Source organism: Bacillus sp. 03113 (assembly GCF_006546985.1).
Lineage (GTDB): Bacteria > Bacillota > Bacilli > Bacillales > Cytobacillaceae > VATK01.
The window spans coordinates 115343-173013 of sequence record NZ_VATK01000010.1 but is presented as its reverse complement, the minus strand read 5'-3'; the positions used below and the strand labels follow the sequence as shown (position 1 = coordinate 173013).

Sequence of the window (57671 nt, the reverse complement as noted above, 5' to 3'; positions counted from 1 at the left end):
TCGTGTTTCCTTTATCTCAGTCAAAGCGGGGCCCAGTCCATACGTCGCTAAACAGGCGCTTCCGCTTTTGTTCTTCAATGTAAAATTGAAACTTATCAGCTACATCTAGCGTATCAGTATAGTGATTTTAAGTTATTAAAGAAGGAGGTTAGTGTTAATTGATGAATAAGGATGATGATTGCAGCTTCAGAGAAATGAATTTTTTTAACAAGTTAATTGTTATTACAGCATTAACATTGCTTGTGGTTCTGTCAATTTCTTTTGTTTTTGTAAGTATTTTCTTTGGGATTGCAGGTTTTTTCAGTTTGTTTGGGGTGCAGTATGAATCTCTTTATTCACTTTTATTGTTTGTTTTGGTTTATTTTCTTATTGGCTTTATATTTGATTTATTTTCTATTGCAATAATAAAGATATCCTCTCAAAACTTAATAGGTAAATATAAATTATTTTTCATACGAATGGCTATTGACTGCACATTTTCTTGGTTTTCATTACATACAGCAGATGAAATTATGAATAATATTAGCATTCCATTGACTACAGAAATTCTTGCTGTTTTATTATTATTCTTTGTTGAAATTGCCTTTCATGATAAAGATAAAAAGAAAAAAGCATAATTTAAACCAGCCTATTTAAAAAATAAAAAGTGCGGCATGGATCTTTAGTTATGATCCATGCCGCACTAGTAAAACTTATATTTTTACTGTATCCCCTTTTAACTCCCAAGTTTTTTTCCATGAAATATTTGCAATGAGTAATACTATAAGAGCAACTATTCCGATGCAAGCATAAACGATAAAGCCTGATGCGTATGTCCCAGTTACTTGTTTAAGCGTACCGAGGATGTTTGGAACGAAAAATCCTCCAACACCACCAGCAGCTCCAACGATGCCTGTAATCATCCCAATTTCTTTTTGGAATCGCTGTGGAACTAATTGAAAAACAGCTCCGTTACCCATTCCAAGGCACATCATTCCAATAAATAATAGCGTTGTTGTTACTGTTAAGCTTGGAAGTTGACTTACACCAAACATACAAAGAGCAACACCTATGAATAAGAAGGTGAGAAGACGAGATCCACCTATTTTATCAGCAATAAAACCGCCAACAGGACGGAAAAAGCTTCCTGATGCCACACATAAAGTAACAAATTCGCCAGCTCTTACTTTTGTTAAAGCATATTGATCAACAAAAAAGATGCTTAAAAAGCTTGCTAAACCAACAAATCCACCGAATGTTACAGCATATAAAATGCAGAAAAACCATGTATCTCTTTGTTTAAAGATCGTAAAGTAGTCCATAATCGGCTTTGCTGGCGGCCGTGAAGGTGCATCCTTTGCAATGATAATATAGATAATAAAGACGATAGCCAGAGGAATAAGAGCTGCCCCCATAACTCCATGCCAGCCAATATGTTCAGCTAAGCGAGGACCGAATAAAGTTGCAAATAGTGTTCCGCTATTGCCGGCTCCAGCAATTCCCATTGCTATACCTTGTAGATGAGGCGGATACCACTGGCTTGCCATTGGTAATGCAGCCGCAAAACTCGCTCCTGCAACACCTAATAATATTCCAATAAAGTAAAGCTCTGTTAATGAACTTCCAAATAACCATCCCCAAAGAAGTGGGACCATTGTTGCAATCATACCAATAATAGAGGTCTTACGTGGTCCGATACGATCCGTTAAGATTCCGAGGATCAGTCGAAAGAATGAACCGCCGAGAATAGGAATTGCGACGATAAGTCCTTTTTGGGCGGGAGAAAGACCAAAGTCTTTTGTAATATACACCCCGAGTGCTCCTAGTAAAACCCAAATCATAAAACTAACATCAAAATACAAAAATGAAGCAAATAAAGATGGTGCATGTCCACTTTTTCTAAGATTAGAAATTTTCAAAATGTTCACTCCCCTTTGTGCAGTATGATTGCAAGTATACAGGGGAAAAATATTTTTTCTAGTAATTTGTTAGAAAATCTAACATACTTTTTGAATTTTTTATTAAAATTCTTGAAAAAAAATTTCTTATATTACTATTTTTAAAATAATTTTCTGATTTGTTAATGACCTATTTTATTAGGTTTTAGCAGGTTTTTTAAGTTGATAAAAAATATATTTTGAAAATAATTTTTGAGTTTTCAGGGTATCATTTCGAATAATTACCATAAAAAAAATTTCAAATTTTCATTGACTGTAAAGACATTTGATTGTAAATTTTTATAAGGAGCTGTGTTGTGAGGAAAGTTACAGCACTGTGTTATTTTTTCTTACGTATTAAAAATATCATATACAATTACCCTGTCTTAGCCAGAATCTTTAATTAATTGCTGGGGGTTTAAAAAAATGTATAGAAAAAAATTAGTAGTAATAGGGAATGGAATGGCAGGTGTCCGTTGCATTGAGGAAATATTAAATGTGAACCCTGATCTTTTTGAGATAACGATATTTGGGAGTGAACCACATGTAAATTATAATCGAATTTTATTGTCGAGTGTATTACAGGGTGGTACATCATTTGAAGATATTTCATTAAATACTCACGAATGGTATGAAAAGCATCAAATTCAATTGTACGCTGGTGAAACAGTTATCAAAATCGATCCAGAGAAACGCATTATAATAACTGATCAAAATCGAGAAACTTCCTATGATAAGCTTATTTTAGCTACAGGCTCTTCTCCTTTTATTCTCCCATTACCGGGTGCTGATAAAGAAGGCGTTATTGCATTTAGGACAATTGAAGATTGCAAGAAAATAATTGAATTTTCTAAATCGTATAGAAATTCAATTGTCATTGGCGGCGGTTTATTAGGCTTAGAAGCTGCAAGAGGTTTGATAAATCTCGGTATGAATGTCAATGTAGTTCATAACACTAGCTATTTAATGCAAAGGCAACTTGATTTTACGGCCTCAAGAATGCTAGAAAATGAATTGGTCAATCAAGGAATGAATTTTCTATTTGAAAAGGAGATCCAAGAAATAGTCGGGCAACATCGTGCCGAAGGATTACGCTTTAAGGATGGCTCAGTTGTTGAAGCAGATCTAATTGTAATGGCAGTTGGAGTGAGGCCAAATATTCAGTTAGCGCATGAAAGTGGAATCGATACTAATCGGGCGATTTTAGTCAATGATTTCCTAGAAACAAGTATTCCTGATATTTATGCTGTTGGCGAATGTGTTGAACATAGAGGCACTGTATACGGACTTGTTAAACCTCTATATGAACAAGGAAAAGTGGTAGCAAAGCATATCTGTGGTGTGACCGATAAAGGATATGAAGGTTCTGTACTTTCAACTCAGTTAAAGATTTCGGGTGTTGATGTGTTTTCAGTTGGACAATTTGATGAAGATGATACGACCAAGAGCATGAAGGTTTATGATGAAATAGACGGCATTTATAAAAAAGCTGTTTTTAAAGAAAATAAAATGATTGGTGCTGTGTTGTTTGGAGACACTAGGGATGGATCAAAACTACTTGATATGATTGGAAAGAAGAAAGATGTTTCCAAAGCAGAAAAAGCGAATTTGTTTCATTCATCGGGAATTGGCGATCATTCAATTGCTTCCATTAATAATAGCGACATCATTTGTAATTGCAATGCGGTAACAAAGGGTGCAATTATTGAGTCAGTCGTACAAAAAGGATTAACTACCGTTGAAGAAGTGAAGGAATGTACAAAGGCTTCTGGTTCCTGTGGAGGCTGTAGACCCCTAGTTGCGGAGCTTTTATCCTATATTCACAGTGATGAATTTGATAATGTCATTGAGAAAAAATCACTTTGTACATGTACTACACTAACGGAAGAAGAGATTGTTCATGAAATTCAAGTACAAGAACTCACTACATTGCAAGAAATTATGACAATACTTAACTGGAAAAATAGAGAAGGATGTTCAATCTGTATTCCAGCTTTAAATTATAGTTTAGGAATGATTTATCCAGAGTATGAAAGTAATCAAGAAACGGTTTTCGTTAACGAGAAAATGAATGCTACCTTACAAAAAGATGGAACATATACGGTTATCCCGCAAATGTATGGTGGCCTAACAAACGCTGAGCAATTAAGAAAAATTGCTGACGTTGTAGAGAAATATCCTATTACGTATGTTGCGGTCACAAGTGAGCAAAGAATTCATTTAGTAGGTGTAAAAAAAGAAGATCTTTCAAATGTATGGTCAGACTTAAATATGACATTAAGCTCATCTTACGGCAACACTGTTCAAAATGTAAAAACGTGCATTGGCGAACATGTTTGTCAATGTGAGAAACAAGAGTCTCTTAATCTAGCTGTCAGTTTAGAAAAGAGATTTGAATTTCTCCTCACACCTTACCGAGTAAAAATAGGCGTATCTGCTTGTATGCATAATGGGGCAGGATCAACAACAAAAGATATAGGTGTTATTGGAATAGATAGAGGATGGGAAATTTATATTGGAGGAAGCAGCGGACGTAATGTAAGGTCTGGAGAATTGCTGTATGTTGCTGCAACCGAAGACGAAGCGACTGAGATTATTGGAGGCTTCATTCAATACTACCGTCAGACGGCAAATTATTTGGAGCGTACGTGGGAATGGATGGAACGAGTAAGCTTGATACACATAAGGGAAGTGCTATTTGATAAAGAACTCCGTCAGCATCTGCTTGAAGCTTTAGATGAAGATGCTTATAGAAGGAAGAAGACTTTAGAAAAGGCTATTCACTAAGAAAAGCGCAATCGCCCCGTTTAGCGACGTATGGACTAGGCCCCGCTTCGACTGAGATAAAGGAAACACGAAGAGCGATAGCGATTCGATGTTGACTTATCGTAGGGAGGAGTGGAGTGGACGTTAGTCGCTGGGCACTGGAGCTGACACCAGTCAGATTTCAGAAAACTTATAAATTCTTATAAAGTAAAAAAGTATTGAAGCATTGGACAAAAAAGAACATGTTTGCAGTCAATAAGGAATCAATAATTATTAAGTAGAGGATGAAGCATCTTGACTGAGTTATTATTGAAATACTTTCGTACGAAGCAGCAGCAAGTACAGTGGGAAAAAAGGTATGATACGCAGTGTCCATACTGCAGCATGCAATGTAAAATGCAGCTGATTGAACAATCTGTTGTATCAAGAAAAAAGTACACGACTGTTGGTAAAGATAATCCAACTTCAGAAGGTCGCATTTGTATTAAAGGAATGAATGCATACCAACATGCATTGCACAGTGACAGGATTAAATATCCGTTGCTAAAAGTGAATAATTCGTTTGTCCGAATTACTTGGGAACAGGCATTAAATCATATAAAAGAAAATTTCACTAAAATTCAGGTCGAAGATGGTCATAATGCTTTATCGGTATATGGAAGTGCCTCTATAACAAATGAAGAAGCTTACCTATTAGGGAAATTTGCAAGAGTTGCATTAAAAACGAAATACATTGATTACAATGGTCGATTATGTATGTCAGCAGCTGCAACAGCTGCGAATCAAACATTTGGGATGGACCGCGGAATAACAAATAGCCTGTCAGAAATTCCATTCACACGCTGCATCCTATTGGTTGGAACGAATATAGCCGAATGTCAGCCGACAATCATGACCTACTTTGAAAGGGCCAAGGAAAATGGAACCTTTATCATTGCTGTTGATCCTCGTGAAACAGCCACAACAAAAATAGCTGATCTGCATTTGAAGGTTAAACCTGGAATGGACGCAGCCTTAGCTAATGGATTGTTAAAGGTAATAATGGACGAAGGTTATCTTGATAAAGAATTTATTGAAGAAAGAACGTCTGGATTTAAGGAAGTTCAAGACTATGTAATGTCATTGGATTTAACTGATATTGCTGAGATAACAGGTGTTCCAATTGAACAAATTTATAAGGCAGCAAGGATGTTTGGACAAGAAGAATCTGGAATGGTTTTTACTGCAAGAGGTGTCGAGCAGCAAACAGATGGAACAGCAGCAGTTCGTAATTTTTTGAATATTTTAATTTCAACTGGAAAAATTGGAAAACCGTATTCGGGTTATGGAGCCATTACGGGTCAAGGAAATGGTCAAGGTGCAAGAGAGCATGGGCAAAAGGCAGACCAACTGCCAGGTTACAGGTCCATTGAAAACGAAGAACATCGTGAATACATCGCTAATTTGTGGAAAATTAACAAAGAAGAATTACCAAGAAAAGGTGTATCAGCATTTGAAATGATTGAGAAAATTCATGAAGGTGAGATAACAGGGATGTTTTTAATGTGCTCCAATCCTGTTGTTTCCAACCCAAATGCACATTTCGTGAAAGATGCTTTGAAAAAATTAAAGTATTTTGTGGCCGTCGATATGTTTGTTTCTGAAACTGCTAAACTAGCAGATTTAATTCTTCCTACTTCCTCCTATTTAGAGGATGAAGGCACAATGACGAACCTAGAAGGAAGAGTGACATTACGAGAAGCAAGCAGACCTGTCCCTGGAGAGGCAAGGCATGATTGGCAAATCATTTGTGACATCGCTCGTGTATTAGGAAAAGAACAATATTTTTCCTTTTACTCACCAGAAGAAATCTTTAATGAATTAAGAGAAGCAAGCCGTGGAGGGATCGCTGACTATTACGGAATCACCTATGAGCGATTGAGAAAAGAGGGAGGTATATTGTGGCCATGTCCTGATCTAAATCATCCTGGGACAATAAGACTTTTTGAAACTTCTTTTGCCCATTCAGATGGAAAAGCTGCAATGGTTGCTGTTTCAAATAATCCATCAGTTCCAAAGGAATCCGTTAGCGAAGAGTATCCTCTCTATTTAACGACAGGAAGGGTCATGTCACATTATTTAACAGGAGTCCAAACTAGAAAAAGTCCCTCACTAGCAGCGAGGAATTTTGAATCCTTTATGGAGATTCATCCATCAACTGCGATGAAATATCAAATACAAGACAAAGCCTTAGTGAAAATTGAATCTCGTAGAGGGAGTATCGTTGTACGAACGAAATGGTCAGAAACGATTCGTCCTGATACGATCTTTGTCCCATTTCACTGGGACGATTCGCAAAATGTCAATCGCCTTGTCTCTAATAAGTTAGATCCTGCTTGTAAAATGCCGGGCTTTAAAGTAAGTGCGGTAAAAGTCAGTCGGATTATGGAGTAGAGGCAACCCTCTTTTTCAGTGAAATAAAAAAATTTATACTCTAAATTTTCTAATTATTAAGAAATAACTGCACGTTTTAAATGTTCATAATTTAGAGCATCATCAATTTTTAATCATTTTCGAAGGAGTGTATAGATAATGGGTAAAAAGAAACTGGTTCTAATTGGAAATGGTATGGCAGGAGTAAGAGCAATTGAAGAGATTTTGAAGGTTTCAAATGATGAGTTTGATATTACGATTTTTGGAAGTGAGCCACATCCAAATTATAATAGAATTCTACTTTCAAAAGTATTGCAAGGCGATACAGAAGTAAAAGACATTACCATTAATGATTGGGATTGGTACAAAGACAACAATATCCAATTATACACTGGAGAAACAGTGATTAAAGTTAATTCTGAGACCAAAGAAGTGGTAACAGATTTAGGCAGAACTGAGCCATATGATGAGTTGATTTTAGCAACGGGTTCTCTGCCATTTATTCTTCCTATTCCAGGAGCTGATAAAGAAGGTGTAACAGCTTTTCGCGATATCAATGATACAGACGTCATGCTAGAAGCTTCAAAAAAATATAAGAAGGCAGCTGTCATCGGCGGTGGATTGCTTGGTTTAGAAGCGGCGAGAGGACTTTTAAACTTAGGGATGGAAGTCTCTGTTATTCATCTAAATGAATATTTAATGGAACGTCAATTAGATGCAACAGCTGGAAAGCTATTGCAAAATGAATTAGAAACACAAGGGATGAAATTCTTATTAGAAAAACAAACGGAAGCCATTATCGGCAACGAACGGGTTGAAGGGGTAACATTTAAAGATGGTACTTCCATCGAAGCGGACTTAGTTGTCATGGCTGTTGGAATTCGACCTAATATTGAACTTGCGAAAGAAAGCGGCATTCCTGTAAATCGTGGTATTCTAGTAAATGATTTCTTACAAACAGAAATTCCTCACATCTATTCAGTGGGAGAATGTGCTGAACATAATGGCATTGCCTATGGACTTGTTGCACCGTTATATGAGCAAGGGAAAGTGTTAGCAAAGCATATTTGTGGTGTTGAATCAGCTCCTTATAAAGGATCTGTTGTATCAACTCAGTTAAAAGTGTCAGGCGTTGAAGTGTTCTCAGCTGGAGATTTCATTGAAAATGAAGATAAGAAATCCATTAAAGTGTTTGATGAGCAAGACGGAATTTACAAAAAAATCGTTTTACGAGGAAATCAAATTGTTGGTGCGGTCCTATTTGGAGATAGCAGTGATGGAAATAGATTGTTCTCCATGATTCAAAAGCATGCAGATATTTCAGATACAGCGAAAATTTCCATCTTGCAGCCGGTTGGCCAAGATGCAGGAACGAGCTTAGTAGCAAGCATGAGCGATGAAGAGGTTATCTGTGGCTGTAATGGTGTATCAAAAGGTACGATTGTTGAAGCGATCCAAAAACAGGGCTGTACATCAGTCGATGAAATTAAAGCATGCACGAGTGCATCACGCTCCTGTGGAGGATGTAAACCACTTGTAGCTGAAGTACTGCAGCATACACTTGGTGCAGAATTTGATCCAAATGCCCAAAAAGAAGCCATTTGTGGTTGTACGACTTTGTCAAGAGATGAAGTGGTGGAAGAAATTCGAGCGAAAGGGTTAACGCACGTAAAAGAAGTGATGAATGTACTTGGATGGAATACAGAAGAAGGATGTTCAAAATGTCGTCCGGCTTTAAATTATTATTTAGGGATGGTCAATCCAACAGAATATGTGGATGAAAGAGAATCACGCTTTGTAAATGAGCGCATGCATGCAAATATTCAAAAAGATGGGACTTACTCTGTTGTTCCACGTATGTATGGAGGAGTGACGAACGCTCAAGATTTACGACGTATTGCTGATGTTGTAGATAAATACGAAATCCCATTAGTTAAAGTGACAGGCGGACAACGTATCGATTTATTAGGAGTGAAAAAAGAAGATTTACCAAAAGTATGGGAAGACTTAGATATGCCGTCAGGGTATGCTTATGGTAAATCACTTCGTACCGTTAAAACATGTGTGGGTGAGCAATTCTGCCGATTTGGTACACAGGATTCCATTAGCCTAGGAATCGCTTTAGAAAGGAAATTTGAAGGATTATATACTCCTCATAAAGTAAAAATGGCCGTATCAGCATGTCCGAGAAACTGTGCCGAGTCTGGTATTAAAGATTTAGGTGTAGTTGGAATTGACGGAGGCTGGGAGCTTTATGTCGGAGGAAATGGCGGAACGCATTTACGAGCAGGCGATTTATTGTATAAAGTAAAAACAGCTGAAGAGGTCATTGAAATCACAGGTGCCTACTTACAATACTATCGTGAAACAGCCAATTATTTAGAGCGTACATCTGCATGGGTAGATCGCGTAGGATTGGATCATGTTAGAACCATTCTCGATGATCAAGAAAAGCGATATGAACTAAATATTCGTATGGATGCAGCGTTATCTACCTATAGAGATCCATGGAAGGAAATTGTTGAAAGCAAGAAAACACAAAAAGACTTGTTTGAAGTTTCTATGTCATAGTTGAAAAATATAAGAGAAAGTAAATATTGAGGAGGAAATCATCTCATGGTAAATAAAAGTATATCTAAAGTATTTATCGGTCATGTTCATGATTTGCCGGAGCGTTTAGGAAAGACTTTGCGTGTTGGAGAAACTGAAGTTGCTGTTTTTAGATTATCTAATGGCAGTATCCGTGCGATAGAAAATCGTTGTCCACATAAAGGCGGTGTTCTTGCAGAAGGGATCGTAAGCGGAGAATTTGTGTTTTGCCCGATGCATGATTGGAAAATCTGTTTACATGATGGGAAGGTCCAAGAACCTGATACTGGATGCGTAAAAACATACAAGACATCTGTAGAAGGTGAAGAAGTTTATCTTCATATTGAAAGCTAATTCGATAAAAAATGAAGAGGAGAAAGCGATGGAAAAGGGAAAAGTTTATATCGTTGGTGCCGGTCCTGGTGATCCTGACTTAATTACAGTCAAGGCCACTAAATGTCTTGCTTCAGCTGATGTTATTTTATATGATCGATTAGTGAATCCTGAATTGTTAAAATACAGGAATCCGCAATCTGAACTCATATACTGTGGTAAAGCTCCAGGGAACCATTGCTTTCCTCAAGAAGCTATTCATCAATTATTAATTGAAAAATCTTTACAAGGGAAAAGCATTGCTCGCTTAAAAGGTGGAGACCCTTTTGTTTTCGGAAGAGGGGGAGAAGAAGCTGAAGCTCTTGCAAGCCATGGGATTCCATTTGAAATTGTTCCTGGTATTACTTCTGGAATTGCCGCACCTGCCTATGCAGGGATTCCTGTTACCCATCGTGATTATGCTTCGTCTTTTGCAGTCGTGACTGGGCATCGAAAAAATGGTGAAGAAGACAACATCCAATGGGAATATTTAGCGAAAGGAATTGATACGATCGCCATCTACATGGGTGTATCTAATCTTCCGTATATTCAAGAAAAGCTATTGTTCTTTGGGAAAAATGCAAATACACCCGTAGCGCTTATTCAATGGGGAACGTTAAGTGATCAACAAATATGCATTAGTACTTTAGGTGAAGTACTTGAGGATATAAAAGATAAAAATATTGAGAATCCGTGTATGATCCTTGTTGGAGAGGTTGTCAAATTGCGTGAAAAAATAAAATGGTTTGAGCAATCCCAAAAAGAAAATTACATCCATGACAACGGAGTCTTGATTTAATGTAATTCCTTCTCTTTAATTTATAATATTAATAATGGCACATTCGAATGAATTTTATTTCAAACGAATGTGCCATTTTACGCTAAAGAAGAAGATATTTATAGTGACAATATTGAAAAGAGGATAGGTACATGATTTTTTTATCTTTACAAATAAATGCATAAATATTAGAATTAAGAAATAAATATACGTTCTAAATTAAGAGGTGTGCAAAATGGAAGGATACTTACACTTAGAAAGTGGAGATCTTTATAAAGGAAAATTACTCACACAAGTCCCACACACAGAAATCTCAGGCGAAATTGTCTTTTTTACTGGTATGACGGGCTATCAAGAAGTTTTAACGGATCCATCGTATAAGGATCAAATTATAGTTTTTACTTACCCTTTAATTGGGAATTACGGTATAAATGAGCATGATTTTGAGAGTAAGAAACCACATGTTGCGGGTGTTATTGTGTATGAAGCGAAGCAAAATGCGTTTCACTATCAATCACAATATTCGTTGGTTGAATACTTACAAAAATGGAACATTCCTCTTTTAAGCCATATTGATACGAGAGCAGTGGTGAAAAAAATTCGCAGTAAAGGTTCAATGCCAGCTGTGATTTCGAACAGTGCGGATTCTACAGTTAGTTCTCTTGAATCTTTATTGGATGAAAAAGTATCAAAAGTTACAACTTCTTCTCTTGAAACGCATGGGGATGGAGAATGGCATATTGCTTTAATGGATTATGGAAAGAAAGACTCTATTTTATATGCTTTGCTAAAAAGAAATTGTAAAGTAACAGTCGTTCCGTATGATACAAGCTTTAATGACATCAAAGCGTTAAACCCAGACGGAATTTTGTTATCCAATGGTCCTGGAGATCCAAAGGATATTGAGCACATTTTACCTACTGTAAAAAAATTAATCATGAGCTATCCGACATTAGGGATTTGCTTAGGCCATCAGCTCGCAGCGCTTGCAATGGGCGGCAATACAAAAAAATTATCGTTTGGTCATCGAGGAGCGAATCATCCTGTAATGGATATTAACCATTCAAAGGTTTTTATGTCATCACAAAATCACAGCTATGTGGTTGATGAAGAGAGTCTCGAAGGCACAGGGCTAAAAACAAGATTTATTAATTTACATGATCGTTCTGTTGAAGGACTGACACATGAACTTTATCCTGTACAAACGGTTCAATTCCATCCTGAAGCTAATCCTGGTCCTGAAGAAGGGGATTACATTTTCGAAGAATTTATTGAAGCAGTAAAAGCTAATAATGGGAGAGTTTTCGCATATGCCTAAAGACACAAGTATTAAATCCATATTAGTAATTGGTTCTGGTCCCATTGTTATTGGGCAAGCAGCAGAATTTGACTACGCAGGTACACAAGCTTGTATGGTTTTAAAAGAAGAAGGCTACAAGGTTATTCTTGTGAATAATAATCCAGCAACCATCATGACTGACGAGAGCTTTGCTGACGCCATCTATTTTGAACCGTTGACCGTAGATACATTAGAAAAGATTATTCAAAAGGAAAAGCCAGATGGGCTGCTTGCAACATTAGGTGGACAAACTGGTTTAAATCTTGCCTTTCAATTACATGAACATGGCATTTTAGATAAATACAATGTTAAGCTACTTGGAACCTCCATTGAATCCATTAAAAAAGGCGAGGATCGTGAGCTTTTCCGTGAATTAATGTATCAATTAGACGAGCCGGTTCCTGATAGCAAGATCGTACATCAAGTAGACGAAGCACTTGAATTTGCAAAAGAAATTGGCTATCCGATCATTGTACGTCCTGCATACACCTTGGGTGGAACAGGCGGAGGAATAGCTCATAATGAAGAAGATTTTATTAAGCTCGTATCGGGTGGTCTTAAGGAAAGTGCCATTCATCAATGCTTAGTAGAAAAAAGTATTGCTGGATATAAGGAAATTGAATACGAAGTAATGCGAGATGCAATGAATACGTGTATTACGATTTGTAATATGGAAAATATTGATCCAGTCGGAGTACATACAGGTGATTCGATTGTCATTGCTCCATCACAAACATTAACAGATGAAGAGTATCAAATGCTGCGTGCCGCTTCTATAAAAATAATTTCTGCGCTTGAAATTGTTGGGGGCTGTAATATTCAATTTGCTTTAGATCCAAATAGCAAAAACTATTATTTAATTGAAGTAAATCCAAGGGTAAGCCGTTCATCTGCTTTAGCATCAAAAGCAACGGGTTATCCAATTGCAAGAATGGCAGCAAAAATTGCAGTTGGCTATTCATTAAACGAAATCATTAATCCTGTAACGGGTGATACATTTGCCAGCTTCGAGCCTGCATTAGATTATGTTGTTGCAAAATTCCCTAAGTGGCCATTTGACAAGTTTACCGGATTGAATCGTAAGCTAGGTACTCAAATGAAAGCAACTGGAGAGGTAATGGGTATCGATCGTAATATGGAAAGAGCACTATTAAAAGCGATCCACTCCTTGGAAATTAATGTCAATGACTTAATCAAACCAGGTTTTTCTGAAAAAACGGATGCGCAATTATTCAATTTAATGCTTGAGCAATCGGATGAACGCTTTTTTGTTATCATGGAGCTAATTAGAAGAGGGACCTCTATCCTTGATATTCATGAAAAAACAAAGATTGACTTATTTTTCTTAACAAGCTTCCAGAATCTCATTCAATTAGAAAAAGAAATTTCTCACGAAAGCCTTGAAACGGCATCGAAGTCTCAGCTTCAAGAGTGGAAGGAAAAAGGCTTTAGTGATGCATTTTTAGCGAAGCAATGGGGAGAAACGGCAAAGTCTGTTCGTGACAAAAGAAAAGAGCTTGGAATTTTGCCTGTTTACAAAATGGTAGATACTTGTGCTGCTGAATTTGAAGCAAAAACAAATTACTACTATTCAAGCTATTACGGCGAAAACGAGCAAACCCCTAGTGATAAGCAAAAGGTACTTGTCATCGGAAGCGGACCGATTCGAATAGGACAAGGAATTGAGTTTGATTATTGCTCTGTACACGGTGTGTTTGGGTTGAAAAAAGAAAATATTGAAACGATTATTATCAATAATAATCCTGAAACGGTAAGTACAGACTTTGCAACTGCAGATCGACTCTATTTTGAACCGTTAACGGTTGAAGATATTATGAATGTTATTGAATCTGAAAATATTCAGGATGTCATCGTTCAATTAGGTGGACAAACGGCATTAAATCTTGCGAAGGAATTAGAAGAATACGGTGTGACGATTTTAGGAACCAATTCCCATACGATCGATCTATTAGAAGACCGTGATCTTTTCTACAAACTGCTAGATGAATTAGACATCCCGCATATCGATGGTGACATTGTAGAAAACGATGAGCAACTAATCAAATCGGTGCAAAAATTAGGATACCCTGTATTAATTAGACCATCCTATGTTATAGGCGGAAAAGGCATGCAGCGAATTGATAACGATAAAGAGCTAGAACACTTTATGAAAACGAATGACATTCCTTATCCTGTTTTAGCAGACCAATTTTTATATGCTTCAGAGGCGGAGTTAGATGTGGCTGCTGACGGTCATGATATTTGCGTGCCAGCTATTATGGAGCATATCGAAAAAACAGGCGTCCATTCTGGTGACAGTTTATCTATATTGCCTGCTAAGGATCTATCAAAAATAGCAGAAGAAAAAATGCTTGATTATGCACAAAAAATTGTTCGTAAAATTAATTATAAAGGTTTAATGAACATTCAATATATTGTAAATGGAGATCAAGTGTATTTACTTGAGGTAAATCCAAGAGCCAGCCGTACAGTTCCGATTGTCAGCAAGGTTACAGGAGTACCTCTCGTACAAATTGCGACAAAAATATTGCTTGGGAAATATGCTTTAGCCGATGAAGAAAAAGGTCTTTATGAAAAAGTTCCATTTACCTGCATAAAATATCCGGTTTTTTCGAATTATGCATTAAAAGGCTTAGATTCTAAGCTAAGCCCAGAAATGAGATCAACAGGTGAAGGGATCTCTTTATCTGATGATTATGCAGAAGCTTTAAAAAAGGTATTCCATCCAGCTCTACAGAAAAAGGAAACAGTGCAAAAACAAATCGTGATATCAAGTAAGGAAGATTTCAGTGATTTAATTGATCATGCTAAAAAATTGGGTCTACACGTGTACTTAACAGATCAAATTGAAAGCAAGTTAGCTGAAAAGGAAACGGTAGCGTTTTTTAATGAAGGAGATTCTGCTGAAGATCAAAAGCTTAGAGAATTAGCAACAAGAAATCGTGTTATAACATTTACACAAAAAGAAAGCTTAGAAGCTTTTGTTAAATCCTTTGAAGCAACTGACTTCACTGTACAATCGATTAATGATTGGCATAACTTGAATAAAGTATTAATTAATTAACACAAAAATCCAGCCCAAAAAGGCTGGATTTTTGTGTCTTGGAAATAGCAAATTAGTCATAATGGGTGAAAACGTTTACCATTAAAGTAAATCAGTCAGAATTATACGTAAACCGTCTATATTCAAGTCAAAAGCATCCACCAAATATCCGGTAATAATTACCATCATGTCTATGTCTGAAACGGAAATAATAACGGTGAACCTTAAAGTCAAGGAGGGACACACAGTGGGACAAAGCAGGCAATTTCGTTCCGGTCAAAAAGCACCGAATAATGGATTTTATGTCGAGGTTGGTGAAACTGGAGATAATGTGAAAAATCCTAGAAAAATTAAATTAAAAGCAGGAGATTCTTTCCCGGAAACGGAAAATGAAAATCGAATTTGGACATATCAAAGAAAACCATAATTGAAAAATTATAAGGTCCTGTTGCATTAGCCATCCTAATTAGGATGGCTTTACATATGAAAAATTTGGCTTATAATAAAATTAGAAGGTCAAAAAAGGTCAAAGGAGTGGCGTCTATGGATTTAAACCGAATGACTGAACGGGTACAAGAAGCGTTAATGAATGCTCAGACCATTGCAACACGAGAGCAGCATCAAGAAATTGATGATGTACATGTTTTTATGGCTTTACTTGATCAGGAGAATAATCTTGTCGCATCCATTTTAAATAAACTAGGATTATCAACAAGTGATTTTTTACAAAAATTAAAAGAAGCAATAGATAAAAAACCAAAAGTATCAGGTAGCGGAATAGAACAAGGAAAGCTTTATATCACAAATCGATTGCAAAGGATCTTAGCTAATGCAGAAGTAGAAATGAAAAATCTAAAGGATGAATATGTGTCAGTTGAGCATCTAATGCTGGCAGCAATTTCTGAAAAAGACTCATTCCTGTCGACTACACTTTCTCAACATGGAATTGAAAAAAAGCAGTTGTTTAAAGCAGTAATAGAGATACGGGGGGATCAAAGAGTGACGACGCAAAATCCGGAGGCGACCTATGAGGCGTTAGAAAAATATGGACGAGATTTAGTGGCTGAAGTACGTTCGGGCAAAGTGGACCCAGTCATTGGGCGAGATAATGAAATAAGAAATGTTATTCGGATTCTTTCTCGTAAAACAAAAAATAATCCAGTTCTTATTGGAGAGCCTGGAGTTGGGAAGACAGCCATCGTAGAAGGATTAGCTCAAAGAATTGTACGCAAGGATGTTCCAGAAGGTTTAAAAGATAAAACAATTTTCTCATTGGACATGAGCTCATTGGTTGCAGGCGCAAAATTCAGAGGAGAGTTTGAGGAACGATTAAAGGCGGTATTAAAAGAAATCAAAAAGAGTGAGGGGAGAATTCTTTTATTTATTGATGAGCTTCATACAATTGTAGGAGCTGGTAAAACAGAAGGGGCCATGGATGCAGGAAATATGCTTAAACCTATGTTAGCTCGAGGGGAGCTGCACTGTATTGGTGCGACAACTTTAGATGAGCATCGTAAATATATTGAAAAGGATCCAGCGTTAGAAAGAAGGTTTCAACAAGTACTCGTTTCTGAACCTAATGTGGAGGATACGATTTCCATTTTGCGAGGCTTAAAAGAGCGCTTTGAAATTCATCATGGTGTCAATATTCATGATCGTGCTTTAGTAGCAGCGACAACTTTATCGAATCGGTATATTACTGATCGTTTTTTACCTGATAAAGCGATTGACTTAGTGGATGAGGCATGTGCCATGATTCGAACAGAAATAGATTCCATGCCTACAGAGCTTGATGAAGCAACAAGAAGAGTGATGCAGCTTGAAATTGAAGAAGCTGCTTTAAGGAAGGAAAAGGATGATGTAAGTCAGGAAAGGCTTGTTACTCTCGAAAAAGAACTTGCTGATTTAAAAGAAAAAGCAAATGCGATGAAAGCTAAATGGCAGCTTGAAAAAGAAGGAATTCAAAAAATACAAGTGAAAAGAGAAGTGCTTGAAAAATTAAGAAGAGAGTTAGAGGATGCGGAAAATAAATACGATTTAAATAAAGCAGCAGAATTACGTCATGGGAAAATTCCAGCTTTAGAGAAAGAATTAAAAAGCATCGAGCAAGAGGTTAACGATCAAAAAGGAGAACGCCTTCTTCGAGAAGAGGTTACGGAAGATGAAATTGCCCAAATCGTCGCGCGTTGGACAGGTATTCCAATGATGAAACTAGTTGAGGGAGAAAGAGAAAAGCTTCTTCATCTAGATCAAATTTTACATGAACGAGTGGTTGGTCAAGAGGAGGCTGTTCAATTGGTGAGTGATGCTGTACTGAGGGCAAGAGCTGGAATACAGGATCCTAATCGACCTATTGGTTCCTTTATTTTTCTTGGACCTACTGGTGTTGGAAAGACTGAACTAGCCAAAGCATTAGCTCAAAGCTTGTTTGACAGTGAAGAACAAATCATTCGTATTGATATGTCCGAGTATATGGAAAAGCATGCTGTTTCTAGGTTGATAGGTGCACCTCCTGGATATGTCGGCTATGAAGAAGGTGGGCAATTAACAGAAGCAGTGAGGAGAAAACCATATTCTGTAATTTTGCTCGATGAAATTGAAAAGGCTCATCCAGAGGTTTTTAACATACTCCTGCAAATGCTAGATGACGGAAGAGTGACAGATTCACAAGGAAGAACCGTAGACTTTAAAAATACAGTCATTATCATGACCTCGAATATTGGCTCAAACTTTCTTCTTGAACGAAATGAAGCAGACGGGATCCACGAAGAAACACGAGATAAAGTAATGAATCAATTAAAAGGTCATTTTCGACCAGAGTTTCTTAATCGCGTAGATGAAGTAATCCTTTTTAAACCTTTACAGATAGAAGAAATCAAAGAAATTGTTTTGAAAATAATGCAGGAGCTTCAAATTCGATTATCAAATCAAAAAATACAACTAAGCATAATGGAGGAAGCGAAGGAATATATTGCAGAAAACGGGTTTGATCCATTGTACGGAGCACGGCCGTTAAAGCGGTATATCCAACGGCATATTGAAACTAAGCTAGCAAGGGAAATAATTGCAGGTAATATCCATGAAGATAGTCATGTTATGATAGGTTTAGAAAATGATCAATTAATGATTCAAGCGGCAAGGAAATAAAGAATTGATAGTAAAGAGGGTAGCTGCCTGATTGTTGACAGTTACTTCAAGAACGAAATTATGTAGTGTGTTTCTTGGAGGATGTTCTTTTTTGGACACCCTCCTAACCATTTTGATTTGAATAAAATGATTCTAATTAATGCAATCCGTCTTTAGCAGTAGGTTCATTCGGAATGATAGTAGAAATAACAAAGATGAATACTGTTGTGATAACGCTTAAAATGAAGGCAAGTTTAAAATCAAAAGCAGCACCGATCATAGCGCAGATAACGTAGGTTAACATTTGAACAAGAAGAAATGTCCAGAAAAATGTCCAAAAGAATCTCATAATTTTCACCTCTAACAATTATTATATCCCACATCATATTACCATAGTGGCAAAAAATAAGGAAGCTTTGATCCTCCTATCATTTTTTGTCAGGTAATTAGATCCCCACTGTAGGAAATTACATGTTACCGTATAATAAAAAGTACTTGTCAACTAAATGTTCTAGGTGCAAATAGGCAAACTCCCTTTCATATTATGTAACAAATCATACATTAATGATGTGGAAATTTTGCTAAAGGAGTTTTGAAAATGGAAACCCGAAACTTTAAATTAGATACCGAATGGAATATGATTCATTATCCAATAAAGCCCAAAGGTTTCGGTGTCCTAATTATTGGAGATGAACGCCATTTTGTAGACGAAAAAGGTAGTTTTTGGACTCAAAATGAAGGCAAGCAATCAATCGTTCAAGAATTACGTGAGAAGGGATATACTATTTTTTACTCCAATCTCTACGGGAGAAATTGGGGGTGCGATAAGGCAGTTGAATTGGCTAAACAATTATACGAATACATTATTAGAACAGAAATTATTAATCATAAAATTCATTTAATTGGAGAAGGAATGGGAGCTCTCGTTACATTAAGGCTTATGAATGAAATGAGACCAAACATTCGATCTGTTGTATTAATTAACCCTGTTCTATCGTTAAAAAAGCATTTAGAACAAGAAAGAGATCATAAATTTTTTTATAAAAAGTTACTTGCAGAGCTTGCTTTTTCATATGAAATAGAACGAAATAGTATTATAGAAAAATTAAATAATTTAGAGGAAATGCAAATAGAAGCATTTGGAATTCCAGTAAAAATTGTTCATGTCCTAACAGGGAGCCGATCGTATAGACAATCAAATGTATTGAATCATCTTTCGGTTAAATGGCAAGATCAAAAGGCCCCTATTTCAGTCTGTTATATGGTGCCAGAAAAGAAACAACAAATGGGCATGCAAATTTCAAGCTTTATAAGAAAAAACGAGAAAGTTCTTTAGTGAAGCAATTGGAAAAATTCTATATCCCTGAGCATAGGATGTAATTAATATGATCTCAGGGAGGCATAAAATGGACAAGGTAATGATCATTGGGGTTTTCGATTTTCTAGGCTTTCATTTTTGTACAGCGATGCTAGAACAAGGGTTTGAAGTGGAAGGGATTCATTTAAAATTTAATGAAAAAAAATCATTTACTACAGAAAAAAAATTAGAAATTGGAAGAAATGCTAATTTTATTGAAACAGATATAAAAAGACTGAATCCATCGAGCTTTCATCTAGATCAAGATTCTTTTATCGTAGTTGACGTTTATGACACTTATATCAAACACAATGAAGAAGCCTTATTAGAACTTATTCCATTCAATCATCCTTTATTTCTTGAAGAAATCAAGCAAAGTCGTTCAAAGATCCTTTTTTTACTCCCAATACAGCTATTGTTATTTGATGAGAATAAGCCGATCTTAAAAAAGTTCATTCAAAAAATAGCAGATGATGATGAGATTATGTCTCAGCTTTATTATTTGCCAACAGTATACGGGCCATGGCAAACAAATGAGTTTATTTTTCAACAAAGCTTATTAAAGGAACTAAACCAAAAAACGGTTATAGAATTCGAGCAGCGTGAGTGTACATTGGACGCTATTTTTATAGACGATATCGTACAAGAAATTCTTAAAGAATGTAGCGAGCAAAAAAGAACATGTCAGCTTTTTAAAAGTGATATCGAAAATCATTGGGGTAAATGTGCAAGCCATTTAGACATTCCAAATCAATTCGCACTAAGAGAAGATCGGTTAATACCGAGTGAAATGTTATGCTACACGATCTCTAGTAAAAATACTATTGAGAAAGCTATTGAGAAGCAGCGTAAGCATCTCGAGTACCTTGTTAAATATAGTTTAGAATGAAAAATTCTTTTCTCCCTTGGAAAGAAGAGTTAAAATAATAAGAGTTGCAGCAAAAGATGCTGAATAATAAATCGTGGGATGCTGGAGGAAAAAATGGATACGAAAGATAAATCACTAGAATTCATGCAAATTGCTATGAAATATATTCCGGAAGCAAAGGAGCAATTAGAAAAAGCAGGAATAGAATTATCGTTGGATATGCTACAACCGTTTTTGGGATTATTAACAAAGGTTATGTCCGATGCATATGAGCTTGGCAAACAAGAAGCAAAAAGCGAAGAATAAAGGATAAAGAAGCGCAAGCAACTTGATCAAGCCGCTTGCGCTTTTCTTTGTAGCTTATTCTTTTGTAAATGTTTGTTTGAGAAATGGACTTACTTTATGAATCAGGGGCTTTAGTTTTGATGCTGAACTCATTAAGGTATCAATATGGTTAAAAAGGTCATCTATATCAACGTTTTTTATAAGCGTTTGAAGATGATTAGATTCATTCTCACTATGTTTTGTTTTTTCAAATCGAAATAACCAATTGTCATGTTCTCTCTCCGGTTTATCCCCTTCAAAAAATAAATCAAACAAATTTTTCTTTTCATTATAATTTTCATTCACTTTATCATCACGATGTCCAAACATGAGGAGTGAGAGACGGTCCTCTTTATCGGCATTTTGTTTTTCCTGTTCTGGTGTTTTCATCTTTGTCACCTTCTTTTATAAAATGGATTAATATTAAGCTATGTTTTTTTTTACATAATGATAGGGGCATCTGTTTAGATGAATTGAATAATTGGTTGCATTATGGCTATAACTTTTGATAGAATTAGTACCAAGTCTTAATATTTGATAATAAATAAATGATATATTTATGGATTTAATACAATAATAAATAGAGACAATTTTTTTATAAAAAATAGTGAGCAATAATCGAAAGGGAGCTGACCCAATGAACGCGGGTATTATTGGTATCGGAAGATCTTTACCAGAAAAAATCGTAACAAATGCAGATTTAGAAAAAATAATAGATACTTCGGATGAATGGATCCGTACGCGAACTGGAATTGAAGAAAGAAGAATTGCAGATGAGAACACAAACACCTCAGATATGGCTTATGATGCAGCAGTGAAAGCCATTAACGATGCAGCTATTGCACCAGAGGATATTGATTTAATAATAGTGGCAACCATTACACCTGATCAACCTTTTCCAACTGTTTCGTGTATGCTTCAGGAACGATTAGGTGCAACAAAAGCAGCTGCAATGGATCTTTCTGCAGCATGTGCTGGATTTATGTATGGAATGGTAACAGCAAAACAATTTATTGAAAATGGTGCGTATAAACATATATTAGTTATTGGAGTTGAAAAACTATCCAAAATTACGGATTGGAATGATCGGAATACTGCTGTCCTATTTGGTGATGGAGCAGGTGCTGTTGTAGTTGGACCGGTATCAGAAGGAAGAGGAATTCTTTCATTTGAGTTGGGGGCAGATGGTACTGGGGGTAAACACCTTTATCAAGATGAATATATTATTATGAATGGACGAGAGGTATTCAAATTCGCCGTACGCCAAATGGGTGAAAGCAGTGAAAATGTTTTAGTCAAGGCAGGCCTTTCTAAAGAGGATGTTGATTTTCTTATTCCTCACCAAGCAAACATTAGAATTATGGAATCGGCAAGACAACGTCTAAACCTACCTGAAGAAAAGATGTCTAAAACCGTACATAAGTATGGAAATACGTCAGCGGCTTCGATTCCCATTTCAATTGTTGAAGAAATTGAAGCAGGAAAAATTAAGGATGACGATGTGATTGTCATGGTAGGGTTTGGCGGAGGCTTAACCTGGGGCGCCATTGCCCTTCGTTGGGGAAAGTAAATAAGATTTAATCCTACATTTATGGGCAGCAAGACCCCTGATGATGGAAGTTTCACTTTATCCCGCATTAACGAGCAGTAATCCCCCACCTTTAAGTTTTAGAGTATCGATAGAGCGAAGTGAGGGATAACTGCCCGTAAAAGCCCGATTGGCGAAATAAGACTTTTCTTTGGGCTTCAGCCCTTAGAAAAGTCAATCAGGCTCTGCGTGACTAACCATCAGAGGGGGATGAAGTTAACCCCCTTTGATGGAAGTTTCACTTTATCAATAAGATAAATTTAGGTATGATTTGAACATAATAGATATAGAAAAGGAGATGCCGCGAGAATGGAAAAAAGAAGAGTTGTTGTGACTGGAATTGGAGCTGTTACACCACTTGGTAAAGATGTAGATACAACGTGGAACAATATTATAAACGGAGTCTCTGGTGTAAAACCTCTTACAAGAGTAAATGCAGATGAATATCCTGCGAAGGTTGCAGCAGAAATCAGGGACTTTAATCCTGAGGACTTTATGGAGAAAAAGGAAGCACGTAAAATGGACCGCTTTACACAATTTGCTGTTGCGGCTTCTATAATGGCAGTAAAGGATTCAAAGCTTGAAATTACCGATAAAAATGCTGAACGAGTAGGAGTATGGGTTGGATCAGGTATCGGGGGAATGGAAACATTTGAACAACAATATGAAACATTTTTAAAGCGTGGATATAGAAGGGTAAGTCCTTTCTTTGTTCCAATGCTTATTCCAGATATGGCTGCAGGTCAAGTCTCTATTACATTAGGAGCAAAGGGCTTTAATTCTTGTACGGTTACAGCTTGTGCGACCGGTACAAACTCCATTGGAGATGCATTTAAGGTTATTCAACGTGGAGAAGCTGATGTTATGGTTTCTGGTGGAGCAGAAGCTCCTATAACAAGGATGTCAGTGGCTGGTTTTTGTGCTAATACAGCATTATCGACAAATACGGATCCTCAAACAGCAAGCAGACCGTTTGACAAAAACCGTGATGGATTTGTTATGGGAGAAGGAGCAGGCATTATCGTACTGGAAGAATTAGAACATGCTCTAGCCCGCGGTGCAAAAATATATGCTGAAATCATTGGCTATGCCGCAACTGGCGATGCTTATCATATTACTGCACCGGCTCCAGCTGGAGAAGGCGGTTCACGTGCAATGAAAGCAGCCCTTCATGATGGCGGTTTAACCCCTGATGAGGTTGATTATATTAATGCACATGGAACAAGTACTGATTATAATGATAAATACGAAACGATGGCTATTAAAGAGGTATTTGGTGAGCATGCGTATAAACTAGCGGTTAGTTCAACTAAATCAATGACGGGTCATTTACTTGGGGCAGCAGGTGGAATTGAAGCAATTTTTTCTGTTCTAGCTATAGACGAGGGAATTATTCCACCAACAATCAATTATGAGACTCCTGATCCTGAGTGTGATTTAGATTATGTTCCAAATAAAGCTAGAAAACAAGACATTGATATCGTAATGAGCAACTCACTTGGATTTGGCGGTCACAACGCAACGATCGTATTTAAGAAATATCAAGACTAATATAACAAAAAAGCAAGTACCTATAATGAGGTGCTTGCTTTTTTGCTTATTAGAAACACACCAATGAAGGTTTATTGTCATAGTCTATAAAAATGCAGTGGAGTGTGACGATATGGGTGTAATAAGGACCGATCAATGGCTGAACGAGCATTTTGATGAACCACTTGAAATCTTAAAGAAAATAGATGACCAAATAAAGGGAGAAGACGTTCAAGAATTTTATTCATACTTAAGAAATTTTGGTATGTATCAGCCAAACAGAAGATGTAGAGCAATCTTTGAACAATTAAAAAAAGATTTTTATTGGGATAAAGTTGAAAAGATCTATCAAACATATCGGAAAAAGTGGGGAGGTCCCGACGTCCCGTTATATATATTTCCTTTTTCAAGCAATCGGTTATTTGATATAACTAACAAATCAGGATTATCTTTTAAAAATATGTTCTTTTTATTTTTGACACCATTAGAGGATGAAAAGGAGATTGAGGCACTGTTTGTTCATGAATATCATCATGTCTGTAGAATGCACAAACAAAAAAAAGAATTATCAGATTATACATTGCTTGAATCGTTTGTGATGGAAGGACTTGCTGAGCATATCGTTGCTCGGTATTGTGGATCAAAATATAGGGCGAGTTGGTGTACAGCTTACTCAAAAAAAGAAATAATTTTTTACTGGCAGAAATATTTGAAAGAAAATCTAACAATTAAAAAGTCAGAAAAGTTGCACAATCAGCTATTATTTGGTTTAGGTAGGTATCCAACTCTTATTGGCTATAGCACTGGATATGCACTCATTCACTCCTATATGAGAGAAAATCGTTTTTCTGATATAATAAGTTTTCAATTTGATGCAGAAAAATTTTTGACGGAAGATTTTTCAAAATAAAAATTAAAGAATGAATATTTATTCATACTAAACATTTTGAAGTTCATGATTTTCAAGTAGAAGATGAGAGATAAAAGGAATAATTTAACTAATTTATGCCCATACTGATTGACAAAAAGTAAAGAGAAGTGAGGGCGGTATGATGTTGTATTTACATGATGTTTGGGTCAACTGGTTTGAAGGTGAGGAAAACGGATATAATGTTTGTCATTTTCATGAGTGGCGCAAGGATGATGGGGTTGAATTATTAGATCAAGTGCCATTATTAAAAATTAGCTCAATTCTTTTTAACTACATTGAGAACGATCTTCTAGAGTTACCTAGACAGCTTTTAAATGATATCTTTCAAAAGGCTTATATACGAAAAAATCACGAAAGAACTCAATTGGATTATTGCTTTATCGTGTCTGATGGAAAAGGAACTTTGGCCATTGATACAATCGGTTATTCGATTCCTGTTCGAAAGAGTAGACTAATTCCTCGTCAAGAACAGCTAGCCCTGGAAATGCTTGAAAATCATGACCCTATTGAATATTCCTTTGAAGAATGCATAAAGGATTTTCATATATTATCCCCCGATCCGGAGTATATGAACGGACTAACTAGAAAGGAAAGACAATTAAAACAGTTGTTATTTATGGCATTAGATCAGCTTTATTCCTCTGAAAATGCGGCAGAGGTCCGATATTGGTATACGGAGTGGAGTCCTGAACGTTATTATGACATCCAGCTTCTTAATTTTGAAGAAGCATGGATTCAATTGTATGAAAGCATAAAGGATGGATGGACAAGCAAGCATGAGCAATTTTGTGAGAATATCATCAAGGGTCAGTCTTTTTTTGAAAAGCTTTGGGAAATGGAGCATGGTCCAAAAGTGAATGAACCGTAAGCAAGAACAAAAACGCAAGCGCTTTGATCAGCCCTGAAGAAAAATGTTCTCATGACTCAAAAAGTGCTTTTTACTTTTAGAGGCATGAGGTTATCTTTCACAAGGGCTAGGCGCTGGCCGATTAAAAGCACCACGTCCTGTGGTGACATCGGCACTCGTACATCCTGTACATCGAAGCTGGACGTTGATACATAGCCTTCAAAGTTATCTACAACCAACTATTTTATAGTTTCCTAAGCAATCAAAAAGGAGATTCAAACGAACCCGTTTAAGATGCGTTTGAATCTCCTCGATAGTCTTCTTTTAGCGTTTTCTTTTTCTTCCAAGACCCATAGCATTCTCCATTTTCTTCAGCATCTTGTTTGCAACAAATCTAGCTTTTTCAGCACCTTCATCTAAAATATCATCTAATTCAGTTGATTCCATTAGCTGATAGTATTTATTCTGAATCGGTTCAAACGTTTCAATGATGATTTTTGCCACATCCGCTTTAAATTGTCCGTAGCCTACACCGGCATACTTTTCTTCAAGCTCTGCAATCGATTGTTGAGAAAGAATTGAGTAGATTGATAATAGATTGGAAACTCCAGCTTTATTTTCTTTATCAAATTTCACGATTCCATCCGAATCTGTAACAGCACTTTTAATTTTCTTTTCAATCAGCTTCGGCTCATCAAGAAGGGTAATAAACGCTTTTTGATTAGGATCTGATTTACTCATTTTTTTAGTTGGTTCCTGTAATGACATCACTCTTGCGCCTACTTTTGGAATCCGAACCTCAGGGATGGTGAAAATGTCGTTATATTTTTTATTAAATCTTTCTGCTAAATCACGAGTCAGCTCAAGATGCTGCTTTTGATCCTCACCTACTGGAACGAGGTCCGTACCATATAATAAAATATCAGCTGCCATAAGAGGCGGATACGTTAATAAACCAGCAGAAACAGCTTCCTTTCCAGCTGATTTATCTTTAAATTGTGTCATGCGTTCAAGCTCGCCGATATAAGATACGCATTGCAGCATCCATCCTGCTTGTGCATGAGCGGGTACTTCGGATTGAATAAATAGAGTCGCCTTATTCGGGTCAAGCCCAACTGCTAAATAAAGAGCTGCAAGACTTCTGATGTTTTGTCTAAGAGTCAGCCGCTCCTGTGGAACCGTGATCGCATGCTGATCAACGATGCAAAAAAAGCAGTTGTATTCATTTTGAAGCTCGATAAATTGTTGTAACGCTCCAATATAATTTCCTAATGTAATGGTGCCGCTTGGTTGTATTCCAGAAAAAATCGTTTTCATTATTTTTCCTCCATCTATTTTATTATAAGGCGCAGCTATGGAAATGATTTTAAATATTGTCCTTAACATTGCCTTTGTTTAAGAAATTGTCAAAAATTCTTTGAGCAGGGACCTTGATATGCAAATGATAGAAGCATATGATTATATTTGAAAGTTACAGGTCTATACCATTGGATTAATGACAACAAAAAGACCATTCGTCCCTAACAAATATAGGGACGAATGGTCCGCGGTGCCACCCTAATTACTCAAAATGAGTCTCTTAACGCCCCTTTTTGTAGAAAAATTAGGGCAGCCTTCGTAACGTAAGGCAATCGCTGTCATATAATTTGCACAGTTGTAAACCTAGCATTTCTATTTCAGAGCTCAAAAGTCCATTCCATCTACATGGCTGCTTGTTTCCACCTGCCACAAGCTCTCTGACAAACCAGACTGTAAATGTACTATTCTTTGTCATCGCTGATTGATATTAAATTATCTACAATAAAAAATATACGAAAAAGAAAAAAAAAGCAAGTGTATGTATAAATATTAACTTTCTCTTATGATCATGCTAAGTAAATAATATTAAGAAATGGTTAATTCCGTTGATTTTTGTAATATTCTCCACAAAAACAGCATTCATTTTTCTACATAAAAAAACAGAAAAAGACGTAAAAAAGTACTTGACTTTATATAAAAATAACTTTGTATACATAAAGACTACTTGCAATCACCAGATAAAGTACTTATAATGACCTTAACAAGCGGAATTTGGAAATGTTAAATTATTTCACATGAGTTTGTAATATGCTATAAGTCATAGTTTGCTAAAGAGTGAGTTTATCATACATATTTGAAATTTTATCCTTAATAGAGCTGTTTAAATTAGTCAGTTATAGAGGGATAATATTCTATAAAAATATAAACTTGCTTTTTTTGGCGTTTTTTAATAGATTTTTTTCGATCTATTAGCCTATTGTAAACTGATTTATATAAGCAAATATAAGTGGAATATTTGCAAACAAACCGTTTGTCCAAAAATATAGGGGGGTCACACCGTGAAGAAAAGATTGTCAGTCTTAATAAGCATGCTGCTTGTGTTAAGTGTATTTTTAGCAGCTTGTAGTGACAAAAGTTCTGGTAGCAACGACGAAGGCACAGAGAAGAAAAAAGTTGCACAAGACTTAAGAGTAAATATTAAAACAGAGCCTTTCTCATTAAATCCAGGATTGGCAAACGACAGTACATCAGGAAGTATTTTACTCCAAACATTTGAGGGCTTAACTCGTCTTGATGCCAAAGGAAAGCCTCAACCAGCTATGGCGGAAAAAATCACACCTTCTGATGATTTGAAAACTTATACATTCAAGCTTCGTGATGCAAAATGGACAAATGGTGATCCAGTTACAGCGCAAGACTTTGTATATGCGTGGAAATGGGCATTAGATCCAGCAAATGAATCACAGTATTCCTACCAGTTATATTATATTAAAGGCGCTCAAGCAATAAATGAAGGAACAGCTGCAGCTGATACACTTGGTGTAGAAGCGGTAGATGATAAAACTTTAAAGGTTACTTTAGAGAATCCAACTCCTTACTTCTTAGAATTAACAGCTTTCTATACGTATTTCCCAGTAAACAGCAAAATTGCAACAGCTAATCCAAACTGGTACAAAGATGCTGGTGATCAATATACATCCAATGGACCATTCAAAATGACAAAATGGGAACATTCTGACAGCATCAAGCTAGAGAAGAATACAGATTATTGGGATGCAAAAACAGTAAAATTAAGCTCTGTTGAAATGTTTATGGTTAATGAGGATGCTACAGAACTATCTATGTATGAAAACGGTGAGCTTGATTGGGCTGGACTTCCATTCGGACAGCTTCCGACAGAGGCAATCCCGCAATTAAAAGATGCTGGTGATCTTAAAATTAAACCAATCGCAGGTACGTACTGGTATAAATTTAATACAGAAAAACCACCTTTGAACAACTTGAATATACGTAAAGCTTTAACGTATGCCATCGATCGTAAAGCAATTGTTGAAAATATTACTCAAGGTGGACAAGTTCCAGCAATGGCAGCTGTACCACCAACGATGTTCAAGGAAAATGAAAAAGGCTACTTTAAAGACAATGATGTGAAAAAGGCAAAAGACTTCTTACAAAAAGGTCTTAAAGAGCTTGGCTTAACAGATGTTTCTCAACTTCCTGCCATTACGCTTTCCTACAACACCAATGATGCACATGCAAAAATTGCACAAGCAATTCAGGATATGTGGAAACAAAACCTTGGTGTTAATGTAAACTTAAGCAATGAAGAATGGGCAGTGTATATTGATAAGCTTCATGCTGGAGATTATCAAATTGGCCGTATGGGCTGGCTAGGAGACTTTAACGATCCAATTAACTTCCTAGAATTGTATCGTGACAAAGACGGCGGTAACAACGATACGAAATGGGAAAATCCAGAATTTAAGCAGCTTCTAATTGATTCACAAAAAGAAGAGGATGCAAAAAAACGTACAGCGATGCTGAAAAAAGCTGAAGGTATTTTCATGAATGATGTTCCTGTTGCACCAATTTACTTCTATACAAATGTATGGGTTCAAAAAGATAACCTTAAAGGTGTAGTTGTTTCTGGTCTAGGTGATGCTCAATTAAAATGGGCTTATTTTGAATAATAATAGTTTGTTCGTTAAACGAAGGTATATGAAGCAAAGCTTCATATACCTTCATTTCTGACAAAATAATTTGAATGAGTTATTTTGAAGTTTGAAATAAACTAAAGCCTTTTATTAAAAAAGTAAAAATTGGAGGTGTAGAATATGACAAGGTACATTACAAAGCGTGTGCTGTATATGCTCCTTTCGCTCTTTCTTATTGTGACTGCAACGTTTTTTTTAATGCGAGTAGCGCCAGGGAATCCTTTTACTTCTGAAAAAAAGCTGCCTCCCGAAATTGAAAAAAATCTAATCTCTCATTACGGCTTAGATGATCCTTGGTATATTCAATATGGGGAGTATTTATTACGTGTAGCTCAATGGGATTTTGGCCCTTCCTTTAAATATAAGAGTCAAACAGTCAATGATTTAATTAATGATGGATTTCCCGTTTCATTTATATTAGGATTAGAAGCTATTTTAATTGCCCTTGCCGTTGGTGTATTATTAGGTGTTATTGCCGCCTTGCGACATAACAAGTGGCAGGACTATACAGCTATGATAATTGCTGTATTAGGGATATCGGTTCCTTCCTTCATTATGGCGACTGTTTTACAATATTTTCTTGCTATAAAATTAGGTATTTTCCCAGTTGCTCGTTGGGAATCTTTTATGCATTCAGTTTTACCAGCTTTAGCATTGGCCTCAACGCCGATGGCGTTTATTGCACGCCTTACAAGATCCTCGATGTTAGAGGTCTTAAATAATGATTATATAAAAACGGCGAAAGCAAAAGGGTTAAGCGGAACAGCTATTACAGTTCGGCATACGTTAAGAAATGCGATGCTTCCAATTGTTTCTTACTTAGGTCCTCTTTCAGCTGCAGTTCTTACAGGTAGTTTTGTAATTGAAAAGATATTTGGGATTCCGGGATTAGGGTCTCACTTTGTTATTAGTATTGCCAATCGCGATTATACTGTAATAATGGGAGTTACAGTATTTTACAGCATCATTCTTTTAGTTTGTATTCTCCTTGTCGACATAGCGTACGGATTAATTGACCCACGGATTAAACTAGCAGTCGGGAAGAAAGGAGAATAAGTGATGATACCAGTTTCAAAAGATAAATTTACTATAGTTGGAGCACATGGCTCTGATGCTGAGAAAATTTCTAAACCAAGTCTTTCTTTTTGGAAAGATGTGTTCGTTCGATTACGAAAAAACAAGCTTGCTATATTTGGGGTAGTTTTACTCACGCTGCTTATATTTATGGCAATCTTTGGACCATATATGACAAAGCATGACTATTTTACAACTAATCTAATAAATGCTAATAAAGCTCCATCAGCTGACCATTGGTTTGGAACTGATGACCTTGGACGCGATGTATTTGAACGTACTTGGTTTGGTGCACGTATTTCTTTATTTATCGGATTTGCAGCTGCCCTCATCGATTTATTCATTGGTGTTATATGGGGTGGACTTGCAGGTTATAAAGGGGGACGTACAGATGAATTTATGATGCGCTTTGCCGACATTTTGTGGGGTGTCCCGTATCTCTTACTTGTTATTTTATTAATGGTCGTACTAGGACAAGGTCTTGGAACAATGATTTTAGCTATGACTATTACTGGATGGATTAATATGTCGCGGATTGTACGTGGTCAAGTACTATCCTTGAAAAATCAGGAATATATATTGGCCTCTAGGACATTAGGTGCAGGGATCTCAAGAATTATGAGACGCCACTTAATCCCTAATACAATGGGACCTATTCTAGTTACATTAACGCTTTCAGTTCCATCCGCTATCTTTACAGAGGCTTTCTTAAGCTATTTAGGCTTAGGTCTTACACCTCCTCTAGCTAGCTGGGGGACAATGGCTGCTGATGGTTTACCAGCCATTAGATATTATCCATGGCGCTTATTCTTCCCGGCAACGTTTATATGCTTAACAATTTTTGCTTTCAACGTTATTGGTGACGGGTTACGCGATGCATTAGACCCACGACTACGTAAATAGGAGTGAGAAAATGGAAAAATTATTAGAAGTAAAAGATTTACAAGTCTCATTCCATACTTATGGAGGAGAAGTTCAAGCTGTTAGAGGTGTATCTTTTGACCTTTACAAGGGAGAGACTTTAGCAATTGTTGGAGAATCAGGATCTGGAAAAAGTGTTACTTCTCAAACCTTAATGAAATTAATTCCAATGCCCCCTGGTCATATTAAAGGTGGACAAATATTGTTTGATGGTCAAGATCTTGTTCCAAAAACAGATAAAGAAATGGAGAGAATCCGTGGGAAAGAGATTAGTATGATATTCCAGGATCCAATGACTTCATTAAATCCAACCATGAAAATCGGCCGGCAAATTATGGAGGTTTTGATTAAGCATCAGCATATGTCTGCAGATGCTGCTAAAAAAAGAGCGATTGAATTACTTAAGCTTGTTGGAATTCCAATGGCTGAAAAGCGAGTAGATCAATATCCGCATGAATTTTCAGGTGGAATGAGACAGCGCGCGATGATCGCTATTGCTTTAGCTGCAAAACCAAAACTTTTGATTGCTGATGAACCGACAACCGCCCTTGATGTTACGATTCAAGCACAAATATTAGATTTAATGAAAGATTTACAGGAAAAATTGGATACTTCTATTATCTTTATTACACATGATTTGGGAGTTGTAGCCAATGTAGCTGATCGGGTGGTCGTGATGTATGCTGGGCAGATCATTGAAACAGGAACAGTAGATGAGATTTTCTATGATCCGCGCCATCCTTATACTTGGGGGCTGCTAGCTTCAATGCCAAGCCTCGATCATGATGATAAATCTGAGCTTGCAGCAATACCGGGTACGCCACCTGATTTAACCAATCCTCCCAAAGGGGATGCATTCGCAGCAAGAAATCAATATGCTATGGAGATTGATTTTGAAGAAGAACCGCCAATGTTTCAAATTTCCGAAACACATTTTGCAAAAACTTGGCTGCTTCATCCAGATGCACCTAAGGTTGAGCCTCCTGAATCTGTAAAGCGTAGAATGCGCAAAATATCCTCTACTTTTGAAAAACCTGTATTAGTTGTGGAGGGAAAGTAAAATGGCTGAAAAACTATTAGAGATTAAAAATCTTAAACAACATTTCCATGTTGGCAGACCGAACATGGTAAAGGCTGTTGATGGGATATCCTTTGATATATATAAAGGAGAAACACTTGGATTAGTAGGAGAATCTGGGTGTGGGAAATCTACGACTGGTCGGTCAATTATACGACTATATGATGCAACAGATGGTCAGGTATTGTTTAATGGTGAAGATGTCCATGGAAAAAAATCAAAAGCTGAGCTTAAAAAGTTTAATCGTAAAATGCAAATGATTTTCCAAGATCCTTATGCATCTTTAAATCCACGAATGACGGTTGCTGACATTATTGCTGAAGGCATTGATATTCATGGTCTTGCTGCTAATAAAACGGCACGTATACAAAGAGTGTATGAGCTTTTAGAAACAGTTGGCTTAAATAAAGAACATGCAAATCGATATCCTCATGAATTTTCAGGTGGTCAAAGACAGAGGATCGGAATTGCTCGTGCTTTAGCTGTTGATCCAGATTTTATCATTGCGGATGAACCAATTTCTGCATTGGATGTGTCCATCCAAGCTCAAGTGGTCAATTTAATGAAGAAGCTTCAACGAGAAAAAGGCCTAACCTATTTGTTTATAGCGCATGACCTATCAATGGTTAAGTATATTAGTGATCGTATTGGTGTTATGTATTTTGGGAAGCTGGTAGAATTAGCGCCAGCGGATGTACTATATAATCAACCCATTCATCCTTATACGCAATCTTTACTTTCAGCGATACCATTGCCAGATCCTGACACAGAGCGTTCTCGTAAACGAAAATCCTATGACCCTAAAACAGCTCATCAATATGATGGAAACGAGAAACTTGAAATGAGAGAAATAAATAAAGGGCACTTTGTCTATTGCTCAGAAAAAGAATTTATTCAATATAAAGCTAAATATTCAAGATAACAATAATCTCGGGGACAAGCACGGTGTTGGGTTACACTATTCTTCTTTGATATATACATGGATCAAAGAGAATAGCATTTACTTAAACATCTGTAGAGTCCTCTTTTTTTGTATTTTTGATAAAGGCTGTTTTCTCAAAGTTTGTTGCTTTTGACATAAAACATTGGGAGAAACGTTTCGGAGCAGCCTGCATACACGTAGCCTCCTGTGGGAATACGAGAAAGGCGAGACCCCGCAGGAGCGTATGCGACGAGGAGGCTTGACGATCGCCCACGAAAAGCGAAGTGTATGCAGGCTGCGCATTTAAAAGCAACAATCTATACGAAAACAGTCTTGATAAATAATTTGTGTAAAGAGTATTGTAAAAGAACAAGTTTCATTATAAAATGAAATTAATGAAAGCACTTACATACTGTGAGCTAAAACCACTTTTACTTATGTTTGTTTTCAATTCATATTGATAATTGAGAATAATATCGAAAAATGTAGAAAATGGTTGGAATGAAAAGCAGACGTTTTCATACCTAAATTGTACTGAAGGGCCTCTTATCAGAAGATAAGTTTCTTTACTTTATGTGTGATTTAAAAATAATTTTTAAACATGAAGTAAAAATGTTTTATGGAATTTGAAACTTTTTTTAAACTCAAACGTCTATATATATAGTTACATATTAAGAATATTCGTTTTATAGGGGAGGGAAAAGACTTTTTTCAGAATCTTAAAAAAGGATACCAAAAAGGGAACAAATGTTGTATAATAGTTAATATACATTACTTAATTAAATTAATTTTAATTTAATAAAAGTAGCAATATTCAAGTGTTTATCTTTACTAGATTTATTATAAATTTATGTCTAATATAAGGGAGTGTGAATTTGTAATGGTCACATTATACACTTCACCAAGTTGTACATCTTGTAGGAAAGCAAAATCTTGGCTGGAAGAGCATGAAATTGCATACAAAGAAAGAAATATTTTTTCAGAACCGCTCTCTATTGACGAAATTAAAGAAATTCTTCGTATGACAGAAGACGGTACAGATGAAATTATTTCTACTCGTTCAAAGACATTTCAAAAACTAGACGTTAATCTTGATACAATGCCTTTACAAGACTTATTCAAGCTCATTAAAGACAATCCAGGATTGTTGAGAAGACCTATTATCATTGATGAAAAACGTCTTCAAGTTGGCTATAACGAGGATGAAATTAGACGCTTCCTTCCAAGAAAGGTACGTACTTTCCAGCTTCGTGAGGCACAGCGATTAGTTAACTAATCGTACAAACAAAAATGATTTGAAAAGAGCTTTCACTTTATCAATAAGTGATGGCTCTTTCTATTTATACAAAAACATTTATCATAAATAGCATGTGTTATGGGAAAAATAAGAAAATACATAAATTTGTCACAGAATGAAGTATTTTTCTCGTTCATTCATTTGAGACTTTTTAAACTTTCTGATAAAATAATGGAAATACTCAAAAAATATAGGCATTTGATGGTTTTTAAATTCTTAATATATTATAATTCCCTTTATCGACGATTTGTCATAAAATAAGAGTACAAGGTACACTATCCGTTACGTTCTTTTTCAGGATTCACTAAAAACCAATAGTAGGGGATTTATAGTCATCTGTATGGGGGTATTTAGTCCCTTCAACTATAGACAGAAGGGAGAAATGTGATATGGAAATTGAACGCATTAATGATTACACAGTAAAATTTTACATTTCTTATGTCGATATAGAGGAGAGAGGATTTGATCGTGATGAAATTTGGTACAATCGCGAGAAAAGTGAAGAACTCTTTTGGGAAATGATGGATGAGGTTCATCAAGAAGAAGAGTTTGTGTTAGAAGGTCCTCTCTGGATTCAAGTTCAGGCCCTCGACAAAGGTCTAGAAGTGCTCGTTACAAGAGCTCAACTCTCTAAGGATGGTCAAAAATTCGAGCTGCCAGTTCTCGAAGACAAATTAAAAAGTTTGGCTTCTGATGAACGTATCGAAGAAATACTAAATGATCATTTTGAATCAGAAGAAGAAGAGTTTGAGGATAATCTGGAATTTCTACTTACCTTTAAAGATTTTGAAGATTTAGTATCCCTTTCGAAAATTAGCATCAATGGAGAAGTGGAAACAAAGCTTTATTCTTTAGATGGAAAGTATTACTTATTTGTTCAATTTGTTGAAGAAGAAATTGACGAAGATGAAATAGATAATGTACTCAGTATTTTGCTTGAGTATGGTCAAGAAACGCAAGTAACGATTCATGTTGTGCAGGAATACGGTAAATTAATCATCGACAATGATGTATTTACTGAGCTGAATAAATATTTTCATTAAAACTTCTACTTGTAGAAGTTTTTTTTGCATTTAAAGGGATGTTCTTTACATTTCACTTTATAAAGTGAAACAAAGCTGAAGGAAAAAGGAAGATAATCGCGAATATTACAGTATAGATCAGAAAGGAGGATTATATTGTTTACTGCTTTAACGAAGAATGGAAAATTGTTTAGGATATTTGAGCAAAATAATCCGAAGGTATTAAAGGAAATACGGGCAAAAGAGGAGTTTTTTTGTCCAGAGTGTAGGGAGAAGGTCATTTTAAAAATCGGAAACAAAAGGTTAAGTCATTTTTCCCATGCTAATAGAAAAGCTTGTATTAGCAATGCAGAAAGGGAATCAGAGTATCATATAAATGGTAAGCTCCATTTGTTTCATTGGTTGCAAAAGCAAGGATTGAATCCAGAACTAGAGCCTTTTTATCCATCAATCCGACAGCGACCGGATATCGCATTTATTTATAAGAATCGTTTGTATGCGATTGAATACCAATGCTCGGTCATATCAGAGGAACTGTTTATAAAAAGAACCTTACATTACAGAAAGAAAAAGATTATTCCCGTTTGGATTATTGGAGGAAGACGGGTCAAACGAAAAAGTCAAAACAAGGTTCAGTTTTCAGCGTTTGACTATTTATTTCTAACAAAAAATGCGAACAATCAATGGGTTTTTCCTTCCTATTGTCCTCAATCACGTACTTGGATTTTATTAGATCACATTTCTCCTATTTCTTCTCTACATGCTCTTTCAAATTTTACAATTCAAAAGCTTGATGAGATTTCTTTTCGAGAATTATTTATCCCTGCTTCATACACTTTTTCAATGCTTGATTGGAAAATTGCGATTCGTAATTATAAACATACGCTCGTCCTTCGTCACTCAAAGGCCGATAAAGCTTTTCTTCAAGAATTGTACCAGAATAGTTTGAACCCATTCCTGCTTCCTCCATTCATCGGTATTCCCATCCCACAAGCCCATTTATTCGAAACAGCTCCCGTTCTTTGGCAATCTTATATTGTAATGGATCACTTCCTTCCTTTACAAAAAATGAAGTCCGTTAAGTTTATACAAATTAATCAGCTTTTCCAGCAGCGAATAAAGAAAAATCAAATTAAGGTTAGAACCTTGCCATTAGTAAAAGAAGTTAATTTTTCAATTGTTATAAAAGAGTATCTACGTAAGTTAATTCAATTGCACGTAATAGAAGAAACCGTTCCTTCTAACTATCAAGTCAGTTCTAATTTTTATATTGCCAAAAGTCAAAAGGAGCAAGAGGAATGGGAGAATCAATTTTATAACGATTTTGCTAAAGGAAAAATAAATCATAGGCCTTAATTTTTCAAGTTTGATGAAGAATCGGGTAAAATAAATATTGGATACATGGAGGAACATGTAAATTTCTTTGGTGGCAAAACTTATGATTACTTATTAAAATTAGAATGGAGGATGTTTATGTCTAATGAAGCAGCGGTAAAGAAGCTTCCTACTAGGGATGAAATTAATGTAGAGGATACATGGAAGTTAGAAGATATATTTTCTACAGACGAAGAATGGGAAAAAGAGTTTGAAGCGGTTAAAGGTCTTATTCCCAATGTGATAGAGTTTAAAGGTAAGCTTGCTGAGGGTGCGGATGTCCTTTTTGAAGCTTTGCAAAGACAGGATCAATTATTGGAGCGTCTTGGAAAGCTATATACATATGCGCATATGCGCTATGACCAAGATACAACGAATTCTTTCTATCAAGGGTTAAATGATCGAATAAAAAGCTTATATTCTCAAGCAGCAAGTGCTCTTTCCTATATCGTACCGGAAATTCTTTCAATAAATGAAGAGGTTATTAAAGGTTATTTATCGGAAAATAAAGAGCTTTCTTTATATGAACATGCATTAGAAGAAATAAATTTGCAAAGACCACATGTTTTGTCTGCTGAACAGGAGGCATTATTAGCTCAAGCATCTGAGGTGTTAGGCGCCTCAAGTAATACGTTTGGAATGTTAAACAATGCTGATATTGAATTTCCGTCAATTAAAGATGAGGATGGGGAAGAAGTAGAAGTAACTCATGGCCGTTACTCACGATTTCTAGAAAGTGAGGATCAAAGAGTCCGACATGATGCCTTTAAAGCGGTATATGATACTTATGAAAAGTTTCGTAATACATTCGCTAGTACACTAACTGGTAATATTAAAAAAGATAATTTTAAAGCACGAGTTCGAAACTATCAATCAGCTCGTCATGCAGCTTTATCAGGTAACAAGATCCCTGAAAGTGTTTATGAAAATCTTGTTGAAACGATTCACAAGTATTTGCCATTACTGCATAGGTATGTGAAGCTTCGTAAAAAAGTACTCGGTGTAGATGAGCTTCATATGTATGATTTATACACACCATTAGTAAAAAATATTAAAATGAAAGTTAGCTACGAGGAAGCAAAGGATTTAATTTTAAAAGGGTTGGCACCTCTTGGAGAAGAATATCGTCAAGTTTTAGAAGAAGGATTTACAAATCGTTGGGTGGACGTGCATGAGAATAAGGGGAAAAGAAGTGGGGCATATTCATCTGGAACCTATGGAACAAATCCGTATGTGTTAATGAATTGGCAGGATAATGTTAACAATCTTTTCACTTTAGCACATGAATTTGGACATTCCGTGCATAGCTATTATACAAGAAAAACACAGCCTTTCCCTTATGGAGATTACTCCATCTTTGTTGCAGAGGTTGCCTCTACATGTAATGAAGCTCTATTGAATGACTATTTATTAAAAACGATTGATGATGAACAGAAAAGGTTATATTTATTAAATCATTATTTGGAAGGCTTCAGAGGAACGGTATTCCGCCAAACGATGTTTGCTGAATTTGAGCATCTGATTCATCAAAAAGAACAGAATAATGAAGCGTTGACAGCAGATTTACTCACAAAAGAATACTATGCCTTAAATAAAAAGTATTTCGGTGAAGAGGACATTGTCATCGATGAAGAAATTGGATTAGAATGGGCTCGTATCCCTCATTTTTACTATAATTATTATGTGTATCAATATGCGACAGGCTTTAGTGCTGCAACAGCTTTAAGTAAACAAATTTTAGAAGAAGGGGAGCCAGCTGTTGAAAGATACATTGAATTCTTGAAATCAGGCAGCTCCAACTACCCGATAGAAGTACTGAAAAAAGCAGGGGTAGATATGACAAGTGCAAAACCGATCGAAGAGGCATGCAAAGTCTTTGAGGAAAAATTAACGGAAATGGAAAACTTATTATCTTAATAGAAGGAAAAAAAGAGGGTGAACAAATCATCCTCTTTTTTCTTACTTTAAAATCCTTTAAATTTTTTGCGGTCGTTTAGATAAGAGAAAAAGAAAAATAAAGAGATAAACAAGATTGGAGAACTGATCAGGATTGAAAATAAATCAAGCAGGGCTATCATTTGCAAAAATACACAAAAAATAATCCAAAAAACCATAATAATGACGAATAAATTTTTCACTTGGATGTAACTCTCCCTTAATATATGGTGCTCTTTTTTTAGATCCCTCTAAACCTTTGTCTATATGATATATAATTTTATGAACGAAAAATCTTAATCATACATCAATTTTATTTTTACAATATTGTGAAAAAAGAGAGAGCTTTCTTGTCAAATGTTTTTTTATTATGATATAGTAAAGATGTGAAGTTGATCACAAGCAAACATAAACCCCTTTGTTTGACCGTGAAAAATTTCTCCCATCCCCTTTGTTCGTATTAAATGAGAAAAAGACCTTGCGCCGGTGCAAGGTCTTTTTCTCATAGGAGAATTTTATAGATAGATAGGTGTTTTATTTATACTTGTCGCCTTACACTACTTTTTATCAATATACTTCCAGAATACTCCGTATTTTGCGGGGATTTGCTCAACTAATTGTTTGAGTTGAAGTTTTTTCATTTCAATATCAACTTCTTGGACCGATTTATTATAAACGACTGCAATTTCCTTTGATGCAACTAATTTAAAATATTTAAGAAAATATTCCAATGGCGGTGGATCTGATCGTTCTGGTTTAATCTCTAGCATTTCTTCAATAATTTGTTCATAGACGCTATAGGGATAGTACCCTGTAATTTTAATTCCTTCATCTTCAATATTTTCATTAAAGAAAACAAGAGAAGGAATTTCCTGGACATCCATTTCAGCTGTAATTTTTAAATCACATTGAAACGCTTTTGCAGCACTATCTGAATGGATATCGGAAATAAATTCTTCTACATCTAAGCCAACCTGTTTGGCACAATTCGTAAGGACATCAAAATTCGTTACATTTTGTCTTTCAAGAAACAACACTTCCTGCAGTTTACGTAAAAAGCGAAATCCGGCTTTTCTTCCTTGTAATTCAGCTGCTTTAATAGATATTGAAACAATGTGTGGAGAAGAAATCGGATTCTCAAACCAAAGACTGCCATCACATGACATACCTGTTCGACTGGCTGTTTTTTCCCAAAGCTCTGCGATGTTTTCATAATGCTGTTTGCGGCTTAAATTTAACGAAGCTAACCGACCGCTTATCACACGTTTTATAGAAAAATATTGACCATACTCAATTAATAGCTTTTTAATAATCGGTTCCAGCGCCCAGCATTCTGGACAGAGCGGGTCGATAAACATATAAATTTCTAACGGTTTTTTCTCGTTTCCATGACAATGGGGGAATGTCATCTTGTTTTGAAATAAATCTTTTTCCCTCACGTGTTCTCACCTTTCGTCATTTCCGTTTCATTACTATTAATCATATGGTTTGCAGTTAGAACAAGTCTTGAAAAAAGGTGTTCCCTTATTGGTCCATGTAGCCCTATCTCATCCATCGCTAGCTTCATACAGGATAACCAAGATTCAGCCCTTTCTTTCGTTATTTCAAAAGGTAAATGACGTGCGCGCAGCATTGGATGCCCATGCTCAAGAGTATATAAAGGAGGTCCCCCTAAATATTGAGTCAAAAATTGCTTTTGCTTCCTTGCTGTCTCTGTTAAGTCATTTGGAAAAATAGGAGAAAGATCAGGATGTTGTCCTACACGGCGGTAAAACGCATCTACCAACTGTGAAAGTGTCTCATCGCCAATAGCATCATAGGGTGTGGATATTTTCTCGACCATTTTGCGAAAACTCCTTTATGAGTTTGATTACATACTTTTATCATTTATAAAAGCTATTTTTGCCTTTCTTTGAAAAAGAATTCCACTCTATTTTATCAATGCCTCATTCATATCTCAAACAAATAGCTCTATGAAAAAAAAGGAAGTCTATGCCCATAGAAAACCGTCAGATATCAATCTGACGGAGTCCTTTAATTTTTACTATTTTAGAAAAGTAGTAATATCAATGATTTTTGCCTAATAGAAAGTGTAGACAATATGGAAATCGTTAACCCAAATAAGCCTTTTTCACCTTTTGAACATAGCTTTGAGTTTCTTTGAAGGGTGGTATTCCATGATGTTTCTCTACATTTCCAGGTCCAGCGTTATATGCTGCAAGAGCGAGATCTATATTTTGATCAAATCGATCTAACATTTGTCTTAAATATTTGCTTCCGCCCATTATATTTTCAATAGGGTTGAAGGAGTTTTTTATCCCTAATCCCTTTGCGGTTCCTGGCATAAGCTGCATTAATCCAACTGCTCCTGAAGTGCTAACTGCATCTGGATTGAAATTAGACTCTACTTTTATCACAGATTGTATTAGCTTGGATGGTAGCTGAAAGATGCTTGCAGCTTGATTAATGATTTCATCCAAAGAAAAAGGAGTTGAAGCTGTTTCCTTTGAAACGCTTGATGTTGAAACAGGGATGAATTGTGTGGGAGGAAGCGTACCTATCTTTATGCTGTTTTTGTTTCCTGCATTTGAATATTCTGTTGTTTCCGTGTTTGAGAGCATGCTTGTGAACAGCTGTTGAAATACCGATGAACTTGTCGTTTCATTCGTTGTTTTCGTTAAACTCTGCAGTGCCTGCAGCTCTAACATCATTTTTATTTGATCGATCTTCACGATTCTTTCGCCACCTTCAAACGGTAAATAAATAGTTTATCAACTTATTGATAACGTGCATCATAAAAACGTTTTATTTTATTTTCGGTTTTTCTTACTGGGATGTTTAAGTTATCTAATAACTCTTTAAAAATTTCAGCACCTTTTTTTCGGTCATTTACTTCGTATTCTAGCTCATAATCTTCCTGATTTAAATAGAAACTATGATCAAAAACAAGAATTCCATCTTTATAGCTGATTTCGATACGATCTGTTTTTAAAGAACCAAAATAAATAAGATGAGATGGATGAATATTCATTTCTTCTATATACTTTTTTATCTTACCATTCAATAATCGACCGGTGCGTATCATTTCCTCTGCCTCAGCTGTTGTCAGTTGTTGATTCGTTTCAAGAAGATTTTCTTCATAAGGCTGTTTTAGTGTCATTTCATAGCTTCCATGCTTATGACGTATACGCAAAGCACAGCCCTTCGATTTTAATAAAAAATCCTTTGTATCAAAATAGTGATTTTCCTGCGACTTTTTAGCGCTTTCTTCCAATTCAAAAGTATTTATAAGCTTTCTATATTCGTCTTTTGTTAACATGTTTTTAAATTCAATTTCAATGTTCTGTGATGACATGATCCATCTTCCTTTCATAGAAAAGTCTGCTCTTTCTTAGCATTAAAACGGGAAATCTTAGGATATATTTATTAAATATGTTAAAATAAAAAAGAGTATGGAGGTATAAAAATGAGAAAAAAATTACATATTGTAAAATCAAATTTCAATGATAAAAATGAGCTTCATTTAGAGATAGATGATTTGTATTTTAACAATCTTCAGCCATTAGGACAAATGCTGGTTGACTCAGATGAGCATGCGTTTATCTATTTAGCAGAATTAAATGATGAATATACATATATTGTGTTAGATGAGTCTGTATGGCCAAAGCTAAAAGAAGCAATGGAAGAAAAGACAACAGTATTTATTAAACAAGGAGAAAATTCTTTTTTGTTAACAAATATTCATGAAGAGTTATCTTATTTAGTCGAAAACATTAAAGGAAACAGCAACTACGGAAAAGATATGGTTTCAAAGGTTGAGGCGGTTTTTTCTTGATACAGTGGACGAATCTATGTGAGAACTGGAGGGCTGTGAATATGATAGAATGGGAAACCTTTTTAGCTCCGTATAAACAAGCAGTTGAAGAGTTAAAGGTAAAGCTCAGGGGAATGAGAAGTCAATTCGAGCTTAGTCCCGCCCATTCTCCTATTGAATTTGTAACGGGAAGAGTAAAGCCTATTGCCAGTATCATTAATAAAGCGAATCAAAAGGGAATTTCATTTGTTAAACTAGAAAAAGAAATGCAGGATATTGCTGGGCTTAGAATGATGTGTCAATTTGTTGAAGATATAAATATCGTCATTGAATTACTTCGAAATCGAAATGATTTTAAAATAGTAGAAGAAAAAGACTATATTTCTCATAACAAGGCCAGTGGTTATCGATCTTACCATGTCATTATTGAATATCCCGTGCAAACTATTCACGGAGAAAAGAAAATTTTAGTTGAAATTCAAATAAGAACACTCGCGATGAATTTTTGGGCAACCATCGAGCATTCCCTTAATTATAAGTATAAGGGTCAAATTCCAAAGGAAATTCAAACGAGATTGAAAAGTGCTGCAGAGGCTGCATTTCGTTTAGATGAAGAAATGTCAATCATTAGAGGAGAAATTCAGGAGGCGCAAGTCTTTTTTAGCCGTAAAAACGAGAGTCAATCGGAACTTAATTCGAAAATTTAAAGAACATTTTTTTAAGAAGAGGAGTTTGAAAAACATGAAGTTTGCCATAACCTCAAAGGGGGATTCAAAATCAAATATTCTTATGAAAAAAATCAAATCTCAATTAGAGGATTTGATGCTTCCATATGATGAGGAACAACCTGATATTGTAATCTCTATAGGAGGAGATGGAACGTTGCTATATGCTTTTCATCGCTATAGCAACCGCCTGGATCAAACGGCTTTTGTAGGAGTACATACAGGTCATCTCGGATTTTACGCTGACTGGATTCCTGAGGAAATTGATAACCTTGTTACAGCTATTGCTAATACTCCTTTTCAAGTCATTGAATATCCACTCGTTGAGGTAGTTGTTGCATATCAGCATGGAGAGAAAGCAGCTCGTTATTTAGCATTGAATGAATCGACAGTAAAAAGTGCTGAGGGTACATTGGTTATGGATATCGATATAAGAGGCCAGCATTTTGAAAGATTTCGGGGAGATGGACTATGCATCTCCACTCCATCTGGGAGCACTGCTTATAACAAAGCGCTTGGAGGTGCAATCCTTCATCCATCCTTGCAAGCAATTCAATTAGCTGAAATGGCATCGATTAACAATCGAGTTTATAGAACCATAGGATCTCCTCTTGTTTTGCCATCACATCATACTTGTGTGTTAAAGCCTGTAAATGAGCCTAATTTTTTGTTAACCATTGATCATTTAAATATTTTGCATCAAAATGTAAAGTCTATACAATTCAGGGTTGCAGATGAAAAGATACGTTTTGCCCGGTTTCGTCCGTTCCCGTTTTGGAAAAGGGTGCACGACTCTTTTATCGCAGATTAAAAATATTAGCAGGAGTATTAAATGAGTAAATTTAAGCTTGAATGGATAATTGACAGGTCCGACGAAGGAAAAATGATAAAAGACTTTTTAAAGGAAAAAGAAATATCAAATACTGCTTTAACCGAAATTAAATATAAAGGCGGAAAAATTGCAGTGAATAGGCATGAAGTGAATGTAAGACATAAACTGGCAAATGATGATAGACTGCTAGTTGAATTTCCATTAGAACAGCCTAGTATCGGTATTGAAGCTGAAAAACTTCCTCTTACAATTTTGTATGAGGATGAATATATACTTGTTGTAAATAAGGATGCTGGAATAAGTACGATTCCATCTCGAGAACATCCAAGGGGAAGTTTAGCAAATGCACTTTTAGGCTATTATCAAGAGTTAGGGTTAGAAGCAACTGTACATATCGTAACAAGGCTAGATCGTGACACCTCAGGCGTGGTTTTAGTTGCTAAGCATAAGCATATTCATCATTTATTAAGTAGTCAACAACAAGCAGGATCAGTGAAAAGAACGTACGAAGCATTTGTTGAAGGATTGATTCAAGCAGATAGTGGAACGATTGAAATGCCAATTGGGCGTAAAAGCTCAAGCATTATTGAACGAGAGGTTCGGCCAGATGGAAAATTTGCCCGTACACATTTTAAAGTCATTAAACTTAAAACTCAATTTTCTCATCTCCTACTGGAGTTAGATACAGGGAGAACACATCAGATCCGTGTCCATTTATCTTACTTGGGCTATCCATTAATTGGGGATGATTTATATGGTGGAAGCTTACATTATATCAACAGACAAGCACTCCATTGTAAAAAAATCTCTTTTAATCATCCTTTTACAAAGCATAAAATGACATTTGAATCAGATCTGCCAGAAGATATGAAAGGCTTGCTTCAAAATGATAAGAAAAAGCATTTTGAAATATAAGTCATTTTATCCCGCATTAACGAGCAGTAAGACCCCCCAACTCTAGGTTTTGAGTGTAATTGAAAAATCCAATCCTAGGTAGGGGATAACTGCTCGTAAAAGCCCGACGACAGACAGGAGTCCTAGTCAGGCGAATGCTACAGGATGTGGCATGTATGAGCGTGATTGGTGAAATAAGACTTTTTTTTGGGCTTCAGCCCTTAGAAAAGTCAATCAGGCTCTGCGTGACTAACAATCAGTGGGGGATGAAGCAGACAAAAGCGCGACGTCCTGTCGCATTGTCTGCACTAGTACTTCCTGTACGTCGCAAAACCCCCACTGATTGAAGTTTCACTTTATCGATTTTCATGAGCTGAAACACTTTTTTGGAGGTAGAAGATCTCTCCTCCAGCTTTCAAAGGAGATTAATCGTTTAATCAAATGTTTTAAATTTCTCTTCAATCAAAGGCATGGATGAAGGGACAGAAATAATTTGCATGTCAGGATAGGTTAATGCTGTTAGTTTTCCACCAAATACAGCTCCAGTATCAATATTATAAGTATGATTTATTTTTCTTGCCTCTTTTACAGGGGTATGACCATAAATAATCCACGAATTCCCTTTATATTCTTTTGCCCAATCCCTGCGGACAGGGGAGCCATCTGGATGCCTCTCACCTGTAATATCGCCATAAAGGACAAAGGTTTTTACCTTTGAGCTATATTTGCCAATATCCTGTTCTCGAATCCCGGCATGAGCAAGAATAAGTTTTCCTTCATCAAGAATATGGTACAATGGAGCTTGTTCGTAAAGATGAATGAATTTTTCTCGAATGAGTGTTCTTTTTTCTTGAGTTAAATCATCATATTCTGCTACAGTAGTTTCAAGTCCGTGAGTGACCTGAACCTTATTCCCTTTAAAATAGCGGTATAGTTTATTGCAATGATTTCCAGGATTGTAATAGGCTAATCGTTTTTTGACCAATGTTGAAACCACTTCTATCACTTTTAGTGAATGGGGTCCTCTGTCTGTTAAATCTCCCAAAAAAGCAAGCTTACGATTTTGCGGATGAATGGGATAACCATGTGTCCAAGCATAGCCAAGCTTTTCTGTTAATTTTTTCAATTCATCGTAACAGCCATGAATATCACCGATGATATCCAGTCTCATAAGGCAACCTCCTTTTGTCTGGTCTTATAGGTGAAAGAGCTCCCGCATTACATGCTTTCTGTAAAGGGGAATAACAATAATCTATTTAACAAAAGGCAGTTTTCGTATAGATTGTTGCTTTTAAACACGCAGCCTGCATACACTTCGCTTTCCGTGGGCGAGCGTCAAGCCTACTCGTCGCATACGCTCCTGCGGGGTCTCGCCTTTCTCGCATTCCCACAGGAGTCTACGTGTATGCAGGCTGCTTCGAAACGTTTCTCCCAATGTTTTTTATGTCAAAAGCAAAAAAATTTAGAAAACAGCCTAACAAAAAAATGAATGAAAAGGAGGATGAAAGATGGAAGGTCATGCTTCAATTACATCCCTTGTCATTGTCATCATCATAGCTTTTTTAACTCCTATTATACTACACCGATTTAAATTGACCTTTATGCCGGTCGTTGTTGCTGAAATAATAATGGGGTTGATTATAGGAAAAAGCGGCTTTAATCTAGTTCATCAAGGTTCTTGGCTTGAAATCCTATCAACCCTTGGTTTTATTTTTTTAATGTTTCTTAGCGGACTTGAAATCGATTTTTCTGCTTTTTCTGGTGGTAAGAAAAGAGAAAAGCTTCCTAGTGGAAAACTAGAACCTAATACATTTATTGCTGCGTTTGTTGTTTTTGCAGGTATATTTATTTTTTCACTAGGATTGTCTTATTTATTCGTATTTGCAGGATTCATTGAAAATGCCTTTCTAATGACGCTCATCATATCTACTATTTCTTTAGGGGTCGTCGTACCAACTTTAAAGGAAGCTCATCTAATGAAAACGGGCATTGGACAAATTATATTGCTCATTGCTGTCATTGCGGATTTAGTCACGATGATTTTGTTAGCTGTCTTTGCCTCTTTATATGAGAGTGGAGAAGGAAATACTTGGCTTTTACTTGTCTTATTTGCAGCTGGAGTTATTTTATTCTTTGTAGGAAGGCGTTTCAAAAGTGGTAAGCTGATTGAGAATTTGTCAGCAGGTACGGTTCAAATTGGGACAAGAGCTGTCTTTGCTTTAATTATTTTTTTAGTAGCCTTATCGGAAACCGTTGGGGCTGAAAATATTTTAGGTGCCTTTTTAGCAGGTGTTTTGGTTTCTTTGTTATCTCCAAATCAAAAGTTAGTTCACCAGCTCGATTCATTTGGATATGGCTTTTTAATCCCAATATTCTTTGTGATGGTCGGAGTAAAGTTGGATATTTGGTCTCTTTTTAGTGATCCAAAGCTTCTAATGCTGATTCCATTGCTCCTTATCGGACTCTTGCTTTCAAAGCTAGTACCGATTTATTTATTAAAAATATGGTATGATTCAAAAACAGTTATCGCATCAGGCTTCTTATTAACATCTACCCTATCTCTAGTTATTGCTGCAGCAACCATTGGAGAAAGGTTAAACGTTATCACACCAGAAATGAGTGGAACCCTTATTTTAGTAGCGATCTTAACTTGTATTATCACACCAATTGTGTTTAAAAAGCTTTTCCCAAAGGTAGATGCAACGGAAAAAAGAATAAGGGTATCTATTATTGGGGCAAATCAAATGACTCTTCAGGTATATAAGGAATTAAAATCATCCTTGTATGATGTAACCCTTTATCATAAAAAACAGGAAAAAGAAGATAAGCAAATTGCCGAATCTTTATTTGAGATTGTAGAGCTTGAAAATTTCTCTAAAGGGGTTTTAGAACAAACGGAAACACATGAAGCAGATATTGTTGTTATATCGACAAGTGATCAAGAAATAAATGCCACTCTAGGAAATTATTTTAAAGAAAAAGATGTTGAACGCGTAATTTGTAGAATGGAGACTCCAGAATTTGAGGAAGCTTTACGAAAACAAAATATAGAGGTTTATTCAAACTTCAGAGCTTCACAAACGTTGCTCCTAGCTTTAATTGAATCACCCAGCATTGTAGAAATTTTAACGAGCCAAGAAAATGCACTCTATGAAATAAAGTTAGAAAATGAAGATTTTCATGGAATGATGCTTAGAAGATTTCCTTTTACAGGAGATGTGATCTTTGTACGTATTTTCCGTGGTAAAGACTCAATTGTGCCCCATGGGGATACAGAACTGCAATTGAATGATCGACTTATAGTTACAGGCACGAAGGAATATGTTGATGATCTAAAGCGTGAACTTGAATTTTGTGAAAAATGTTGATTTCGCTCCTTGGTTATCACTATTTTGATCATATAAACTAGATGTTCAGTCCTTTTCTTTTTAAAAGGATTGTAGTAAGATTAGGACTAGGTACTAATAACTTGTAATAAGTATGGGAGGAAATATTCATGACTCTTTCGTTAAAGGGAAAAACATTCGTTGTTATGGGTGTTGCGAATAAAAGAAGTATTGCTTGGGGAATTGCTCGCTCTCTGCATGATGCAGGGGCGGATTTGATTTTTACATATGCTGGGGAGAGAATGGAAAAAGGAGTTCGAGACTTAGCAGCTACTTTGGAAGCAGATTCACTAGTACTGCCCTGTGACGTTACAAATGATGAGGAAATCGCAGCATGCTTTGCAGAGATCAAAAAAGCTGTAGGTGTGGTTCATGGAGTTGCTCATTGTATTGCGTTTGCAAATAAAGAAGAACTTCAAGGAGAGTATTTAAATACGACACGTGATGGCTTTTTGTTAGCGCATAATATTAGCGCATATTCCTTAACAGCTGTGGCCAAGGAAGCAAGAGGCTTGATGACTGAAGGCGGAAGCATTGTAACACTAACTTATCTTGGTGGAGAGCGCGTTGTTCAAAACTATAATGTGATGGGTGTAGCAAAGGCTTCTCTTGAAGCAAGTGTACGTTATTTAGCAGAAGATCTTGGAAAAGATGGAATCCGTGTAAATTCTATTTCTGCCGGACCAATCCGTACTTTGTCTGCAAAAGGAATTAGCGGCTTTAACTCTATTCTAAAAGAAATTGAAGAAAAATCACCTTTACGTAAAACGACTGAGCCTGAAGAAGTTGGTGATACAGCATTATTCTTATTTAGCAGCTTATCTCGTGGTATTACTGGGGAAAATATTCATGTAGACTCTGGTTACCACATTATCTCTTAAGATAAACAAGTTTTAATAATTTATGAAAAAGGGTGGCCTAATCTCTTTGATTAGGTTCACCCTTTTTCTGTATATACTTTTTCTATTCTATAGCAACGTATAGGTGTTTGTCGCATACATATAGTAAGAAAAACTACTCTGTGGAGGTGTGAGAAATGATGAATAGCAAGGAAAAAAGGAAACCACTTCTTTATATAGAACAGCCGAGCTTTCAAATAGCTAATTGGAAAATGCAGGAGGTTTATTCACGTGAAAAAGCAGAGAAAGAAAAGCTTGCAAAGCAATTAGAAGAGCTTCGGCAAGAAGACATAAAGGCTGATGAGAGAAAGAAGAATGGCTATAAAGGTATAAATGGAGGGTGGATGAAATCAGAATTGCCTGAAGAGTTAAAGGGGGATTTATCTTCCGTTGAGGTTCATGAAGCGATTCAGCAATTTGAACGTGAGCAGCAGAATGAAAAACGATTTCAATCAACAAAAAATCAACCATTTTCTTTAAAAAGGCTAAAGAGCTTTAAAGAAATGGATACAAAGGAACGATTAGAATATCTCATAAAATTTCCAAAACAGCTGCCACCTGTTGCGTGTGTTTTTCAAACAGAGACAGGCAGCTATAAGGGAATTCTTTTGAATAAAGAAGAAGAGTTTATTGAAATAAAATTACAAAATGAAGAAACTGAAAAGATATCCATTCCTTCCTTAGTAGAAGTTAAGATGATAGGCTTCTAATACAGAAAAACGCAAGGCGCCCGCTTATCGGCGACAAGCATAAGACGAACTGGTGGGAAAGGTGTTCTTTACCTTTCTTGCCAGTTTAGCTTATGACCTCGAGCCGATGGCGCCTGGCCGATTAAGAGCGCCACGGCCGCATATCTTCATCGGCACTGGTACGTCCTGTACGTCGGAGCTAGACACCCCCCTATATTCAAAAAAGCTATACTTTCTTATTTTTGAACAAAAAAACTCACCTATAAAATAAGATTTCTTTGAAAATAGGAGAGTTCATTTCATTTTTTTATACCCATGTTTTACACAAATAGAAAGGACCAGTCAATTGACTAGGTCCACATTAATCATTCAACAAGGGTCTTGTTTCTGTAGGTAAATAATTTTCTAAGGCAGACGAAGCTATTATGAGGTTTATAAGCACTTTTTAAGTACCCTTGAGGAATGATTATACCTTATTAGTCACAAATACCAAGGTTTACGTCTGCAATACATTGAACAGCGCAGAAGCAGTTGAGATCAACAGTGATACAATCATTTGTACTTCTGAATGCATCTAATTCACAAATTTTTTTCAAATCAATGCAGCAACCCTCTACGATGTCAAGTGTTTCTTTTTTTCCATGGTCTTTCTTTAGTGGTTCAATTACACGTAAAACCGCACAGCAATTATCAAAAATATCTTCTACGCGGAAGAAGATTGAAACACAAGCGCAGTCTGTTCCTCTAAAAAATGCATGGAATGGAGATCCATCAGCTGTTTTCAAAACAAATACACGTGTGTCAGCTTTTGCCTGTTTTGCAGGTGATACTAATGCACCAAGTGGTTCTAAGAAACAATTTGTTGGGCATTCACAAGCTTCTTCGGCATTATCTTGTATATCTTTAATAGCTCGAACTACATCGCATACACAGCCTTTAGAGTCGAATTTATCATCTTTTTTCCCACAACCCATTATGTTTTCCTCCTTATTGTAATTTAGTGATATTTACACTAATAAGATATTGTTAGAAGCCCTTATGGGTTACAGACATACGCCTTGTTTATGAAAATTAGGCAGTTTTTTTCGAATAGTAGGAGAGGAGAGAAAGCATTTGAACATACACATGATGGACTTTATCATTTTAGCGTTTGCAAGCTTTCGATTAACAAGGCTGATCGTATTTGATAAGATTACAGCCTTTATCAGAAGCCCATTTTTTAATGAAATAGAAGAAACGAATCAAAATGGAGAAATTATTCTCTATTATGTACCCAAAGATGGACTAATAAAAAATTTTTTTGGCGAATTGTTAAGCTGTTATTGGTGTACAGGAGTATGGTCAACCGTTCTTTTATGTATCGTTTATTTATATTTTCCAGCTATTACAGCCCCTATTTTGCTTGTATTATCAGTTGCAGGAATGGCTGCTTTAATTGAAACGATTCTTCAGCTTTTACTAAAAGAATAAAGATAAATGGAAATCTGAATAGAATATAGAACTAAATAGGCTATTTTTTTACACAAGCTCTCCGCTTTCACATAGAATGTCTTAGGAAAAGATAAAAAAGGTGGGGGAGAAGAAGATGCAGAGTGTAAAAAAACAATTTATCTCATCAAAAAAGAAAAAGAAAAAAAGTTGTGGATGTTCAAAGAAAAAGGATAAGTGATAAAAAGTCGGGGCAACCGGCTTTTTTTTTTGATTAAGTAAGTTTTCGGAAGTCCGACTGGTGTCTAGCTCCGACGTACAGGACGTACTAGTGCCGATGAAGACATAAGGCCGTGGCGTACTTAATCGGCCAGCGCCTATCGACTAGCAAACTTCAGGTCTTCTCCCTACGATAAGTCAACATTGAAACGCTTGCGCTCATCGTGTTTCCTTTATCACGATTTAACGGGCAGTAAGATATGTTCAAAAAAATGTACAGTGGATAAAAAACTGCCCGTAGAAACCTGATCGGCTCAGGCTAACCATCAGGGAAAGAACAGCCTGATGAAGGTTCGTCTTATCTCAGTCGAAGCCCCTCCAGTTTGTACGTCGATGATCAAGGCACTTCCGCTTTTCTTAATTTGAAATAATTGGATGTTGATGTTAGGAGAAAGCATTCATATTTTTTCTCAAGCTTGAAAAAATATGAGGTAGACAACATTTTAATTAGGAAGGGAAAAATATGCTCAATAAAATCTTAATATCAATTTGTTCAATAATGATCTTTATAAGTCTAAGTGCTTGTAATCAGAAAAATGAGGAAAATAATACTAGGTTGGCCTTACTAAAAACAACAAATCCCGCACCGAAAGCGATTGATCATAAAAAAGACTTGGCTGAAAGAGTTGAACATGAAATTGAAGCTTTCGATGAAATTTATGATGTAGCGGTCATCCAAGGGAAAAAAAAGATTCTTGTAGCGTATAAAGTCAAGCATTTGGATCGCTTTCAAATGAAGAAGATTGAAAAGAAAATAAATAAAAAACTAGAGGATCAATATCCGAAGGATGATTTTATTATCTCAAGTGATTATAAAATTTTTTTAGAGACGGTCAAACTGATTAATAAAATGAATGATCCGAAGTTTTCTGAGAAAAAAGCGAACAAACGGTTAAATGAAATTATTGAATTGAAAAAAGAATTAACGTAAGGGAGTAAAAAAATGGCGAATAAAAAAATGATGAAGGTGACACCGGCGCAAAAGAAGTATCAAAAGCTAGAAGACAAGCATGAGTTTAAGCGTCCTGTTTTAGCAAATTGTATAAAAGCATTTATTGTAGGGGGATTGTTTTGTGTTGTTGGTCAGGCAATTACCTACTTCTATATTTACTTTTTTGATTTTACAGAGCAGACTGCTGGAAACCCAACCGTTGCCACGATGATTTTCCTATCGATGATCTTGACTGGAATAGGAGTTTATGATCGAATTGGTCAATTTGCTGGGGCAGGCAGCGCCGTACCAGTCACAGGTTTTGGAAATGCCGTTATTTCCGCAGCGATTGAGCATCAGACAGAGGGATTTGTTCTTGGTGTTGGGGGAAATATGTTTAAGCTTGCGGGGGCGGTCATTTTATTTGGAGTTTTTTCAGCTTTTGTGGTTGCGTTAATTAAGACGATTTTAATTCAATTGGGGGTTATTTGATGTTAAAGGGTAAGCAATCCTGGGTGTTTGAGAATCGTCCTGTTATTGCATCTACTGGCGTATCAGGTGGTCCCTTTGAGGCAAATGGACTTTTAGCAGAAGCATTTGACGTGCTTCATGATGATTTGTGGCTGGGCGAAGAATCATATGAAAAAGCTCATAAAGTTTTATTGCGGGAAGCGGCTCAGGCAGCGTTAAAAAAGAAAAATATTCAGCAAGAAGATGTGCAATTTTTTATAGCGGGAGATTTAATTAATCAAATGACGCCAACCAGCATGGCTGCTCGTCAATTGCAAATTCCAACTTTAGGTATTTTCGGTGCTTGTTCAACTTCAATGGAAGGATTAGCATTGGCTTCCCTCATTATTAATAATCAAGGAGCTAATTATATCCTAACAGGGGCTTCGAGTCATAATGCCGCTGTTGAAAAACAATTTCGATATCCAACTGAGTATGGGGGTCAAAAGCCTCCAACGGCACAGTGGACGGTAACGGGTGCTGGGGTGGCGCTATTAATGGCGAATCAAAATCAAAATCATACTCCTTATACTACATCAGCAACCATTGGAAAAGTGGTTGATATGGGTTTAACAGATCCATTTAATATGGGAGGTGCGATGGCTCCGGCAGCTGCCGATACGATTACAGCACATTTTAGAGATCTTCGAATAGATCCAACCTATTATGATTTAATTGTGACAGGTGACTTGGGGAAAATTGGTCAAAGCACCACATACGAAATGTTAACAAAAAGCGGATTGAAAATCGATCGAAACAAATTTCAGGATTGCGGCTTGCTTTTATATAGGGAAGGTCAGCCTGTTCAAGCAGGGGGAAGCGGGGCTGGGTGTTCAGCATCTGTTTTATATGGTCATTTACTAAAAGAAATGAAAAAAGGGACATATAGAAGAATTCTTGTTGTCGCAACTGGGGCTCTGTTATCTCCATTAACGTATCAGCAAAATGAAAGCATTCCGTGTATTGCTCATGCTGTATCCATTGAAATAAATGAATGATGTTAAATATATATTTCCTTTTACAAATGAGATATGGATTTTTATTCAAATAATGAAGGAGGAATTGATATGCTCGCCATGTTTTTTTGGGCCTTTGTCATAGGTGGAGGTATTTGTGTAATCGGCCAGCTGTTGTTTGATGTCGCTAAGCTGACTCCTGGCCATACGTTAAGCATTTTTGTTGTGGCAGGGGCTATTTTAGATGGTGTTGGTTTGTATGAGCCATTAGTGGATTTTGCTGGTGCTGGTGCTACGGTACCCATTACGAGCTTTGGAAATTCGTTAGTTCATGGAGCTTTACAGGAAGCTGAACAACACGGTCTAATTGGTGTTTTAACAGGGATGTTTGAGGTAACAAGTTCAGGAATCTCAGCAGCAATTATATTTGGTTTTATTGGTGCTCTCTTGTTTAAACCTAAAGGGTAATGAAAAAATGGAAGTAGTGTTATCCACTTTAATTCGATCAATTTTTATTATTATAGGACTATTTGTCATTACAAAGATTCAAGGAAAAAAACAATTATCTAAGCTCTCCTTTTTTGAATACATTGTAGGTATAACGGTTGGAGACATTGCTGGGACCATATCGATGGATTCTCGGCTAAAGCTTTCAGAAGGGATAACAGCTTTATTAATTTGGGCTATTTTTCCGCTGATTATCTCAATACTGTCATTAAAAAGCAAGCCATTTCGTGATTTTGTTGAAGGGACATCAACAACTTTTATTGAGAACGGAAATGTGTTGGAAAAGAATTTGAAAAAGGAAAAATATAGTACGGATGAGCTTTTAGAGCAACTTCGCAAAAAAAATGTGTTTAGTTTAGCTGATGTTGAATTTGCCTCATTAGATTCAAACGGAGATTTGAGTGTGTTATTAAAAAAAGAAAAACAGCCGGTTTTAATTGAGGATCTTGTCCAAAATTATAAACCTATTAAGGTACCACAAACCGTTATCACGGATGGATCTGTTTATTATGAAGGCCTTCGTAAAGCTGGTCTAACTCATGCGTGGTTAATGGTACAGCTAGAAAACCGTAAATTATCCATTAATGATATTTTTCTTGCTCAGATAGATTATAATGGTAATTTATATATTGATACTTATGACGACTCAATAAAGTTTTCAAAAAATACTTAAGGCTGTTCAAGCCGCCTTGACGTACAGGAGCTACTAGTGCCGATGAAGACATAAGACCGTGGCGCTCTTAATCGGCCGCTTTTCTTTCTTGCCCAAACATATTTTGCGTTTATGCATATATTAGGAGTGATAAAGAAGAAGTGAGGTGACACTTGAATGTACGGTTACGGATATGGTGGCTGTGGTTATGGCGGTTTTTATGGGGGTGGCTGTTCTACCTTCGTATTAATCGTTGTCTTGTTTATTCTTTTAATTATTGTTGGTGCTAGCTTCTGCTAATGTTGCTATAAAGTAGAGGGTGAAAAAAATGTCGTTTTTTAATGAGGCGGCATTTTTTTCATCTGTTTTAGTAGGAAAAGTAAGTATAAGTTTTCGGAACTCAGACCGGTATCTAGCTCCGACGTACAGGATGTACTAGTGCCGACGTTGCCACAGGACGTGGCGTTCTTAGTCGGCCAGCGCCTAGCCGCTCGGATCATAAGCCACAATACTCTAGAAATCAGGATTTCCTGCGTATTGCGTCTTATGTCTGTCGCGGCTGATCAAGACGCTTTCGCTTTTCTTAAAGATTTAGCACCATTTTCTACCTTCTTCATACGATATAAAGTATCAAGAGAAGGAGGCTTTCGGGCAGGATGAATAATCATTTTTTCAAGAATATTGAAAAGAAAACGGGCGTTAATATGAATGATATTTTTGATTTAGCAAATTCATTACAAAACGCAAATTTTAAAGATGAAAAAACGGTTCGCAGTGTAATCCAACGTGTTTCTCAATTAGCTGGAAAGAAAGTAACAAGAGAGATGGAAGATAAAATTGTTGAATCTGTTGTTTCAAGCGGAAAACAATTGGATATCAATACGATTTCAAAAATGATTAATAAAAAATAGTGACAAGTTACAATAATGTTAATACTTCAGGTGGTGGTTAACTCTCCACCTGAAGTATTGTTAGCTTATAGTCATCTCAGGATACGTCTGTTTTTTTGTGTATACAAAAGCACTACTCACATCATTCTCCTTTATTTATTTTTAAGAGAAATCTCGAGGGAGCTGCTTTTTTACCTCGCCTTTCTTGCAGGATAGATAGAAAAAGCTGTTCTTTTGCACGAGTTGCTCCTACATAAAGCAATCGTCTCTCCTCTTCCATAGGAAGTGGATCACCATTTCGATATGATTCTAATGCGTAATCATGTGGTATACTCCCATCCACAGCTCCGATAATGTAAACATGCTTGTACTCTAACCCCTTAGCTCGATGAATGGTGCTGAGTGTGATCCCGTTTCGAATGGATCCTCTCTGCTTTTTCATTTCGTTATTCATTCCAATCATGTGATCAGCATGGTCGAGAAGCATTGAAATAGTAGCAAATTGTTTTGCAACCACCTTTAAGTCTTTTATATCGTCAGATCCCCGCTCCCATTTGTTCCCTTCATTACCTCGCTTTTTCATAAATTCTTGAAAACCAAGCTCTTTTTCAACGATTTCAATTGCTTGAATCGGAGAAAGGGAAGAAAGAGAACGTGTAATAGGTACAATTTTTTTCAATTTTCTCTCTTGAAATGGAAAGCCTGTCTCAATTTTTGATAAAGATTCGAGCAAAGTACAATCTTGTAAAATACTATTTGCTTTTATATCTTGAAGAATTCCTTTTTTAACAAATAAAGACGGGAGGAGATCTTTTAAAGCAGATTGATCGTCTTCA

General features: G+C 36.2%; 53 protein-coding genes and 1 other annotated feature (1 of these 54 cut by a window edge). Of the genes, 41 read left to right on the top strand and 12 right to left on the bottom strand.

Annotated features, from left to right (window positions below; translation table 11 throughout):
• Positions 1–161: 161 nt before the first annotated feature.
• Positions 162–617: a regulatory YrvL family protein gene (locus FDO66_RS11645; RefSeq protein ID WP_258535707.1), complete on the top strand. Its 456-nt coding sequence runs from the start codon at positions 162–164 to the stop codon at positions 615–617.
• 75 nt (positions 618–692) lie between these two features.
• On the opposite strand, the gene FDO66_RS11640 is transcribed toward FDO66_RS11645, so the two are convergent.
• A complete protein-coding gene (locus FDO66_RS11640) occupies positions 693–1898 on the bottom strand; it encodes a NarK family nitrate/nitrite MFS transporter (RefSeq protein ID WP_141432817.1) in 1206 nt (401 codons plus the stop codon).
• 444 nt (positions 1899–2342) lie between these two features.
• Here FDO66_RS11640 and nirB (FDO66_RS11635) point away from each other — a divergent pair, with 444 nt between their 5' ends.
• The 7 genes from nirB (FDO66_RS11635) (at position 2343) to FDO66_RS11605 (ending at position 15257) form a co-directional block, all read left to right on the top strand.
• Positions 2343–4703, top strand: coding sequence for a nitrite reductase large subunit NirB (gene nirB / locus FDO66_RS11635; RefSeq protein ID WP_141432816.1), 2361 nt, complete (start codon positions 2343–2345; stop codon positions 4701–4703).
• A gap of 273 nt (positions 4704–4976) precedes the next feature.
• Complete coding sequence (nasC, locus tag FDO66_RS11630) at positions 4977–7115, top strand: assimilatory nitrate reductase catalytic subunit NasC (RefSeq protein ID WP_141432815.1); 2139 nt, start codon at positions 4977–4979, stop codon at positions 7113–7115.
• Between the two features lie 138 nt (positions 7116–7253).
• On the top strand, positions 7254–9665 hold the full coding sequence (nirB, locus tag FDO66_RS11625; protein ID WP_141432814.1) for a nitrite reductase large subunit NirB: 2412 nt from the start codon (positions 7254–7256) through the stop codon (positions 9663–9665).
• 45 nt (positions 9666–9710) lie between these two features.
• Positions 9711–10037, top strand: a complete 327-nt coding sequence (gene nirD / locus FDO66_RS11620; protein ID WP_141432813.1) for a nitrite reductase small subunit NirD — start codon at positions 9711–9713, stop codon at positions 10035–10037.
• A 28-nt stretch (positions 10038–10065) separates the two neighbouring features.
• The gene (gene cobA, locus FDO66_RS11615; RefSeq protein ID WP_141432812.1) at positions 10066–10854 is read left to right on the top strand and encodes a uroporphyrinogen-III C-methyltransferase; all 789 of its coding nucleotides are present in this window, start codon (positions 10066–10068) and stop codon (positions 10852–10854) included.
• A gap of 214 nt (positions 10855–11068) precedes the next feature.
• On the top strand, positions 11069–12151 hold the full coding sequence (locus FDO66_RS11610) for a carbamoyl phosphate synthase small subunit (protein WP_141432811.1): 1083 nt from the start codon (positions 11069–11071) through the stop codon (positions 12149–12151).
• Positions 12144–15257 (top strand): carbamoyl-phosphate synthase (glutamine-hydrolyzing) large subunit, encoded by a 3114-nt coding sequence (locus FDO66_RS11605; RefSeq protein WP_141432810.1) that lies wholly within the window; start codon positions 12144–12146, stop codon positions 15255–15257. Before FDO66_RS11610 ends, FDO66_RS11605 begins: the two co-directional genes overlap by 8 nt.
• A gap of 81 nt (positions 15258–15338) precedes the next feature.
• On the opposite strand, the gene FDO66_RS21275 is transcribed toward FDO66_RS11605, so the two are convergent.
• Positions 15339–15470 carry a hypothetical protein gene (locus FDO66_RS21275; protein WP_258535705.1) on the bottom strand — a complete coding sequence of 44 codons (132 nt, stop codon included), beginning with the start codon at positions 15468–15470 and terminating at the stop codon, positions 15339–15341.
• A 13-nt stretch (positions 15471–15483) separates the two neighbouring features.
• Between FDO66_RS21275 and FDO66_RS11600 the strand changes: the two genes are divergently transcribed.
• The gene (locus FDO66_RS11600; RefSeq protein ID WP_141432809.1) at positions 15484–15663 is read left to right on the top strand and encodes a YjzC family protein; all 180 of its coding nucleotides are present in this window, start codon (positions 15484–15486) and stop codon (positions 15661–15663) included.
• A gap of 116 nt (positions 15664–15779) precedes the next feature.
• The gene (clpB, locus tag FDO66_RS11595; RefSeq protein WP_141432808.1) at positions 15780–18383 is read left to right on the top strand and encodes an ATP-dependent chaperone ClpB; all 2604 of its coding nucleotides are present in this window, start codon (positions 15780–15782) and stop codon (positions 18381–18383) included.
• A gap of 136 nt (positions 18384–18519) precedes the next feature.
• Here clpB and FDO66_RS11590 read toward each other — a convergent pair whose 3' ends face one another.
• A complete protein-coding gene (locus tag FDO66_RS11590) occupies positions 18520–18711 on the bottom strand; it encodes a DUF2929 family protein (RefSeq protein WP_141432807.1) in 192 nt (63 codons plus the stop codon).
• 249 nt (positions 18712–18960) lie between these two features.
• Between FDO66_RS11590 and FDO66_RS11585 the strand changes: the two genes are divergently transcribed.
• From FDO66_RS11585 to FDO66_RS11575, 3 genes are all read left to right on the top strand, one after another.
• Entirely contained in the window at positions 18961–19698 is a 738-nt protein-coding gene (locus FDO66_RS11585) for a lipase family protein (protein ID WP_141432806.1), read from the top strand.
• A 70-nt stretch (positions 19699–19768) separates the two neighbouring features.
• A complete protein-coding gene (locus tag FDO66_RS11580) occupies positions 19769–20608 on the top strand; it encodes an NAD(P)-dependent oxidoreductase (RefSeq protein ID WP_141432805.1) in 840 nt (279 codons plus the stop codon).
• A gap of 93 nt (positions 20609–20701) precedes the next feature.
• Entirely contained in the window at positions 20702–20893 is a 192-nt protein-coding gene (locus FDO66_RS11575; protein ID WP_141432804.1) for a ComZ family protein, read from the top strand.
• Positions 20894–20947: 54 nt separating this feature from the next.
• Here the strand turns inward: FDO66_RS11575 and FDO66_RS11570 are convergent, their stop codons facing one another.
• Positions 20948–21301 carry a hypothetical protein gene (locus FDO66_RS11570; protein ID WP_141432803.1) on the bottom strand — a complete coding sequence of 118 codons (354 nt, stop codon included), beginning with the start codon at positions 21299–21301 and terminating at the stop codon, positions 20948–20950.
• Positions 21302–21548: 247 nt separating this feature from the next.
• Between FDO66_RS11570 and FDO66_RS11565 the strand changes: the two genes are divergently transcribed.
• The 4 genes from FDO66_RS11565 (at position 21549) to FDO66_RS11550 (ending at position 25828) form a co-directional block, all read left to right on the top strand.
• On the top strand, positions 21549–22481 hold the full coding sequence (locus tag FDO66_RS11565; protein WP_141432802.1) for a beta-ketoacyl-ACP synthase III: 933 nt from the start codon (positions 21549–21551) through the stop codon (positions 22479–22481).
• Between the two features lie 327 nt (positions 22482–22808).
• Positions 22809–24050: a beta-ketoacyl-ACP synthase II gene (gene fabF / locus FDO66_RS11560; RefSeq protein ID WP_141432801.1), complete on the top strand. Its 1242-nt coding sequence runs from the start codon at positions 22809–22811 to the stop codon at positions 24048–24050.
• Between the two features lie 112 nt (positions 24051–24162).
• Positions 24163–24939: a DUF2268 domain-containing putative Zn-dependent protease gene (locus tag FDO66_RS11555; RefSeq protein WP_141432800.1), complete on the top strand. Its 777-nt coding sequence runs from the start codon at positions 24163–24165 to the stop codon at positions 24937–24939.
• Between the two features lie 142 nt (positions 24940–25081).
• Entirely contained in the window at positions 25082–25828 is a 747-nt protein-coding gene (locus FDO66_RS11550; protein ID WP_141432843.1) for a YjbA family protein, read from the top strand.
• A gap of 303 nt (positions 25829–26131) precedes the next feature.
• Here FDO66_RS11550 and trpS read toward each other — a convergent pair whose 3' ends face one another.
• Complete coding sequence (gene trpS / locus FDO66_RS11545) at positions 26132–27127, bottom strand: tryptophan--tRNA ligase (RefSeq protein WP_181444545.1); 996 nt, start codon at positions 27125–27127, stop codon at positions 26132–26134.
• Positions 27128–27335: 208 nt separating this feature from the next.
• Positions 27336–27590, bottom strand: a binding site (T-box leader).
• Between the two features lie 574 nt (positions 27591–28164).
• Between trpS and FDO66_RS11540 the strand changes: the two genes are divergently transcribed.
• From FDO66_RS11540 to pepF, 9 genes are all read left to right on the top strand, one after another.
• On the top strand, positions 28165–29796 hold the full coding sequence (locus FDO66_RS11540) for a peptide ABC transporter substrate-binding protein (protein WP_141432798.1): 1632 nt from the start codon (positions 28165–28167) through the stop codon (positions 29794–29796).
• Between the two features lie 144 nt (positions 29797–29940).
• Positions 29941–30876 carry an ABC transporter permease gene (locus FDO66_RS11535; protein ID WP_141432797.1) on the top strand — a complete coding sequence of 312 codons (936 nt, stop codon included), beginning with the start codon at positions 29941–29943 and terminating at the stop codon, positions 30874–30876.
• Positions 30877–30879: 3 nt separating this feature from the next.
• Positions 30880–31797, top strand: coding sequence for an ABC transporter permease (locus FDO66_RS11530; protein ID WP_141432796.1), 918 nt, complete (start codon positions 30880–30882; stop codon positions 31795–31797).
• Positions 31798–31807: 10 nt separating this feature from the next.
• Positions 31808–32875, top strand: coding sequence for an ABC transporter ATP-binding protein (locus FDO66_RS11525; protein ID WP_141432795.1), 1068 nt, complete (start codon positions 31808–31810; stop codon positions 32873–32875).
• Position 32876: 1 nt separating this feature from the next.
• Positions 32877–33815: an ABC transporter ATP-binding protein gene (locus tag FDO66_RS11520; protein WP_141432794.1), complete on the top strand. Its 939-nt coding sequence runs from the start codon at positions 32877–32879 to the stop codon at positions 33813–33815.
• An 880-nt stretch (positions 33816–34695) separates the two neighbouring features.
• Positions 34696–35091 carry a transcriptional regulator SpxA gene (spxA, locus tag FDO66_RS11515; RefSeq protein ID WP_141432793.1) on the top strand — a complete coding sequence of 132 codons (396 nt, stop codon included), beginning with the start codon at positions 34696–34698 and terminating at the stop codon, positions 35089–35091.
• A gap of 410 nt (positions 35092–35501) precedes the next feature.
• Positions 35502–36155, top strand: a complete 654-nt coding sequence (gene mecA / locus FDO66_RS11510) for an adaptor protein MecA (protein WP_141432792.1) — start codon at positions 35502–35504, stop codon at positions 36153–36155.
• A 135-nt stretch (positions 36156–36290) separates the two neighbouring features.
• Entirely contained in the window at positions 36291–37490 is a 1200-nt protein-coding gene (locus tag FDO66_RS11505; RefSeq protein ID WP_181444544.1) for a competence protein CoiA, read from the top strand.
• A 117-nt stretch (positions 37491–37607) separates the two neighbouring features.
• A complete protein-coding gene (pepF, locus tag FDO66_RS11500) occupies positions 37608–39425 on the top strand; it encodes an oligoendopeptidase F (RefSeq protein WP_141432790.1) in 1818 nt (605 codons plus the stop codon).
• A gap of 575 nt (positions 39426–40000) precedes the next feature.
• Here pepF and FDO66_RS11495 read toward each other — a convergent pair.
• From FDO66_RS11495 to FDO66_RS11480, 4 genes are all read right to left on the bottom strand, one after another.
• Positions 40001–40852, bottom strand: coding sequence for a ClpXP adapter SpxH family protein (locus FDO66_RS11495; protein ID WP_141432842.1), 852 nt, complete (start codon positions 40850–40852; stop codon positions 40001–40003).
• Between the two features lie 26 nt (positions 40853–40878).
• Positions 40879–41286 (bottom strand): globin domain-containing protein, encoded by a 408-nt coding sequence (locus FDO66_RS11490; RefSeq protein WP_141432789.1) that lies wholly within the window; start codon positions 41284–41286, stop codon positions 40879–40881.
• A 268-nt stretch (positions 41287–41554) separates the two neighbouring features.
• A complete protein-coding gene (locus FDO66_RS11485; protein WP_141432788.1) occupies positions 41555–42175 on the bottom strand; it encodes a lytic transglycosylase domain-containing protein in 621 nt (206 codons plus the stop codon).
• Between the two features lie 44 nt (positions 42176–42219).
• Positions 42220–42798, bottom strand: coding sequence for a CYTH domain-containing protein (locus FDO66_RS11480; RefSeq protein WP_141432787.1), 579 nt, complete (start codon positions 42796–42798; stop codon positions 42220–42222).
• Positions 42799–42909: 111 nt separating this feature from the next.
• Here FDO66_RS11480 and FDO66_RS11475 point away from each other — a divergent pair, with 111 nt between their 5' ends.
• The 4 genes from FDO66_RS11475 to FDO66_RS11460 are packed head-to-tail and all read left to right on the top strand — an operon-like array spanning position 42910 to position 45729.
• Positions 42910–43278, top strand: coding sequence for a UPF0738 family protein (locus FDO66_RS11475; protein ID WP_141432786.1), 369 nt, complete (start codon positions 42910–42912; stop codon positions 43276–43278).
• Between the two features lie 41 nt (positions 43279–43319).
• Complete coding sequence (gene yjbM / locus FDO66_RS11470) at positions 43320–43964, top strand: GTP diphosphokinase (RefSeq protein WP_141432785.1); 645 nt, start codon at positions 43320–43322, stop codon at positions 43962–43964.
• Positions 43867–44793, top strand: coding sequence for an NAD kinase (locus FDO66_RS11465; RefSeq protein WP_141432784.1), 927 nt, complete (start codon positions 43867–43869; stop codon positions 44791–44793). Before yjbM ends, FDO66_RS11465 begins: the two co-directional genes overlap by 98 nt.
• 21 nt (positions 44794–44814) lie before the next feature.
• Entirely contained in the window at positions 44815–45729 is a 915-nt protein-coding gene (locus FDO66_RS11460) for an RluA family pseudouridine synthase (protein ID WP_141432783.1), read from the top strand.
• A 412-nt stretch (positions 45730–46141) separates the two neighbouring features.
• Here the strand turns inward: FDO66_RS11460 and prpE are convergent, their stop codons facing one another.
• A complete protein-coding gene (prpE, locus tag FDO66_RS11455) occupies positions 46142–46879 on the bottom strand; it encodes a bis(5'-nucleosyl)-tetraphosphatase PrpE (protein WP_141432782.1) in 738 nt (245 codons plus the stop codon).
• Positions 46880–47216: 337 nt separating this feature from the next.
• Here prpE and FDO66_RS11450 point away from each other — a divergent pair, with 337 nt between their 5' ends.
• From FDO66_RS11450 to FDO66_RS11440, 3 genes are all read left to right on the top strand, one after another.
• On the top strand, positions 47217–49076 hold the full coding sequence (locus FDO66_RS11450) for a monovalent cation:proton antiporter family protein (protein ID WP_141432781.1): 1860 nt from the start codon (positions 47217–47219) through the stop codon (positions 49074–49076).
• A gap of 128 nt (positions 49077–49204) precedes the next feature.
• Positions 49205–49975, top strand: a complete 771-nt coding sequence (gene fabI, locus FDO66_RS11445; protein ID WP_141432780.1) for an enoyl-ACP reductase FabI — start codon at positions 49205–49207, stop codon at positions 49973–49975.
• Positions 49976–50130: 155 nt separating this feature from the next.
• Positions 50131–50703, top strand: coding sequence for a CotO family spore coat protein (locus FDO66_RS11440; RefSeq protein ID WP_141432779.1), 573 nt, complete (start codon positions 50131–50133; stop codon positions 50701–50703).
• Positions 50704–51158: 455 nt separating this feature from the next.
• Here the strand turns inward: FDO66_RS11440 and FDO66_RS11435 are convergent, their stop codons facing one another.
• On the bottom strand, positions 51159–51656 hold the full coding sequence (locus FDO66_RS11435) for a CotY/CotZ family spore coat protein (RefSeq protein WP_141432778.1): 498 nt from the start codon (positions 51654–51656) through the stop codon (positions 51159–51161).
• 139 nt (positions 51657–51795) lie between these two features.
• On the opposite strand from FDO66_RS11435, the gene FDO66_RS11430 reads away from it, so the two are divergent.
• The 8 genes from FDO66_RS11430 (at position 51796) to spoVIF (ending at position 56856) form a co-directional block, all read left to right on the top strand.
• Positions 51796–52152 (top strand): DUF1360 domain-containing protein, encoded by a 357-nt coding sequence (locus FDO66_RS11430; protein ID WP_141432777.1) that lies wholly within the window; start codon positions 51796–51798, stop codon positions 52150–52152.
• 700 nt (positions 52153–52852) lie between these two features.
• Complete coding sequence (locus tag FDO66_RS11425; RefSeq protein ID WP_141432776.1) at positions 52853–53320, top strand: YhcN/YlaJ family sporulation lipoprotein; 468 nt, start codon at positions 52853–52855, stop codon at positions 53318–53320.
• A gap of 12 nt (positions 53321–53332) precedes the next feature.
• On the top strand, positions 53333–53812 hold the full coding sequence (gene spoVAC, locus FDO66_RS11420; RefSeq protein ID WP_141432775.1) for a stage V sporulation protein AC: 480 nt from the start codon (positions 53333–53335) through the stop codon (positions 53810–53812).
• The gene (spoVAD, locus tag FDO66_RS11415) at positions 53812–54828 is read left to right on the top strand and encodes a stage V sporulation protein AD (RefSeq protein ID WP_141432774.1); all 1017 of its coding nucleotides are present in this window, start codon (positions 53812–53814) and stop codon (positions 54826–54828) included. Before spoVAC ends, spoVAD begins: the two co-directional genes overlap by 1 nt.
• A 69-nt stretch (positions 54829–54897) precedes the next feature.
• Positions 54898–55254: a stage V sporulation protein AE gene (gene spoVAE, locus FDO66_RS11410; protein ID WP_141432773.1), complete on the top strand. Its 357-nt coding sequence runs from the start codon at positions 54898–54900 to the stop codon at positions 55252–55254.
• 7 nt (positions 55255–55261) lie between these two features.
• Positions 55262–55966 (top strand): DUF421 domain-containing protein, encoded by a 705-nt coding sequence (locus tag FDO66_RS11405; protein ID WP_141432772.1) that lies wholly within the window; start codon positions 55262–55264, stop codon positions 55964–55966.
• 156 nt (positions 55967–56122) lie between these two features.
• Positions 56123–56245 carry a YjcZ family sporulation protein gene (locus FDO66_RS11400; protein ID WP_141432771.1) on the top strand — a complete coding sequence of 41 codons (123 nt, stop codon included), beginning with the start codon at positions 56123–56125 and terminating at the stop codon, positions 56243–56245.
• Between the two features lie 356 nt (positions 56246–56601).
• The gene (gene spoVIF / locus FDO66_RS11395; RefSeq protein WP_141432770.1) at positions 56602–56856 is read left to right on the top strand and encodes a sporulation-specific transcription regulator SpoVIF; all 255 of its coding nucleotides are present in this window, start codon (positions 56602–56604) and stop codon (positions 56854–56856) included.
• A gap of 121 nt (positions 56857–56977) precedes the next feature.
• Here spoVIF and FDO66_RS11390 read toward each other — a convergent pair whose 3' ends face one another.
• Positions 56978–57671, bottom strand: partial view of a UvrD-helicase domain-containing protein gene (locus FDO66_RS11390; protein ID WP_141432769.1) — the 3' portion only. Its footprint extends 1592 nt past the window's final position; the window shows 694 of its 2286 coding nt (coding positions 1593–2286); its start codon lies beyond the right edge, outside the window; the stop codon is at positions 56978–56980.

Bases quoted from the DNA above. Each gene is read 5' to 3' on its own strand.
- FDO66_RS11605 (WP_141432810.1), top strand. From the start codon at position 12,144: ATGCCTAAAGACACAAGTATTAAATCCATATTAGTAATTGGTTCTGGT.
- FDO66_RS11400 (WP_141432771.1), top strand. From the start codon at position 56,123: ATGTACGGTTACGGATATGGTGGCTGTGGTTATGGCGGTTTTTATGGG.
- spoVIF (WP_141432770.1), top strand. From the start codon at position 56,602: ATGAATAATCATTTTTTCAAGAATATTGAAAAGAAAACGGGCGTTAAT.
- fabF (WP_141432801.1), top strand. From the start codon at position 22,809: ATGGAAAAAAGAAGAGTTGTTGTGACTGGAATTGGAGCTGTTACACCA.
- FDO66_RS11440 (WP_141432779.1), top strand. From the start codon at position 50,131: ATGATGAATAGCAAGGAAAAAAGGAAACCACTTCTTTATATAGAACAG.
- FDO66_RS11565 (WP_141432802.1), top strand. From the start codon at position 21,549: ATGAACGCGGGTATTATTGGTATCGGAAGATCTTTACCAGAAAAAATC.
- spoVAD (WP_141432774.1), top strand. From the start codon at position 53,812: ATGTTAAAGGGTAAGCAATCCTGGGTGTTTGAGAATCGTCCTGTTATT.
- clpB (WP_141432808.1), top strand. From the start codon at position 15,780: ATGGATTTAAACCGAATGACTGAACGGGTACAAGAAGCGTTAATGAAT.
- FDO66_RS11465 (WP_141432784.1), top strand. From the start codon at position 43,867: ATGAAGAAATGTCAATCATTAGAGGAGAAATTCAGGAGGCGCAAGTCT.
- FDO66_RS11645 (WP_258535707.1), top strand. From the start codon at position 162: ATGAATAAGGATGATGATTGCAGCTTCAGAGAAATGAATTTTTTTAAC.
- FDO66_RS11480 (WP_141432787.1), bottom strand. From the start codon at position 42,798: ATGTCATCACAGAACATTGAAATTGAATTTAAAAACATGTTAACAAAA.
- nirD (WP_141432813.1), top strand. From the start codon at position 9,711: ATGGTAAATAAAAGTATATCTAAAGTATTTATCGGTCATGTTCATGAT.
- prpE (WP_141432782.1), bottom strand. From the start codon at position 46,879: ATGAGACTGGATATCATCGGTGATATTCATGGCTGTTACGATGAATTG.
- fabI (WP_141432780.1), top strand. From the start codon at position 49,205: ATGACTCTTTCGTTAAAGGGAAAAACATTCGTTGTTATGGGTGTTGCG.
- nirB (WP_141432814.1), top strand. From the start codon at position 7,254: ATGGGTAAAAAGAAACTGGTTCTAATTGGAAATGGTATGGCAGGAGTA.
- mecA (WP_141432792.1), top strand. From the start codon at position 35,502: ATGGAAATTGAACGCATTAATGATTACACAGTAAAATTTTACATTTCT.
- yjbM (WP_141432785.1), top strand. From the start codon at position 43,320: ATGATAGAATGGGAAACCTTTTTAGCTCCGTATAAACAAGCAGTTGAA.
- FDO66_RS11475 (WP_141432786.1), top strand. From the start codon at position 42,910: ATGAGAAAAAAATTACATATTGTAAAATCAAATTTCAATGATAAAAAT.
- FDO66_RS11610 (WP_141432811.1), top strand. From the start codon at position 11,069: ATGGAAGGATACTTACACTTAGAAAGTGGAGATCTTTATAAAGGAAAA.
- spxA (WP_141432793.1), top strand. From the start codon at position 34,696: ATGGTCACATTATACACTTCACCAAGTTGTACATCTTGTAGGAAAGCA.
- FDO66_RS11575 (WP_141432804.1), top strand. From the start codon at position 20,702: ATGGATACGAAAGATAAATCACTAGAATTCATGCAAATTGCTATGAAA.
- spoVAC (WP_141432775.1), top strand. From the start codon at position 53,333: ATGGCGAATAAAAAAATGATGAAGGTGACACCGGCGCAAAAGAAGTAT.
- FDO66_RS11405 (WP_141432772.1), top strand. From the start codon at position 55,262: ATGGAAGTAGTGTTATCCACTTTAATTCGATCAATTTTTATTATTATA.
- FDO66_RS11435 (WP_141432778.1), bottom strand. From the start codon at position 51,656: ATGGGTTGTGGGAAAAAAGATGATAAATTCGACTCTAAAGGCTGTGTA.
- cobA (WP_141432812.1), top strand. From the start codon at position 10,066: ATGGAAAAGGGAAAAGTTTATATCGTTGGTGCCGGTCCTGGTGATCCT.
- FDO66_RS11525 (WP_141432795.1), top strand. From the start codon at position 31,808: ATGGAAAAATTATTAGAAGTAAAAGATTTACAAGTCTCATTCCATACT.
- FDO66_RS11570 (WP_141432803.1), bottom strand. From the start codon at position 21,301: ATGAAAACACCAGAACAGGAAAAACAAAATGCCGATAAAGAGGACCGT.
- FDO66_RS11585 (WP_141432806.1), top strand. From the start codon at position 18,961: ATGGAAACCCGAAACTTTAAATTAGATACCGAATGGAATATGATTCAT.
- FDO66_RS11590 (WP_141432807.1), bottom strand. From the start codon at position 18,711: ATGAGATTCTTTTGGACATTTTTCTGGACATTTCTTCTTGTTCAAATG.
- FDO66_RS11450 (WP_141432781.1), top strand. From the start codon at position 47,217: ATGGAAGGTCATGCTTCAATTACATCCCTTGTCATTGTCATCATCATA.
- FDO66_RS11550 (WP_141432843.1), top strand. From the start codon at position 25,082: ATGTTGTATTTACATGATGTTTGGGTCAACTGGTTTGAAGGTGAGGAA.
- FDO66_RS11555 (WP_141432800.1), top strand. From the start codon at position 24,163: ATGGGTGTAATAAGGACCGATCAATGGCTGAACGAGCATTTTGATGAA.
- FDO66_RS11520 (WP_141432794.1), top strand. From the start codon at position 32,877: ATGGCTGAAAAACTATTAGAGATTAAAAATCTTAAACAACATTTCCAT.
- FDO66_RS11490 (WP_141432789.1), bottom strand. From the start codon at position 41,286: ATGGTCGAGAAAATATCCACACCCTATGATGCTATTGGCGATGAGACA.
- spoVAE (WP_141432773.1), top strand. From the start codon at position 54,898: ATGCTCGCCATGTTTTTTTGGGCCTTTGTCATAGGTGGAGGTATTTGT.
- FDO66_RS11580 (WP_141432805.1), top strand. From the start codon at position 19,769: ATGGACAAGGTAATGATCATTGGGGTTTTCGATTTTCTAGGCTTTCAT.
- FDO66_RS11495 (WP_141432842.1), bottom strand. From the start codon at position 40,852: ATGACATTCCCCCATTGTCATGGAAACGAGAAAAAACCGTTAGAAATT.
- FDO66_RS11425 (WP_141432776.1), top strand. From the start codon at position 52,853: ATGCTCAATAAAATCTTAATATCAATTTGTTCAATAATGATCTTTATA.
- pepF (WP_141432790.1), top strand. From the start codon at position 37,608: ATGTCTAATGAAGCAGCGGTAAAGAAGCTTCCTACTAGGGATGAAATT.
- FDO66_RS11530 (WP_141432796.1), top strand. From the start codon at position 30,880: ATGATACCAGTTTCAAAAGATAAATTTACTATAGTTGGAGCACATGGC.
- FDO66_RS11535 (WP_141432797.1), top strand. From the start codon at position 29,941: ATGACAAGGTACATTACAAAGCGTGTGCTGTATATGCTCCTTTCGCTC.
- nirB (WP_141432816.1), top strand. From the start codon at position 2,343: ATGTATAGAAAAAAATTAGTAGTAATAGGGAATGGAATGGCAGGTGTC.
- FDO66_RS11460 (WP_141432783.1), top strand. From the start codon at position 44,815: ATGAGTAAATTTAAGCTTGAATGGATAATTGACAGGTCCGACGAAGGA.